This is a genomic window from Bordetella petrii (assembly GCF_017356245.1).
In the GTDB taxonomy this organism is placed as follows: Bacteria; Pseudomonadota; Gammaproteobacteria; order Burkholderiales; family Burkholderiaceae_B; genus Bordetella_A; species Bordetella_A petrii_D.
In genome coordinates, this window is the sequence record NZ_JAFMZZ010000001.1 from 2,902,943 (window position 1) to 2,959,984 (window position 57,042).

At 68.6% G+C, this 57,042-nt stretch carries 51 protein-coding genes and 1 tRNA gene (2 of these 52 only partly in view); 19 read left to right on the forward strand and 33 right to left on the reverse strand.

Features of this window, described 5'->3' with window-relative positions:
* On the reverse strand, positions 1–746 hold the 5' portion of the coding sequence (locus J2P76_RS14000) for a 2Fe-2S iron-sulfur cluster-binding protein (protein ID WP_207408309.1). 256 nt of this gene lie to the left of the window's left edge; only the first 746 of its 1,002 coding nucleotides appear in the window; it begins with the start codon at positions 744–746; its stop codon lies beyond the left edge, outside the window.
* Between the two features lie 195 nt (positions 747–941).
* Here J2P76_RS14000 and J2P76_RS14005 point away from each other — a divergent pair, with 195 nt between their 5' ends.
* The 4 genes from J2P76_RS14005 to hpaI are packed head-to-tail and all read left to right on the forward strand — an operon-like array spanning position 942 to position 4,044.
* Positions 942–1,628 (forward strand): fumarylacetoacetate hydrolase family protein, encoded by a 687-nt coding sequence (locus tag J2P76_RS14005; RefSeq protein ID WP_242697370.1) that lies wholly within the window; start codon positions 942–944, stop codon positions 1,626–1,628.
* 11 nt (positions 1,629–1,639) lie between these two features.
* Positions 1,640–2,389 (forward strand): fumarylacetoacetate hydrolase family protein, encoded by a 750-nt coding sequence (locus J2P76_RS14010; protein ID WP_207408311.1) that lies wholly within the window; start codon positions 1,640–1,642, stop codon positions 2,387–2,389.
* A 36-nt stretch (positions 2,390–2,425) separates the two neighbouring features.
* Positions 2,426–3,226: a 2-oxo-hept-4-ene-1,7-dioate hydratase gene (gene hpaH, locus J2P76_RS14015; protein WP_207408312.1), complete on the forward strand. Its 801-nt coding sequence runs from the start codon at positions 2,426–2,428 to the stop codon at positions 3,224–3,226.
* Between the two features lie 11 nt (positions 3,227–3,237).
* Complete coding sequence (gene hpaI, locus J2P76_RS14020) at positions 3,238–4,044, forward strand: 4-hydroxy-2-oxoheptanedioate aldolase (RefSeq protein ID WP_207408313.1); 807 nt, start codon at positions 3,238–3,240, stop codon at positions 4,042–4,044.
* Between the two features lie 167 nt (positions 4,045–4,211).
* On the opposite strand, the gene J2P76_RS14025 is transcribed toward hpaI, so the two are convergent.
* The 11 genes from J2P76_RS14025 to J2P76_RS14075 all read right to left on the reverse strand — a co-directional run bounded on the left by J2P76_RS14025 (position 4,212) and on the right by J2P76_RS14075 (position 12,279).
* Entirely contained in the window at positions 4,212–4,634 is a 423-nt protein-coding gene (locus J2P76_RS14025) for a hypothetical protein (RefSeq protein WP_207408314.1), read from the reverse strand.
* 157 nt (positions 4,635–4,791) lie between these two features.
* A complete protein-coding gene (locus J2P76_RS14030; RefSeq protein WP_207408315.1) occupies positions 4,792–4,965 on the reverse strand; it encodes a hypothetical protein in 174 nt (57 codons plus the stop codon).
* Between the two features lie 118 nt (positions 4,966–5,083).
* A tRNA-Pro gene (locus J2P76_RS14035) sits at positions 5,084–5,160 on the reverse strand.
* Between the two features lie 78 nt (positions 5,161–5,238).
* Positions 5,239–5,646 carry a MerR family transcriptional regulator gene (locus J2P76_RS14040; protein WP_207408316.1) on the reverse strand — a complete coding sequence of 136 codons (408 nt, stop codon included), beginning with the start codon at positions 5,644–5,646 and terminating at the stop codon, positions 5,239–5,241.
* Positions 5,647–5,703: 57 nt separating this feature from the next.
* Entirely contained in the window at positions 5,704–6,048 is a 345-nt protein-coding gene (locus J2P76_RS14045; protein WP_207408317.1) for an integration host factor subunit alpha, read from the reverse strand.
* 2 nt (positions 6,049–6,050) lie between these two features.
* Complete coding sequence (gene pheT, locus J2P76_RS14050) at positions 6,051–8,468, reverse strand: phenylalanine--tRNA ligase subunit beta (protein WP_207408318.1); 2,418 nt, start codon at positions 8,466–8,468, stop codon at positions 6,051–6,053.
* A 13-nt stretch (positions 8,469–8,481) separates the two neighbouring features.
* Positions 8,482–9,504, reverse strand: coding sequence for a phenylalanine--tRNA ligase subunit alpha (pheS, locus tag J2P76_RS14055; RefSeq protein ID WP_207408319.1), 1,023 nt, complete (start codon positions 9,502–9,504; stop codon positions 8,482–8,484).
* A 119-nt stretch (positions 9,505–9,623) separates the two neighbouring features.
* A complete protein-coding gene (gene rplT / locus J2P76_RS14060; RefSeq protein WP_207408320.1) occupies positions 9,624–9,983 on the reverse strand; it encodes a 50S ribosomal protein L20 in 360 nt (119 codons plus the stop codon).
* A 15-nt stretch (positions 9,984–9,998) separates the two neighbouring features.
* Entirely contained in the window at positions 9,999–10,196 is a 198-nt protein-coding gene (gene rpmI, locus J2P76_RS14065) for a 50S ribosomal protein L35 (RefSeq protein ID WP_012249552.1), read from the reverse strand.
* Positions 10,197–10,394: 198 nt separating this feature from the next.
* Entirely contained in the window at positions 10,395–11,921 is a 1,527-nt protein-coding gene (locus tag J2P76_RS14070; protein ID WP_207408321.1) for a YifB family Mg chelatase-like AAA ATPase, read from the reverse strand.
* 103 nt (positions 11,922–12,024) lie between these two features.
* Complete coding sequence (locus J2P76_RS14075) at positions 12,025–12,279, reverse strand: accessory factor UbiK family protein (protein ID WP_207408322.1); 255 nt, start codon at positions 12,277–12,279, stop codon at positions 12,025–12,027.
* 703 nt (positions 12,280–12,982) lie between these two features.
* Between J2P76_RS14075 and glnK the strand changes: the two genes are divergently transcribed.
* The gene (glnK, locus tag J2P76_RS14080; RefSeq protein WP_012249555.1) at positions 12,983–13,321 is read left to right on the forward strand and encodes a P-II family nitrogen regulator; all 339 of its coding nucleotides are present in this window, start codon (positions 12,983–12,985) and stop codon (positions 13,319–13,321) included.
* Between the two features lie 37 nt (positions 13,322–13,358).
* Complete coding sequence (gene amt, locus J2P76_RS14085; RefSeq protein WP_207408323.1) at positions 13,359–14,597, forward strand: ammonium transporter; 1,239 nt, start codon at positions 13,359–13,361, stop codon at positions 14,595–14,597.
* Positions 14,598–14,639: 42 nt separating this feature from the next.
* Here amt and J2P76_RS14090 read toward each other — a convergent pair whose 3' ends face one another.
* The gene (locus tag J2P76_RS14090; protein WP_207408324.1) at positions 14,640–15,296 is read right to left on the reverse strand and encodes a TetR/AcrR family transcriptional regulator; all 657 of its coding nucleotides are present in this window, start codon (positions 15,294–15,296) and stop codon (positions 14,640–14,642) included.
* 93 nt (positions 15,297–15,389) lie between these two features.
* Between J2P76_RS14090 and J2P76_RS14095 the strand changes: the two genes are divergently transcribed.
* Positions 15,390–16,661, forward strand: coding sequence for an MFS transporter (locus J2P76_RS14095; RefSeq protein ID WP_207408325.1), 1,272 nt, complete (start codon positions 15,390–15,392; stop codon positions 16,659–16,661).
* Between the two features lie 46 nt (positions 16,662–16,707).
* Here J2P76_RS14095 and J2P76_RS14100 read toward each other — a convergent pair whose 3' ends face one another.
* From J2P76_RS14100 to clpS, 13 genes are all read right to left on the reverse strand, one after another.
* Complete coding sequence (locus tag J2P76_RS14100; RefSeq protein WP_207408326.1) at positions 16,708–17,445, reverse strand: ABC transporter ATP-binding protein; 738 nt, start codon at positions 17,443–17,445, stop codon at positions 16,708–16,710.
* Positions 17,442–18,248 carry an ABC transporter ATP-binding protein gene (locus J2P76_RS14105; protein ID WP_207408327.1) on the reverse strand — a complete coding sequence of 269 codons (807 nt, stop codon included), beginning with the start codon at positions 18,246–18,248 and terminating at the stop codon, positions 17,442–17,444. The genes J2P76_RS14100 and J2P76_RS14105 overlap by 4 nt, the downstream gene beginning before the upstream one ends.
* Positions 18,245–19,330: an ABC transporter permease subunit gene (locus J2P76_RS14110; protein WP_207408328.1), complete on the reverse strand. Its 1,086-nt coding sequence runs from the start codon at positions 19,328–19,330 to the stop codon at positions 18,245–18,247. Before J2P76_RS14110 ends, J2P76_RS14105 begins: the two co-directional genes overlap by 4 nt.
* Positions 19,327–20,256: a branched-chain amino acid ABC transporter permease gene (locus J2P76_RS14115; RefSeq protein WP_207408329.1), complete on the reverse strand. Its 930-nt coding sequence runs from the start codon at positions 20,254–20,256 to the stop codon at positions 19,327–19,329. Before J2P76_RS14115 ends, J2P76_RS14110 begins: the two co-directional genes overlap by 4 nt.
* A gap of 115 nt (positions 20,257–20,371) precedes the next feature.
* Entirely contained in the window at positions 20,372–21,517 is a 1,146-nt protein-coding gene (locus J2P76_RS14120; RefSeq protein ID WP_207408330.1) for a branched-chain amino acid ABC transporter substrate-binding protein, read from the reverse strand.
* A 232-nt stretch (positions 21,518–21,749) separates the two neighbouring features.
* The gene (gene putA / locus J2P76_RS14125) at positions 21,750–25,565 is read right to left on the reverse strand and encodes a trifunctional transcriptional regulator/proline dehydrogenase/L-glutamate gamma-semialdehyde dehydrogenase (protein ID WP_207408331.1); all 3,816 of its coding nucleotides are present in this window, start codon (positions 25,563–25,565) and stop codon (positions 21,750–21,752) included.
* A 136-nt stretch (positions 25,566–25,701) separates the two neighbouring features.
* Entirely contained in the window at positions 25,702–26,352 is a 651-nt protein-coding gene (locus tag J2P76_RS14130; protein WP_207408332.1) for a PqiC family protein, read from the reverse strand.
* A gap of 3 nt (positions 26,353–26,355) precedes the next feature.
* Positions 26,356–28,008 (reverse strand): intermembrane transport protein PqiB, encoded by a 1,653-nt coding sequence (locus J2P76_RS14135; protein ID WP_207408333.1) that lies wholly within the window; start codon positions 28,006–28,008, stop codon positions 26,356–26,358.
* 22 nt (positions 28,009–28,030) lie between these two features.
* A complete protein-coding gene (locus tag J2P76_RS14140) occupies positions 28,031–29,341 on the reverse strand; it encodes a paraquat-inducible protein A (protein ID WP_207408334.1) in 1,311 nt (436 codons plus the stop codon).
* Positions 29,342–29,343: 2 nt separating this feature from the next.
* A complete protein-coding gene (gene clpA / locus J2P76_RS14145; protein ID WP_207408335.1) occupies positions 29,344–31,671 on the reverse strand; it encodes an ATP-dependent Clp protease ATP-binding subunit ClpA in 2,328 nt (775 codons plus the stop codon).
* 38 nt (positions 31,672–31,709) lie between these two features.
* A complete protein-coding gene (pbpC, locus tag J2P76_RS14150) occupies positions 31,710–33,911 on the reverse strand; it encodes a penicillin-binding protein 1C (RefSeq protein WP_207408336.1) in 2,202 nt (733 codons plus the stop codon).
* Entirely contained in the window at positions 33,866–39,049 is a 5,184-nt protein-coding gene (locus J2P76_RS14155) for an MG2 domain-containing protein (protein ID WP_207408337.1), read from the reverse strand. The genes pbpC and J2P76_RS14155 overlap by 46 nt, the downstream gene beginning before the upstream one ends.
* A 107-nt stretch (positions 39,050–39,156) precedes the next feature.
* Complete coding sequence (gene clpS, locus J2P76_RS14160) at positions 39,157–39,471, reverse strand: ATP-dependent Clp protease adapter ClpS (RefSeq protein WP_207408338.1); 315 nt, start codon at positions 39,469–39,471, stop codon at positions 39,157–39,159.
* 221 nt (positions 39,472–39,692) lie between these two features.
* Here clpS and J2P76_RS14165 point away from each other — a divergent pair, with 221 nt between their 5' ends.
* On the forward strand, positions 39,693–39,938 hold the full coding sequence (locus J2P76_RS14165) for a cold-shock protein (protein WP_012249572.1): 246 nt from the start codon (positions 39,693–39,695) through the stop codon (positions 39,936–39,938).
* 115 nt (positions 39,939–40,053) lie between these two features.
* A complete protein-coding gene (locus J2P76_RS14170) occupies positions 40,054–40,539 on the forward strand; it encodes a DUF192 domain-containing protein (protein ID WP_207408339.1) in 486 nt (161 codons plus the stop codon).
* Between the two features lie 69 nt (positions 40,540–40,608).
* Here the strand turns inward: J2P76_RS14170 and pcaF are convergent, their stop codons facing one another.
* The 4 genes from pcaF to xseA form a co-directional block, all read right to left on the reverse strand.
* Positions 40,609–41,814: a 3-oxoadipyl-CoA thiolase gene (pcaF, locus tag J2P76_RS14175; protein ID WP_207408340.1), complete on the reverse strand. Its 1,206-nt coding sequence runs from the start codon at positions 41,812–41,814 to the stop codon at positions 40,609–40,611.
* 138 nt (positions 41,815–41,952) lie between these two features.
* Positions 41,953–43,272, reverse strand: a complete 1,320-nt coding sequence (locus tag J2P76_RS14180; RefSeq protein ID WP_207409210.1) for a chloride channel protein — start codon at positions 43,270–43,272, stop codon at positions 41,953–41,955.
* 228 nt (positions 43,273–43,500) lie between these two features.
* Positions 43,501–44,079, reverse strand: a complete 579-nt coding sequence (gene sodB / locus J2P76_RS14185; protein WP_012249576.1) for a superoxide dismutase [Fe] — start codon at positions 44,077–44,079, stop codon at positions 43,501–43,503.
* 94 nt (positions 44,080–44,173) lie between these two features.
* Positions 44,174–45,529 (reverse strand): exodeoxyribonuclease VII large subunit, encoded by a 1,356-nt coding sequence (gene xseA, locus J2P76_RS14190; RefSeq protein ID WP_207408341.1) that lies wholly within the window; start codon positions 45,527–45,529, stop codon positions 44,174–44,176.
* Between the two features lie 347 nt (positions 45,530–45,876).
* Here xseA and J2P76_RS14195 point away from each other — a divergent pair, with 347 nt between their 5' ends.
* The 10 genes from J2P76_RS14195 (at position 45,877) to rpsT (ending at position 53,618) form a co-directional block, all read left to right on the forward strand.
* On the forward strand, positions 45,877–46,497 hold the full coding sequence (locus J2P76_RS14195) for a MotA/TolQ/ExbB proton channel family protein (protein ID WP_207408342.1): 621 nt from the start codon (positions 45,877–45,879) through the stop codon (positions 46,495–46,497).
* Positions 46,494–46,907 carry an ExbD/TolR family protein gene (locus J2P76_RS14200; protein ID WP_207408343.1) on the forward strand — a complete coding sequence of 138 codons (414 nt, stop codon included), beginning with the start codon at positions 46,494–46,496 and terminating at the stop codon, positions 46,905–46,907. The genes J2P76_RS14195 and J2P76_RS14200 overlap by 4 nt, the downstream gene beginning before the upstream one ends.
* Positions 46,904–47,962 (forward strand): tetraacyldisaccharide 4'-kinase, encoded by a 1,059-nt coding sequence (gene lpxK / locus J2P76_RS14205; protein WP_207408344.1) that lies wholly within the window; start codon positions 46,904–46,906, stop codon positions 47,960–47,962. The genes J2P76_RS14200 and lpxK overlap by 4 nt, the downstream gene beginning before the upstream one ends.
* A 42-nt stretch (positions 47,963–48,004) precedes the next feature.
* Positions 48,005–48,190, forward strand: a complete 186-nt coding sequence (locus J2P76_RS14210; protein WP_207408345.1) for a Trm112 family protein — start codon at positions 48,005–48,007, stop codon at positions 48,188–48,190.
* A gap of 3 nt (positions 48,191–48,193) precedes the next feature.
* The gene (kdsB, locus tag J2P76_RS14215) at positions 48,194–48,958 is read left to right on the forward strand and encodes a 3-deoxy-manno-octulosonate cytidylyltransferase (RefSeq protein ID WP_207408346.1); all 765 of its coding nucleotides are present in this window, start codon (positions 48,194–48,196) and stop codon (positions 48,956–48,958) included.
* Positions 48,959–49,051: 93 nt separating this feature from the next.
* Positions 49,052–49,708 carry an adenylate kinase gene (adk, locus tag J2P76_RS14220; RefSeq protein WP_207408347.1) on the forward strand — a complete coding sequence of 219 codons (657 nt, stop codon included), beginning with the start codon at positions 49,052–49,054 and terminating at the stop codon, positions 49,706–49,708.
* Between the two features lie 81 nt (positions 49,709–49,789).
* Positions 49,790–50,548, forward strand: a complete 759-nt coding sequence (locus tag J2P76_RS14225) for a 3-hydroxyacyl-CoA dehydrogenase (RefSeq protein ID WP_207408348.1) — start codon at positions 49,790–49,792, stop codon at positions 50,546–50,548.
* Between the two features lie 52 nt (positions 50,549–50,600).
* A complete protein-coding gene (gene murJ, locus J2P76_RS14230) occupies positions 50,601–52,160 on the forward strand; it encodes a murein biosynthesis integral membrane protein MurJ (protein ID WP_207408349.1) in 1,560 nt (519 codons plus the stop codon).
* 110 nt (positions 52,161–52,270) lie between these two features.
* Positions 52,271–53,260 (forward strand): FecR family protein, encoded by a 990-nt coding sequence (locus J2P76_RS14235; protein ID WP_207408350.1) that lies wholly within the window; start codon positions 52,271–52,273, stop codon positions 53,258–53,260.
* A gap of 94 nt (positions 53,261–53,354) precedes the next feature.
* Positions 53,355–53,618, forward strand: a complete 264-nt coding sequence (gene rpsT / locus J2P76_RS14240; RefSeq protein WP_012249586.1) for a 30S ribosomal protein S20 — start codon at positions 53,355–53,357, stop codon at positions 53,616–53,618.
* A gap of 115 nt (positions 53,619–53,733) precedes the next feature.
* On the opposite strand, the gene garL is transcribed toward rpsT, so the two are convergent.
* The 3 genes in view from garL to J2P76_RS14255 are tightly spaced (at most 60 nt apart) and all read right to left on the reverse strand, a layout consistent with a single transcriptional unit that may run on beyond the window.
* Positions 53,734–54,501, reverse strand: a complete 768-nt coding sequence (gene garL / locus J2P76_RS14245; protein ID WP_207408351.1) for a 2-dehydro-3-deoxyglucarate aldolase — start codon at positions 54,499–54,501, stop codon at positions 53,734–53,736.
* Positions 54,502–54,554: 53 nt separating this feature from the next.
* Positions 54,555–56,300: an L-arabinonate dehydratase gene (gene araD / locus J2P76_RS14250; RefSeq protein ID WP_207408352.1), complete on the reverse strand. Its 1,746-nt coding sequence runs from the start codon at positions 56,298–56,300 to the stop codon at positions 54,555–54,557.
* Positions 56,301–56,360: 60 nt separating this feature from the next.
* On the reverse strand, positions 56,361–57,042 hold the 3' portion of the coding sequence (locus tag J2P76_RS14255; RefSeq protein WP_207408353.1) for an Ldh family oxidoreductase. It continues 431 nt past the right edge of the window; the window shows 682 of its 1,113 coding nt (coding positions 432–1,113); the start codon falls outside the window, past its right edge; the stop codon is at positions 56,361–56,363.

Below are 57,042 nucleotides of genomic sequence, written 5' to 3' on the forward strand. Positions count from 1 at the left end.
GCGCCGCTGCGCCCTCCCACCAGAATGTGCATGGGCTCGCCGCACGCCGGCGCGGGCGCATCCGCCAGCGCGCGCAGCATCGACAAAATGGGAGCCAGGCCCGTGCCGCCGGCCACGAACAGGCGCGGCCGCGCCTCGTCGCGCAGGAAGAAGGCGCCGCGCGGCGCTCCCACGCTGATGGCCTGCCCCGCCGCGGCCTGCGCCAGCCAGCCGGAAAAGCGTCCGTTGTCCAGCTCGCGCACATAAAAGCTCAGGCAGTCGGCGCCGGGCGCGTTGGCCATGGAATAGGCGCGCGCCCAATCGGCCTGCGGCGGCCCCAAGTGCACGTACTGGCCCGGCAGGAAATCGGGCGCCTGCTCCAGCGCCACGTCCAGGCGCAGCGTCTGCGCCGCCACCCGCTGCACGGCCGCAATGCGGCCCTGCCGGGGCTCGGCCTGCGCCGCCATGCATTCCGAAAACTCGTACGGAAACTCGATCACACAGGGCCCGTCCAGCGCCGCCACGCACGGCAAGATCGCGCCGCCGGCCCGGTCTTCATCCACCAGCGTGTACCGGTCGTACTCGCCCAGCGTCACCTCGCCGGACAGCAGCGACGCCATGCAGGTGCCGCAGTTGCCTTCGCCGCAGCCGGCCAGTAGCTGGTAGCCGGCCTGGCCGGCCGCCTGCACCAGCCGCGCGCCCGCCTCGGCATCGAAGCGGCGCGACTCGCCGTCGGAAAAAATCAGGGTGATCGCATGGCGGCTCATGGGGAAATCCTCGCTCAATGGCATATGTCCGTCTGATGGACATCATTCTCATTTTTTATTCTTCGCCTTTTGCCGGGCCCTTGTCAAGCCCGCGCCGCGACTTGCCAGCGCGGGAGGCTTTCTGGATAATAGATAACATGTTAATAATTTGAAGCTATCGCGGCCGCCATGGCGCGACGCCTCGAAGGAGACCCCATGCCATCCTCGTTTTCTTACGCGGCGCTGTGCCAATCCCCCACGGGCGACCTGCCGCGCACCGTGGCCGGCGTGCTGCTCAATGACGCGGCCGCGCTGGCCGCGCTGGGCGACGCGGTCAACCAGCCCCCGTACAAGGCGCCGCCGCGGGCGCCCGTGCTGTACATCAAGCCGGCCAACACCTATGCCGCCGACGGCGACGCCATCGCCCTGCCCGCCGATGCCGACACCGTCGTGGTCGGCGCCTGCCTGGGCATCGTGTTCGGCCGCCAGGCCCGCCGCGTCGACGCCGGCCGCGCGCTCGAATACGTGGCCGGCTACCGCATCGTCGCCGACCTGTACGTGCCGCACGCCAGCTATTACCGGCCCGCCATCAAGCAGAAGTGCCGCGACGGCTTCTGCCCCATGGGTCCGGTAGTGCCGCGCGGCCAGGTGGCCGACCCCGATGACCTGGACATCCAGGTCAGTGTCGACGGCCAGGTCGTGCAGCAGGCCTCCACCCGCAACTGGGTGCGCCCCGCGGCCCGGCTCATCGCCGACGTTACCCGCTTCATGACGCTGGAAGCCGGCGACGTGCTGCTGGCCGGCATCCCGGCTGGCGAGCCGCAGGCCCGCGCCGGCCAGCAATACGAAATCAGCATCGGCGCGCTGGGCCGCCTGGCCAACCGCCTGGTCGCAGCGCGCTGAAGGAGCCCCTCGTGAAACACGCCCGCATCCGCTACCAAGGCAACATCCACCTGGCCACCGAACACGGCGACGCCGAACTGCGCCTGGCCGATGGCCGCGTCGTGGCGCAGGACCAGGTCGAATGGCTGCCGCCCATCGAGCCGCGCACCACCTTCACGCTGGCCATCAACTACGCCGACCACGCCAAGGAACTGGCGTTCAAGGCGCCCGAAGAGCCGCTGGGCTTCCTGAAGGCGGCCAATGCCTTCGTCGGCCACCGAGCCTTCACCCACCGGCCCGCCGACGTGGCCATGATGCACTACGAGTGCGAACTGGCCGTGGTCATCGGCAAGCCGGGCCGCAACATCGCCCGCGAGCGCGCCTACGAGCACGTGGCCGGCTACACGGTGGCCAACGACTATGCGCTGCGCGACTACCTGGAAAACTGGTACCGTCCCAATTTGCGCGTCAAGAGCCGCGATACCTGCACGCCCCTGGGGCCCTGGCTGGTCGACCGCGACGATATCCCCGACCCCATGAACCTCGAACTGCGCACCACCGTGAACGGCAAGGAAACCCAGCACGGCAACACGCGCGACATGGTGTTCGACGTGCCCGCGCTCATCGCCTACTTCAGCAGCTTCATGACCCTGTCGCCAGGCGACCTGATCCTGACCGGCACGCCCGACGGCATCGTCAACGTGGTGCCGGGCGACGAAGTCGTCACCGAGATCCAGGGCGTGGGCCGGCTGGTCAACACCCTGGTGGCCGAACCCGCCTGATCCCTTCCACTCATTCATCAACTCATCACCGCACTCATGCTCGACGCATCCACTATCCAGGAACTCGCCGCCCGCCTGCACCAGGCCGAGCGCAGCCGCACCCAGATCCGCCAGATTTCGCTGGAGCACCCCGAGATCACCATCGACGACGGCTACGCCATCCAGCGCCAGTGGCTGGACCTGAAAATCGCCGAAGGCCGCAGTATCAAAGGCCACAAAATCGGCCTGACTTCGCGCGCCATGCAGCAGGCCTCGCAGATCGACGAGCCCGACTACGGCACCCTGCTCGACGACATGTTCTTCGGCGAAGGCGATATCCCAGCCGAGCGCTTCATCGTGCCGCGCCTGGAAGTCGAGCTGGCCTTCATCCTGGCCAAGCCGCTGCGCGGCCCGGGCGTAACCCTGACAGACGTGTACAACGCGGTCGACTACGTAGTGCCGGCGCTCGAGATCATCGACGCCCGCTCGCACCAGATCGACCCCGACAGCAAGCGGCCGCGCAAGGTGTTCGACACCATTGCCGACAACGCCGCCAATGCAGGCGTGGTGCTGGGCGGCCGCCCGGTGCGCATCCATGAAGTCGACTTGCGCTGGGTGGGCGCCATCCTGTCGCGCAACGCGGTGGTCGAAGAAACCGGCCTGGCCGCGGGCGTGCTCAACCACCCGGCCAACGGCGTGGTGTGGCTGGCCAACAAGCTGGGGCCGCGCGGTGTTACGCTCGAACCCGGCCAGGTGATCCTGTCGGGTTCGTTCACGCGGCCGGTCTATGCCCGCCCGGGCGATACTTTCGCGGTCGATTACGGCGCGCTGGGCTCTGTCAATTGCCGCTTCATTTAACAGCACCTTCCATGGATATCCTTACCAACCAATTCAAGCGCGCGCTGCGCGCCGGCCAACCGCAGATCGGCCTGTGGGCCGGGCTGGCCCATCCCTACACGGCGGAAATCTGCGCGGGCGCCGGCTTCGACTGGCTGCTGATCGACGGCGAGCATGCGCCGAACACGCTGCAGACCATGCTGGGGCAGCTGCAGGCCGTGGCGGCCTACCCGGTCGCTCCGGTGGTGCGGCCGCCCTGGAACGACTTCGTCCAGATCAAGCAGATCCTCGACGCGGGCGCGCAGACCTTGCTGGTGCCCATGATCCAGTCGGCCGAAGAAGCCGCCGCCGCCGTGTCGGCCATGCGCTATCCGCCGCACGGCATCCGCGGCCTGGGCAGCGCCCTGGCGCGCTCGTCGCGCTGGAACCGCATTCCCGACTACGTACAGCGCGCCAACGATGAAATGTGCCTGCTGGTGCAGATCGAAACGCCGCAGGGCCTGCAGGCGCTCGACGGCATCCTGGCGGTGGAAGGCGTGGACGGGGTGTTCATCGGGCCGGCCGACCTGTCGGCCAGCATGGGGCACCTGGGCAACCCGGGCCACCCCGAGGTGTGCGCCGCCATCGACGACGCCATCGTGCGCATCGTGCGCGCCGGCAAGGCTGCCGGCATCCTGCATGCCGATCCGGCGCAGGCGCGCCACTACCTGGATCTGGGCGCCACCTTCGTGGCAGTGGGAGTGGATGCGACGCTGCTGGCGCGCGCCGCCGAGAAACTGGCCCAGTCGTTCAAGGGCCAGCCCGCCGCCGCGCCGGCCAAGCCCAGCGGACCCTACTGAGATATGGGCGCTGCGCCACGCGCCTGACCGGCCAGGTCGGCCAGGTGTCTGCCCCCCGCAGGGTGTCAGACACCGTATATGTTGAGACGCCCTCGGCACACTTCAGTGTCTGACACCCTGCGGGAGTCAGACACCTGCAACGGCTGCAACGGGCGCGCCGTGCGCGATCAGGAAGCGCCGCTGGTGCGCGGCACCGTGGTCGTCGCGGCGGCCGCGCCCGACTCCATCAGCTTGCTGGCGCACAGATCGGCCGCGCCATCGACCGGCGCCTTGGCGTCGGCGAAAGTCACCCAGCCGCCCTTTTCGATCATGCCGTCGCGCTTCCACGAGTCGGCGCTCTTGAGCGCCGCCAGCTGGGCTTGCGCATCGGGCGCCGCCATGAAGCGGTGCACGCAGATGCCCGCGGCCAATTGCGCCACGGCGGCGTCAGTAGAGGCCTGGGCCTGCTTCGCCGCGGTGTTCTGGGTCACCCAGCCGCCGGCCGTGAAGCCGACAATCATGGTCACGACGGCTGCGCCCACGCATGACCATAGCCAGATGGTTTTGCTCGGTTTGTAATCGCTCCAGGCCTTCATAGGGCTATTGGACATATTCTGCTCTCCTTGGTGGTTGCGCCGATGAAAAAAACTCACGGCGCGACTCACTGTAGTGCAGTTGGCGCGTCAAAGTAGGACGGAATTACCCTTACTTGATGTAACCGGGCAAGGCGCGCGGTAAACGCGCGCCCGTGGCGCTGCGCAACCGGTTTCAGCCCTTGCAGGCGGCCATGCCGGCCGCGAAATTCGCGCGCAGTTCGTCGATATTGTGGAAGCTCTTCGAGTAATACAGCGTGCCGGTGCTGCCGGCCTGCGAATGCGGCTCGAACTCGGTCAGGTAAACGGTGCGCGCGCCGTTGGCGGCGTACAGCGCCTTGGGCGCCATGTTGGGTATTTGCGCAAGGCGTTGCCGACCCGCCAACGCGGCCAAACCGCCGCGCGAAACAGGCCGCCCAAACGAAAAGGCCGTTAGTGATTACTATCACTAACGGCCTTGGAACTACTGGTCGGGACGGCGGGATTCGAACTCGCGACCCCTTGCACCCCATGCAAGTGCGCTACCAGGCTGCGCTACGCCCCGAAAGAAAAAGAGTATATCAGAACTGAAAAAAACCTGCACCGGATGGAGCAGGTTTTTTAGTGCGGCAGCGGGGCTTTTTCAGCGCGCCTCGTTGTCCGTGGCCGGCGCGCCCAGAGCCTCGCCCAGCATGGCCGACACGTTGCCCAATTCGGCGCGCAGGGCCTGGATCTCGGCGCCCGAAAGACGCACGGCGGCGTCCTGGTCGTGCGGCGTGTCGCGCGCATCGCCCAGCCGGTTGCGCGCGCCGCTGATGGTGAAGCCCTGTTCGTACAGCAGCGAACGGATGCGGCGGATCAGCAGGACTTCATGGTGCTGGTAGTAGCGGCGGTTGCCGCGGCGCTTGACCGGCTTGAGCTGGGTGAATTCCTGTTCCCAGTAGCGCAGCACGTGCGGCTTGACGCCGCAGAGGTCACTGACTTCGCCAATGGTGAAATAGCGTTTGGCGGGAATGGGCGGAAGCGCAACAGTGGATTCGGGACGAGTCATGGATGGATTTTATGCCGTGGTGCATCATGAGCCGATAACAATTGCCGACAAAGCGTATCACTCCCCGCTATTGTTCGCATCGTCTGCCGGCTCGGCCTGCTCGACCACGCTCTTGAGCTTCTGACTGGCATGGAAGGTAACCACGCGCCGCGCCGCGATGGGAATGGTCTCGCCCGTCTTGGGATTGCGCCCGGGCCGCGGCGGCTTGTTGCGCACCTGGAAGTTGCCGAAGCCCGACAGCTTCACCGAATCGCCACGTGCCAGCGCGTCGCGGATTTCTTCGAAGAAAGTATCGACGATGTCCTTGGCTTCGCGCTTGTTCAGCCCCACCCGCTCGAACAGCAATTCGGCGAGTTCGGCCTTGGTCAGGGTACGCGGCTCGGCAAGCATGTTAGTCCCCATGGTCAAGTGCGCTGGCGCGCGCCGTGGGCGCTGGCCAGCGCCTGGTTGATACGGGCCAGGCAGTCGGCGACGCGGGCTTCATCCAGCGTGACCTCAGTGTCCTGTAGCCAGAAACGGAACGCAAGGCTTTTTTCGGTGACGGGCCGGCCGTCCTGCGGGCGGTCGCGCCATACGTCGAACAGGCGGGCATCCTGCACCACCGCCAGCTGCGGATCGGCCGCGATGGTGGCGGCCACCGTATCCAGCATGGCCTGGGCGCTGACGGGCAGGTCGACCCACAGCGCCAGGTCGCGCACCACCACCGGCTGGCGCGACAGCTCGCTGACCTGCGGCAGGCGGCCTTGCGACAGGGCCTGGACGTCGATTTCGAACACCACGGGCGCATGCGGCAGGTCGGCCTGCTGCGCCCAGCGCGGATGCAGTTCGCCGATCCAGCCCGCCGGCTGCCCGTCGAGGTCGATGCGCGCGCTGCGGCCCGGGTGCAGCGCGGGGTGCGCGGCGGGCTCGAAGCGCAGCTGGGCCGCGCGCGCGCCGAACAGCGCCTGCACGTCCATCTTGACGTCGTAGAAGTCCACCTGCCGGGTCGGCACGCCCCACTGCTCTTCGACCGCCGGGCCCCAGGCCGCGCCGGCCAGGCGCAGCGGCTGGCGCACGCCGGCGACTTCGAGCGGGCCGTCCTGATGTGCGGCGTCGCGCAGGAACACGCGCCCCAGCTCGAAGACGCGTACGCGCGTCTGCTTGCGGTTGGCGTTGTAGCGGATGTTGGCCACCAGGCCGGCGATCAGGCTGGAACGCATCACCGACAGATGGCTGGCGATGGGGTTCAGCAGGCGCACGGGGTTGTCGTTGCCGGCGTAATCGCGTTCCCAGTCGGACTCGACGAAGCTGTAGTTGACGACCTCTTGGTAGTCCTGCCCGGCGGCCAGGCGGCGCAGCGCGTGCGGGCCGCGCCGCTGCTCGGGCTGCGAGAACATCTGCGCGCGCGCCAGCGGCGGCACGTCGGGCAGGCGCTCGAAACCGTGGATGCGCGCGACTTCTTCGATCAGGTCTTCTTCCAAAGACAGGTCGAAGCGGTACGACGGCGGCTCGACGATGAAATCGTCGCCCTGCACCTGGAACGGCAGGCCCAGGCGGGTGAAGATCTGCGCCACTTCGGCCTGCGGCACGGGCACGCCCAGCACGCGGTGGCAGCGCGACAGGCGCATGCGCACCGGCTCGCGGCTCGGCAGGTTGACGGCCTGGTCGTCGATCGGGCCGGCCTGGCCGCCGCAGATATCGATGATCAGGCGCGAGATGAATTCCAGGTGCTCGGGGATGCTGGCGTAGTCGACGCCGCGCTCGAAGCGGTGGCTGGCCTCGGAACTGAACTTGTAGCGCCGCGCGCGGCCGGCAATGGCCTCGGGCCACCAGAAAGCGGCCTCGACATAGATATTGGCGGTATCCAGCGTGACGGCGGTGGCTTCGCCGCCCATGATGCCGGCCAGGCTTTCGACCTGCTCGCCCGCCACCACCACGCCCACCTTGCTGTTGAGCTCGACGGTCTGGCCGTTGAGCAGCTCGAGGGTTTCGCCGTCGCGCGCCCAGCGCACTTCGATGCCGCCGCGGATCTTGTCGAGGTCGAACACGTGGGAAGGACGGCCCAGCTCCAGCATGACGTAGTTGGAAATGTCGACCAGCGCCGACACCGAACGCTGGCCGGCGCGTTCCAGGCGCGCCTTCATCCAGGCCGGCGTGGCCGCGCGCGCATTGACGCCGCGGATGACGCGGCCGGCGAAGCGGCCGCACAGCTCGGGCGCCTGGATGGCGACCGGAACGCGGTCGTCCAGGGTGACGGGCACCGCCTTCGCGGTGGGCACCGACAGCGGCGCGCCGGTCAGGGCCGCGACTTCGCGCGCCACGCCCAGGATGGACAGGCAGTCGGCGCGATTGGGCGTGAGCTTCAGGGTGAACAGCGTGTCGTCGAGGTCGAGCGCCTCGCGCAGCGACTGGCCGGGCGCCAGCGTGCCGGGCAATTCGAGCAGGCCGGCGTGGTCTTGCGACAGGCCCAGCTCGCGCGCCGAGCACAGCATGCCGGCCGACTGCACGCCGCGCATCTTGGCCACGCCGATCTTCATGCCGCCAGGCAGTTCGGCGCCCACGCGCGCCAGCGGCACCGTCAGGCCCTGCGCCGCGTTGGGCGCGCCGCACACGATCTGCAGGGGCTGGCCCGAGCCGTCGTCGACCTGGCAGACGCGCAGCTTGTCGGCGTCGGGATGCGGGGCGATGGCGGTGATGCGCGCCACCACCACGCCGGTGAACGGCGGCGCCACCGGCGCGGTTTCTTCGACTTCCAGGCCGGCCATGGTAAGCCGGTGCGCCAGTTCGTCGGTTGCGATCGCGGGATTGACCAGGGCGCGCAGCCAGGATTCGGGAAATTGCATGATCAGCCGTCGGTTATTCGTTGAACTGGCGCAGGAAGCGCAGGTCGCCTTCGTAGAACTGGCGCAGGTCGTCGACGCCGTAGCGCAGCATGGTCAGGCGCTCGAGGCCGGAGCCGAACGCGAAGCCGATGTAGCGCTCGGGGTCGAGGCCGAAGTTGCGCACCACTTGCGGGTGCACCTGGCCCGAGCCCGAGATTTCCAGCCAGCGGCCGCGGTTGGGGCCGGACGTGAACATCATGTCGATTTCGGCCGACGGCTCGGTGAACGGGAAGAACGACGGGCGGAAGCGCACGACCAGGTCGTCGCTTTCGAAAAAGCGGCGCAGGAAGTCGGTATAGACGCCCTTCAGGTCGGCGAACGAGATGTCTTCGGCGATCCACAGCCCTTCGACCTGGTGGAACATGGGCGAATGGGTGGCGTCGCTGTCGACGCGGTAGGTGCGGCCCGGCGCGATGACCTTGATGGGCGGCTGGTGCATGCGCGCGTAGCGCACCTGCATGGGGCTGGTGTGCGTGCGCAGCAGCAGCGGCAGGCCGTCGCCGTCTTGCAGGTCGACGTAGAAAGTGTCTTGCATGGACCGCGCCGGGTGGTCCAGCGGATTGTTCAGCGCGGTGAAGTTGGTCCAGTCGTCTTCGATTTCGGGGCCGTCGGCCACGTCGAACCCGATGGAGCGGAAGATTTCCTCGACGCGTTCCCAGCTGCGCGCGATGGGATGGATGCCCGCCGGCGCGCGGCCGCGGCCGGGCAAGGTGACGTCGATGGTTTCGGCGGCCAGGCGGGCGTCGAGCTCGGCCTGGGCCAGTTGCGCGCGGCGCTGGTTCAGCAGCGCTTCGATCTGCTGCTTGGCCTGGTTGATGCGCGCGCCCATTTCGCGCTTCTGGTCGGGGTCGAGCTTGGCCAGCCCCTTGAGCAGCAGGGTCAGCGCGCCCTCTTTGCCCAGGAAGCGCGCCTTGGCGTTTTCCAGGGCAACGGCATCGGGCGCCGCGGCGAAGCGTTCTTGGGCCTGGGAAACCAGGTCGTCTGCCAATAGATTCATGGAATCTCACAACCTAAAAACAATGCCCCGTCGCGTTCTGCCTGGGGGCGGACCCTACGCCAAAACGCAAACGGGGCCTACAGCCCCGTTTGCAGCGATGCGCGATGCGACCGGCGCGATCAGGCGGACAATGCCGCCTTGGCCTGCTGCACGATGGCGGCAAAGCCGGCCTTGTCGCGCACGGCCAGGTCGGCCAGCACCTTGCGGTCGAGGTCGATCGAGGCCTTCTTCAGGCCGGCGATGAACACGCTGTAGCTCAGGCCCTGCTCGCGCACGGCGGCGTTGATGCGGGTGATCCACAGAGCGCGGAAGGTGCGCTTCTTGTTGCGGCGGTCGCGGTAGGCGTATTGCCCGGCGCGCATGACCGCCTGCTTGGCGATGCGGAATACGTTGCCGCGGCGGCCACGGTAACCCTTGGCGGCGGCGATGACTTTCTTATGACGAGCACGGGCGGTAACGCCGCGTTTGACGCGAGGCATAGTGGATCTCCTTTATCAAGCGAAAGGCATCATGGCCTTGACAGAGGCCACGTTGGTTTCATGAACCGCCGCCGAACCGCGCAGCTGGCGCTTGTTCTTGGTGGTTTTCTTGGTCAGGATGTGGCGCTTGAAAGCCTGGCCACGCTTGATGGATCCGCTGCCGCGAACCTGAAAGCGCTTCGACGCGCTTTTCTTGGTTTTCATCTTGGGCATGATGATTCCTAGATTTGATTGAATTACATGAACCACAGGTGCTTGGCCGCCAAAGTGCCTGGGGCGTGCCCGGGCAAGGCTTCGAGGCAAGGCTTGATATACCTGGATCCACTTCTGGTTTTTTCCTGGCGAACCGGGAAAAGCCCTTGATTATATGGTGATTTCGGGGTTTTTGTCGAATCGGGCGCCAGGCCCGGTTCAGCGCAGCGTGCAGCGGTACTGCAGGGCCTCGGCCACATGGCGGGCCTGGATGGCCTCGCGCCCGTCCAGGTCGGCCACGGTGCGCGCCACCCGCAGGGCCCGGTGGGTGGCGCGGGCCGAGCCGTGCAGCCGCCGCATGGCCTGCTGCAGCAGCGCCCGGCCATCGGCGTCGAGGGCGCAGCAGGCGTCGATGGCGGGCCCCTGCAGCCCGGCGTTCGGGCCGCCCTGGCGCTGCTGCTGGCGCTCGCGGCAGCGGGCCACGCGGGCGCGCACCGCCTCGGACGGTTCGCCGGGCGGGGCGTCCAGCCAGTCCGGCGCCGCGGCCGGCAGCTCGATCGCCAGGTCCAGGCGGTCGAGCAGCGGCCCCGACACCTTGCCCACGTAGCGCGCCACCTGCTCGGGCGTGCAGGTGCAGGGGCGCGCCGGATGCCCGCGCCAGCCGCAGGGGCACGGATTCATGGCCGCCACCAGTTGGAACCGCGCCGGATACTGCACGGTATGGCGGGCCCGGGCAATGGCCACCCTGCCCGTTTCCAGGGGTTCGCGCAGCGATTCCAGGGCGCGCCGGTCGAATTCGGGCAACTCGTCCAGGAACAGGACGCCGTGGTGCGCCAGGCTGACCTCGCCCGGCCGCGGGCGGGCCCCGCCGCCGATCAGCGCCGCCGCCGAGGCCCCATGGTGCGGCGCGCGGAACGGCGGCTGGCCCTGCAGGGCCGAGGCCGCGCCGGCGGGCACGGCCAGCCCGGCCAGCGCCGCGGCCTCGAGCGCCTGAGTGCGCGACAAGGGCGGCAGCAGCCCCGGCAGGCGCTGGGCCAGCATGCTCTTGCCGGCGCCGGGCGGCCCCACCATGAGCAGGCTGTGCGCGCCGGCCGCCGCCACTTCGAGCGCGCGGCGCGCCATCGGCTGGCCGCGCACGTCCGACAGGCACGGCGGCGTGGCCGCGGACGGCCATGCACCGGGCTCGGCACGGGCCAGCGGCGCGCTGCCGGCCAGGTGCGCGGCCACCTCGGCCAGCGTGCCAGCGGCCAGCACCCGCAGGCCGGGCACCCAGGCGGCCACGGCCGCGCTGCCGGCCGGCAGCACCAGGGCGGCATCAGGCTGCTCGCGCGCGACCGCCAGCGCCAGGGCCAGCGGCGCGCCCACCGGCACCAGGGCGCCGGTCAGGGAAAGCTCGCCGGCCAGCACCAGGTCTTGCAGCCCGGCCGGCGCGGCGTCGCCGCCGGGTCCGGGCACGGCCACCTGGCCCGAAGCCAGCAGCACGCCCAGCGCGATGGGCAGGTCGAAACGCGCCGAGGCTTTCGGCAGGTCGGCCGGCGACAGGTTCACGGTAATGCGGCCGTTGGGAAATTCGAAGCCGCTGTTGAGAATGGCCGCCCTCACCCGTTCGCGGCTTTCACGCACCTCGGTGTCGGGCAGGCCCACCACCGTAAAGGCGGGCAGCCCCGGCCCCAGGTGCGTTTCGACGCGCACGGCGGGCGCCTCCGCGCCCGACAGGGCGCGGCTGGCAAGAATGGCGAGAGTCATGGCGGCCCCGAAGATGGATCAGCCGCCAGTATGCGTGCAGCCGGCGCGCGCCGATGGCGCCGGTGCGACGGGAATGTCGCGCCGCGCGGGCGCGGGCGCCCTGCTACGGCCTGGTTTCCAGCGCGGCCACGCGGGCCTCGAGCTGGCGCACCTGCGCATCGAGCTGGTCGACCCGCTCGCGCGCCCGCGCCAGCAAATCGGCCTGCACGTCGAATTCTTCGCGCGTGATCAGATCCATTTTCGTGAAAGCCTGGCCCATCATGGCCTTCACGTTGCGTTCCAGGTCGGCCGCGGGGCTGCGGGCGATGAGGTCGGACAGGTTCTTCTGGAAATCTTCAATCCATTGCGTGCGGTTCATGACATCCTCGCATTCGTGTTCGCTGATGCCCACAGTGTAGACCTGAACAGCAAAAAAGCCCCCCACGCTGCGCTGCGCTTGCTGCCCCCCAAGGGGGCGCTTTTTGCCTTGGGGCGGCCCGGCGGCAAAAAAAATGGGCGGGCCGCACGCGGCACCGCCTCAAAGCACAGGAGAAAACCGAATCGCCACCTGGCGACTCCCAGAAGCAATCGCACCCTGAGGTGCTGGCCGCACGCAAATGCGGTATGGCTTGATTCTTCCTGACCTGGCAGCGTGTCACAAGCGGCGGCATGTAATGCCGCGTTTCAGACGACCCGATACATTTATATCGAAAATACGCCGAATTCTGACGCATGTGCAGCCGGCTGAATGTCTTTTCAGCCTTGCATGCCGCATGTGCGAGAGAACGCCGGCGTGGCCGCGCCCGCCGGCAAGATGGCGATCGACGCTTGCCGGAGCACTGTCGTTTGCTGCAATTAGATACAACAAGCGCCCTGGCCAAATATTTTGTTGCATGACTCCCCGCGCCGGTGCCACGCACCATCGCGGGGACTCCCGCACGCATTCGTGCACCCGCATGGAGCATCCAGGCACGATAACGGGCGCCAGGCACCATGCCGCCCCCGCCGGCGCGCGTGCGCGAAAGATGGCATGGATATTGCTTGATTGGGCATGCCTGAGTGCAACCACGAGAGGAATTGCCATGAAACTCATCATCGCCATCATCAAGCCCTTCAAGCTCGACGAAGTGCGGGTGGCTCTGTCCGGTATCGGCGTCCAGGGACTGACCGTCACCGAAGTCAAGGGCTTCGGCCGCCAGAAAGGCCATACCGAGCTGTACCGGGGCGCGGAATACGCGGTCGACTTCCTGCCCAAGCTGCGCGTCGAAGCCGCGGTGCCGGACCACCTGGTCGACCAGGTCATCGACGTGATCGAACAGGCGGCGCGCACCGGCAAGATCGGCGACGGCAAGATCTTCACCGCGCCGCTGGAACAAGTGATCCGTATCCGGACCGGCGAGTCCGGCGAGGCCGCGCTGTAACGACAACGATAAAGAAAGATGCATTGGAGCCTGAAAAATGGATAAAGCGGATATCTCCTGGTTGCTTGTTTCCACCCTGCTGGTGCTGATGATGGCGGTGCCGGGCCTGGCGCTGTTCTACGGCGGCCTGGTGCGCAGCAAGAATGTGCTGTCGGTGCTGATGCAGGTGCTGTGCACCTTCGCGCTGGGGCTGGTGCTGTGGTTCGCATACGGCTACTCGCTGGCGTTTACCGAAGGCAACGCCTTCTTCGGCGGCTTGTCGCGCGCCTTCTTCGCGGGCATGTTCACGCCGGCCGACGGCGCCTACGCGATGTCGGGGTCGCTGACTGAAATACTGTTCGCGTCATTCCAGGCCACCTTCGCGGGCATCACCTGCGCGCTGATCGTGGGCAGCTTCGCCGAGCGCGCGCGCTTTTCGGCGGTGCTGGTGTTCACGGTGATCTGGTTCACGTTCGCCTACATTCCCATCGCCCACATGGTGTGGTTCGCCTCGCAGACCGCGCCCGGCCTGCTCAATGCCCGCGGCGCCCTGGACTTCGCCGGCGGCACCGTGGTGCACATCAACGCCGGCGTGGCCGGCCTGGTGGGCGCCTATGTGGTGGGCAAGCGGGTGGGCTACGGCCGCGAAGCCATGCAGCCGCACAACCTGCCCATGACCTTCATCGGCGCGGCGCTGCTGTGGGTGGGCTGGTTCGGCTTCAACGCGGGCTCGGCCCTGGCCGCCAACCAGGGCGCGACCCTGGCCTTCTTCAATACCATGATCGCCACCGCCGCCGCCGTGCTGGCCTGGCTGTTCACCGAATGGGCGCTGAAAGGCAAGCCGTCGATGCTGGGCGCCGCGTCGGGCGCCATTGCCGGCCTGGTCGGCATCACCCCGGCCGCCGGCCTGGTGGGCCCTGGCGGCGCGCTGGTCATCGGCATCGCGGCCGGCATCGTGTGCGTCTGGGGCGTCAACGGCCTGAAGCGCCTGCTGCGCGCCGACGACGCGCTGGATGTGTTCGGCGTGCACGGCGTGGGCGGCATCATCGGCGCCCTGCTGACCGGCGTGTTCAACGCCCAGGCGCTGGGCGGGCCGGGCCTGGCCAACGCCGCAGATATCCTGGGCCAGGTGTGGGTGCAGCTCGAAGGCGTGCTGCTGACCATCGTGTGGTCGGGCGTGGTGGCCTGGGTGGCCTACAAAATCGCCAACGCCCTGTGCGGCCTGCGCGTGCCCGAAGACCAGGAACGCGAAGGACTGGACGTGACCAGCCACGGCGAATCGGCCTACCACAGCTGATCACGGGTTCCGGCTGTTCCAGGTGTCTGACTCCCGCGGGTGTCAGACACCTTTTTTTGCGCCGGGCATTTTCTTTCCGCCGGGGCGCGGGCGCACGCTGGCGTCGATCAGCCGGCCCGCTGCCTCGGACAGATGGCGCGCCGGGCCGCCCCGGCCGAACAGCTGGCTGGACACGAAGGCGCCTTCCAGCAGCAACAGCAGGCCGTCGGCCAGCATGTCGGCATCGTCGGCGCCCATGGCGCGCGCCAGTTCCACCATGCGTGCGCGCAGTTGCGCCTTGTGCGCCACCGCCACCAGGCGGGCCGGATGGTCGGGCTCGGGATACTCGACCGCGGCGTTGGTCAGCCCGCAGCCGCGGTAGCCGCCGCTGCCGGCGGCGCGCCGGGCCAGGCCGTCGAAATACACCATCAGCGCGGCGCGCGGATCGTCGGGATGCTGCTGCCCGCCGGCCTCGAACTTGCCCCAGAACTCGGCCTCATAGTCGCGCAGATACGACGCGGCCAGCTCGTCTTTGGACGAGAAGCTGCGATACAGGCTGGGTTTGGTCACGCCGGCCTCGGCCACCAGCGCGTCGACGCCCACGGCCCGGATGCCGTCCTGGTAGAACATGCGGCGGGCGGTTTCGCGGATGCGGTCGGCGGCCGGTTTGGGCGGCACGGCCGGCTGAGCGGCAACGGGGGAAACAGTCTTGCGGGCCATGGCGGTACTCCTGACATCGAATCAAAATTTCACTTGACGATGTTACTGACCGGTACGTAGCATACGAGTTCCTTTTACGTACCGGTCAGTAACATGAGTATATCCCAGCTTCCCCGCCCGTTCCGGCACTACGGCCAGGCGTATGCTTTCGTGGTGGTTGCCGTGATTTTCCTGGCGCTGCTAGTGTCCGCCGGATTGCGCTCTACTCCCAGCGTGCTGCTGGTGCCCCTGGAAGAATCGTTCGGCTGGAGCCGCGCCACGGTTTCGTTCTCGGCGGCGCTCGGCATCTTCCTGTATGGCCTGGTGGGTCCGTTTGCGGCCGCCGCCATGGAGCATTTCGGCCTGCGCCGCGTGCTGATCGGCGCGCTGGCGCTGATGTCCGCCTCGACCTTCGCCAGCAGCTTCATGACGCAGTCCTGGCACCTGCTGCTGACCTGGGGCGTCTTCTCCGGCATCGGCTCGGGCGCCGTCGCCGTGGTGCTGGGGGCCACCGTGGTGAACCGCTGGTTCACCACGCGCCGCGGCCTGATGATGGGCCTGCTGACGGCCAGCACCGCCACCGGCACCCTGCTGTTCCTGCCCGGCCTGGCGGCGCTGGCCTCGTCGGGCGACTGGCGCCGCGCGGTGTGGGCGGTGGCCGCGGGCGCGGCGGCACTGGTGCCGCTGGCCTGGTGGCTGGTGCCCGACCGCCCCGCCAGCGTCGGCCTGACGCCCTACGGCACGCCGCCCGACACGCCGGCAGCCGCGCCGGCGCCGCGCACCGGCCTGCTGGCGGCTACCTTCGGCACCCTGAACCGCGCCATCCGCACGCGCACGTTCTGGTTCCTGTTCGCCACGTTCTTCGTGTGCGGATTCACTACCAACGGCCTGGTGGGCACGCACCTGATCGCGCTCTGCGGCGACCACGGCATTCCCGAAGTGCGGGCAGCCGGGCTGCTGGCCGTGATGGGCATTTTCGACCTGATCGGCACCACCGCCTCGGGCTGGCTGACCGACCGCTACGATCCGCGCAAGCTGCTGTTCATGTACTACGGCCTGCGCGGGCTGGCGCTGATGTACCTGCCCTATTCCGATTTCTCGTTCTACAGCCTGTCGATCTTCGCGATCTTCTTCGGCCTGGACTGGATCGCCACAGTGCCGCCCACGCTGCGCCTGACCACCGAAGCCTTCGGCGACCGCGATGCGCCCATCGTGTTCGGCTGGATCGTCGCGGGCCACCAGGTGGGCGCCGCCACCGCGGCCTGGATGGCCGGCTATGTGCGCGAAACGCAGGGCAGCTACCTGATGGCCTTCGTGCTGGCGGCGGTGATCGCGCTGCTGATCCGCCGCAAGCCGGCGCAGCAGGCGGCGCCGGCCGCGGCCTGAACGGCCTGAGGCACGGACGGCGGCCAGGCCGCCATCCGTGCCGGCTTCAGGCCGCGTCTTCGATTTCGCCCAAGTAGGCGGCGCGCACTTTGGGATCGGTAAGCAGTTCGGGCGCCGGCCCCGACAGGGTCAATTCGCCGGATTCCATGACATAGCCGCGATGGCTGTGTTCCAGCGCCAGCTTGGCGTTCTGCTCGATCAGCAGGATGGTGACGCCCTCGGCGGCGATGGCGCGCACCACTTCGAACACTTTTTCAACCATCAGGGGCGCCAGCCCCATCGACGGCTCGTCGAGCAGCAGCAGCTTGGGCCGCGCGATCATCGCCCGCCCCATGGCCACCATCTGCTGTTCGCCGCCCGACAGCGTGCCCGCGGCCTGCCTGCGCCGCTCGGCCAGGCGCGGAAACAGCGTGAACACGCGTTCCGTGTCCTGGCGCACCTGCGCGGCGTCGCGCCGCACATAGGCGCCCATGGCCAGGTTTTCTTCGATGGTCAGCTGCCCGAAAATGCCGCGGCCTTCGGGCACCATCACCAGGCCGCGCCGCACCAGCTCGAACGACTTGCGGCCGTTGATGGACTGCCCGTCGTAGACGATGTCGCCGCCGGCCAGCGGCACCAGGCCGCAGATGGCCCGCAGCGTGGTGCTCTTGCCGGCGCCGTTGGCGCCGATCAGGCAGACCAGTTCGCCGCTGTCGACCCGCAGGTCGATGCCGCGCACCGCGCGGATGCCGCCGTAGGCCACTTCCAGCCCGCGCAGTTCCAGTAAGGGTTGGGATGCGCTCATGATGCCGCTTGCTCCGATGATTGCGCGGGCGCCTCGTGGGCCGCGCCCGCGCCCAGGTAGGCTTCGATCACTTTGGGATCGCGCTGCACCTGGGCCGGCTTGCCCATGGCCAGCACTTTGCCGTATTCCAGCACCAGCACCCGGTCGCACAGCCCCATGACCAGCTTCATGTCGTGCTCGATCAGCAGCACCGTGATGCCGTCGGCGCGGATCTTTTCGATGAGCTGGCGCAGCACCACGGTTTCCGAGGCGTTCATGCCCGCGGCGGGCTCGTCCAGCGCCAGCAGCTTGGGGTCGGTGGCCAGCGCGCGGGCGATTTCCAGGCGCCGCTGGTCGCCGTACGACAGCGAGCGGGCCACGTCATTGGCGCGCGCGCCGATGCCCACGTAGTCCAGCAGTTCGTGCGCGCGGCGCTCGATGGCGGCCTCTTCGGCACGCGCGCCGGGCGTGCGCAGCACCGCGCCCAGCACGCCGGCGCGGGTGCGCGCATGGCGGCCTATCATGACGTTCTCGATGGCGCTCAGGTTGGCGAACAGCCGGATATTCTGAAAGGTGCGGGCCAGCCCGGCCTGCGCCACTTCATGCGGCTTCAGGCCGGTAAGCGGCGCGCCGGCGAAGGTGCAGCGCCCTTCTTCCGGGATATACAGGCCGGTCAGCACGTTGAACAGCGTGGTCTTGCCCGCGCCGTTCGGGCCGATCAGCCCGTAGATCTCGCCGGCGCGGATGTCGAAGCTGACCTCGGACAGCGCCCGCAGGCCGCCGAACCGCTTGCCCAGCCCTTCTGCTTGAAGAATGATGCTCATGCCCGGCCTCCCGCGGTGCCCGCCAGCTCGCGCTTGCGCACCGCCGAGGGCCACAGCCCGGCCGGCCGGAACAGCATCACGCACACCATGGCCAGCCCGAACAGCAGCATGCGGATGCCTTCCGGATCGAGCACCACTTCGCCGAACACCAGCCGCTGGATGGGCTCGACCACCGCGCGCAGAAACTCGGGCAAAGCCGCCAGCAGGATGGCGCCCAGGATCACGCCGGGAATGTTGCCCATGCCGCCCAGCACCACCATGCACAGCACCGAGATGGACTCGGTCAGGCTGAAGCTCTCGGGGCTGACGAAACCCTGCATCGAGGCGAACAGCGCGCCGGCCACGCCGCCGAACGACGCGCCCATGGCGAATGCCAGCAGCTTCACGTTGCGGGTGTTGATGCCCATGGCCTTGGCCGCGATCTCGTCTTCGCGGATGGCTTCCCAGGCGCGCCCGATGCGCGAATTCTGCAGGCGCACGCACACCAGCACGATCAGCAGCGTGATGCCCAGCAGCAGGTAGTAGTACTTTTCGGGGCCGGTCACGCGCAGGCCCAGCAGGGTTTCGGTGCGGCCGAACATGAATTCGCCCACCTTGAAGCCGTCGATGCGGTTGATGCCCTGCGGGCCGTTGGTGATGTTGACCGGCGCGTTCAGGTTGTTGAGGAAGATGCGGATGATTTCACCGAAGCCCAGCGTGACGATGGCCAGATAGTCGCCGCGCAGCTTCAGCGTGGGCGCGCCCAGCAACACCCCGAACACGCAGGCCAGCCCCAGGCTGATGGGCAAAATGGCCCAGAACGGCAGGTGCAGGCCGAAGTGCGGCGAAGCCAGCAGCGCCCATGCGTAGGCGCCCACCGCGTAGAAGGCGATGTAGCCCAGGTCGAGCAGGCCGGCAAAGCCCACCACGATGTTCAAGCCCAGCGCCAGCATCACGTACAGCAGCGCGAAGTTCAGGATGCGCACCCAGCTCTGCCCCGCCATGCCCAGCGCGAACGGCAGCACGGCCAGGGCCACGCCGATCAGCACAATGCCCAGCAGGTTGCGGCGCGACAGGCCGCGGTTCTTCATGGCGGTGTTCATGCGCGGTCTCCTACGCGTTCGCCCAGCAGGCCGGACGGACGGAAGATCAGCACCAGCACCAGCACCACGAACGCGAACACGTCCTGGTAGTGGCTGCCCAGGAACCCGCCGGTAAGATCGCCGATATAGCCGGCGCCCAGCGATTCGATAATGCCCAGCAGCAGGCCGCCGGCCATTGCCCCGACCAGATTGCCGATACCGCCCAGCACCGCGGCCGTAAAGGCCTTCAGCCCCAGCATGAAGCCCATGGTGTACTGCGCCACGCCGTAATAGGTGGTGACCATCATGCCGGCCACCGCCGCCAGGGCCGAGCCGATCAGGAACGCCGCCGAGATCACGGTGTTGATATTCACGCCCATCAGGCCCGCGACCTCGCGGTTCTGCGCGGTGGCCCGCATGGCGGTGCCCAGCCGCGTCTTGTGCACGACCGCCAGCAGCGCGCCCATGATCAGCGCGGCGATCAGCACAATGGCCATCTGCAGCGAGCTCATGCGCGCGCCGGCCAGTTCAAACACCTGCGGCTGCAGCACTTGGGGAAAATTCAGGTAATTGCGGCCCCAGACCATCATGGCCAGGTTCTGCAGAATGATGGAAACGCCGATGGCGGTGATCAGCGCGGCCAGCCGCGGCGCGCGGCGCAGCGGGCGATAGGCCATGCGCTCGGCCGTCCAGCCCACCGCCATGCACAGCGGCACCGACACCAGCAGCCCGGCGCCCAGCACCGCGAACGCCGACACCGTGGGATCGCCGCCCACCATGGCCGAGGCGATCATGGTGGCCGCCATGGCGCCGATCATGACGACATCGCCATGCGCGAAATTGATAAGCCCGATGATGCCGTACACCATCGTGTAGCCCAGCGCGACCAGCGCGTAGACGCTGCCCAGCGTCAGGCCGTTGATGAGTTGTTGTATGAAGATGTCCATAGCCGCCGAGCCTGCCAGGTGCTCATAGAAGAAAAAGCCGCGCCGCGCGGGCGGTGCCGCGCGGCGGTCATGCGGCAGCGCGGGCGCGCGGCGCCCGGCTGCCGTGCCAGCCGGCTCAGTTGGCCTGGCTGACCATGGTCTCGACCATTTCCCACTTGCCGTTCTTGACTTCGTAGATGGTGACCGAGATTTCTTTCAGGTCGCCCTTGGCATCGTAGGCGATGTGGTCGCTGGTCGCGCCCTTGCGCTCGAGCTTGGCGAGCTTGGGCAGGTAGTCGGCCGGATCGGCCGAGTCGGCCTGCTGGATGGCGGTGATCATGTTCCAGGCGCCATCGTAGGCGTACGGCGCGTACACGCCGGGGGCCTTCTTGAAGCGGGTTTCATAGCGCTGGGCGAAATCCTTGCCCGCCGCCATCTTTTCCAGCGGCACGCCGGCCAGCGAGGCGTACGTGCCGTCGGCGGCATCGCCGGCCAGCTTGATGAAGGTGTCGCTGCGGGTCATTTCGCCCGAGATCAGCGGGGCCTTCAGGCCCAGCCGCACCAGCTGGCGCTTCATGGGGCCCGATTGGGCGTCCAGGCCGCCGTAGAAAATGGCATCGGGCTCGGAAGCCTTGATGTTGGTCAGGATGGACGTGAAGTCGTTGGCCTTGTCGGTGGTGTACTCGCGCCGCACGATCTCGCCGCCGGCCTTCTTGACCGCCTTCTCGACCTCGTCGGCCAGCCCCTGCCCGTAGGCGGTGCGGTCGTCGATGATGGCGACCTTCTTGGCTTTCAGGTTCTCGACAATGAACTTGCCCACCGCGGCGCCCTGCTGGGTGTCGCTGGTCATCATGCGGAAGGTGGTGTCGTAGCCCTGGTTGGTGTATTCGGGCGACGTGGCCATGGCGATCTGCGGCAGGCCGGCCTCGTTGTACACGCGCGAGGCGGGAATCGTGGTGCCCGAGTTGAAGTGGCCCAGGATGCCGTCGACGTCTTCGTCGACCAGCTGCTGCGCTACCTGCACGGCGGTGCGCGGGTCGGCCTGGTCGTCGCGCGACACCAGCACGAACTTGGCGGTTTCACCGTCGATCTTGATGCCCTTCTTGTTGGCCTCTTCCAGGGCCAGGGTCAGGCCGTTCTGCATGTCTTCGCCATAGTGCGACTGCGGGCCGGTCAGGGGCGCGGCAAAGCCGAATTTGATTTCTTCGGCATGGACGGCGCCAGCCACGCAGGCTGCTGCCAGTGCGGCCAGCAAGGCCGGGCGGGAAAATGCGGATTTCATATGAACCCTCCTGTGTGAATGGGGTGGTGCAAAGGCCCGCCGCCGCTCGTGGCGCGGGGGCCTTTTATTGATCGGCAATGCCGGGCTGGCCGTCGCCGGGGGTCCGGCATTGGTTCAGCCCGAGTGTCTTGTAAAAAGTTGCACCGGATTTTCGGCCAGGTGCAACCCCGTGTGCTATTGGAGATAACCCGCGCCCGGACGGGGCATGCCGTGCCTGCATGGCGGTTTCCTCTTAGCCGATGGACATCAGGCTGGCGTTGCCGCCGGCCGCCGCGGTATTGACGCTGATGGAACGTTCGGTGAGCAGTTGTTCCAGCACATAGGCCGCGCCGCCTGCCAGGGCGTCGGGCGTCAGCCCCTGCACGGTCAGGATCGGGCCGTCGCGCGCCGCGATGCGCTCGTTCCAGGCGCACAGCGCATCGCCGTCGCCTTCGAACAGCACGCCGTGGAATACCGCGCCGTCCACTTCGGCGTCGGCCAGGAACGACACCGCCGCCTCCGCCTGCGCGGCGGCATGCCAGGCGCGCGCGGCGGGCGTATCGAGGAACAGCGCCGCGTTGCCGGAGGCCTGGACGGCGGCGTACTGGGCCCGCGCCCCGGCCTCGGTGGCCGCCACGCACAGCACCGCGCCGCGCGGCTGCAGGCTGTACGTGTTCTGTTCGCCGGTGGGGCCGGGCAGCGCCAGCACGCGCGGCAGCGGGCCGGCGCCGCCGGCCCCCGGCGGCAGGCCCGCGGGCCGCGTCGCCAGCAGGCGGTACAGGTACAGCGGCCCGCCCGCCTTGGGTCCGGTGCCCGACAGGCATTCGCCGCCGAACGGCTGCACGCCCACCACCGCGCCGACAATATTGCGGTTGACATACATATTGCCGGCATGCACGCGCTGCGTGACGCGGCCGATGGTTTCGTCGATGCGGCTGTGCACCCCGAAAGTCAGCCCGTAGCCGGTGCCGTTGATCTGGTCCAGCACCTGGTCCAGCGCCTCGCGCGGGTAGCGCAGCACGTGCAGCACCGGCCCGAACACCTCGCGCGTCAGTTCGTCCACGCTGCCGATCTCGATCAGGGTGGGCGGCACGAAGGTGCCGTGGCGGCAGCCCCCGCCCAGCTCGACCTGGTCGACGCGGTGCCCGGCCGCGCGCATGGCGTCGATGTGGCGCACGATGTTGTCGCGCGCTTCGGCATCGATGACCGGGCCCACGTCGGTGGACAACTGATCGGGATTGCCCACGCGCAATTCGCGCATCGCGCCGCGCAGCATGTGCAGCACATGATCGGCGCTGTCTTCCTGCAGGCAGAGCACGCGCAGCGCCGAACAGCGCTGCCCGGCCGAGTCGTAGGCGGAATTCAGCACGTCAAACACCACCTGCTCGGCCAGCGCCGACGAATCGACCACCATGGCGTTCTGGCCGCCCGTCTCGGCGATCAGCGGAATGGTGTGGCCGCGGTCGTCCAGCCGGCCCGCCAGCGTGCGCGCGATCAGGCGCGCCACGTCGGTAGAACCGGTGAACATGATGCCGTCGATGGCCGGGCTGGCCACCAGTTGCGCCCCGACGGTCTCGCCGCGGCCCGGCAGCAGTTGCACCGCGCCCGCGGGCACGCCGGCCGCGCGCAGCACCTGCACCGCCTGCGCGGCGATCAGGCCGGTCTGCTCGGCCGGCTTGGCGATCACCGTGTTGCCCGCCACCAGCGCAGCGGCCACCTGCCCGGTGAAAATGGCCAGCGGGAAATTCCAGGGGCTGATGCACAGCACCGTGCCCAGCGGCCGGTGCGTGTCGTTGCCGAACTCGCGCTCGGCCTGGTCGGCGTAATAGCGCAGGAAATCGACCGCTTCGCGGACTTCGGAAATGGCATTGGGCAGCGACTTGCCCGCCTCGCGCACAATCAGGCCCAACAGCGGCTGCATGCCCTCTTCCAGCAGCTGCGCGGCGCGGCGCAGGCACTGCGCGCGTTCCGCCACCGGCGTGGATTGCCAGATCGGCGCGGTGTTGCCGGCCGCCTGCAGGGCGGCATCGACCTCGGCGGACCGGGCCTCGATGCACTGGCCCACCACGTCGCGATGGTCGGCCGGGTTGCGCACGTCGACGGCGCGCTCGGCATCCCAGGCCGCGCTGTCTTCGCCCAGCATCGGCATGGCCCGCCACGGCGTGGCGGCGCTGGCCAGCAAGGCGGCCGCCAGCGAGCCCAGCCGGTGTTCGTTGGTAAGGTCCAGGCCGGCGGAATTCAGCCGCGCGCCGCTGCCGGGCGGGCCGTACAGGTCGCGCGGCAGGGGAATTTTCTCGTGCGGAGCCCCCAGCGGCGAAATCCGCGAGGCCACCTCGACCGGATCGGCCACCAGCTCGTCGATCGAAATGCTCTCGTCGCCGATCAGGTTGACGAACGAGGTATTGGCGCCGTTCTCGAGCAGGCGGCGCACCAGGTAGGCCAGCAGCGTTTCGTGCGTGCCCACGGGGGCATAGATGCGGCACGGGCGGTTCAGCTTGTTCTGCGCCACGGGCCCGACCACCTCGTCATACAGGGGCTCGCCCATGCCGTGCAGGCACTGGAACTCGTATTGCCCGGGGTAGTAGTTCTGCCCGGCCAGCTGGTACACCGCCGCCAGGGTATACGCGTTGTGCGTGGCGAATTGCGGATATACGGCTTCGGGCGCGCCCAGCAGCTTGCGCGCGCAGGCCAGGTACGCCACGTCGGTATACACCTTGCGGGTATACACCGGATAGCCTTCCAGGCCGTCGATCTGGGCCTGCTTGATTTCGCTGTCCCAGTAGGCGCCCTTGACCAGGCGCACCATGATGCGGTGGCGGCTGCGCCGCGCCAGGTCGATCACATAGTCGATCACGAAGGGCGCGCGCTTCTGGTAGGCCTGCACCACGAAACCGATGCCGTTCCAGGCGTCCAGCTCGGGCGCCAGGCACAGGGCTTCGAGCAGGTCCAGCGAGATTTCCAGCCGGTCGGCCTCTTCGGCGTCGATGTTCAGGCCGATATCGTAGCTGCGCGCCAGCACCGTCAGCGCCTTGACGCGCGGCAGCAGCTCTTCCATGACGCGCTCGCGCTGCGCGCGCGAATACGTGGGATGCAGCGCCGAAAGCTTGATGGATATGCCCGGGCCTTCATAGATGCCGCGGCCCGCCGCCGACTTGCCGATGGCGTGGATGGCCTGTTCATACGAGGCGTAATAGCGGTCGGCGTCTTCGCTGGTGGTGGCGGCCTCGCCCAGCATGTCGTACGAATAGCGAAAGCCCCTGGCCTCGAGCTTGCGGTTGTTGGCCAGCGCCTCGGAAATGCTCTGGCCCGACACGAATTGCTCGCCCATCATGCGCATGGCCAGATTGACGCCCTTGCGCACCAGCGGCTCGCCGCCCTTGCCGATCAGGCGCGTCAGGGCCTTGGACAGCGACTGTTCGCTGTTGACGGCCACCAGCTTGCCGGTCAGCATCAGCCCCCACGTGGCGGCATTGACAAACAGCGACTGCGAGCCGCCCATGTGCGCGCGCCAGTCGCCGCGCGAGATCTTGTCGCGGATCAGCGCATCGCGCGTGGCGCGGTCCGGTATGCGCAGCAGCGCCTCGGCCAGGCACATCAGCGCGACGCCTTCCTGGCTGGACAGCGAGAATTCCTGGATCAGGCCCTCTACCCCGCCGCCGCCGCGCTTGTCGCGCAGCGCCTGCACCAGGCGCGAGGCCATGGCGTGGATTTTCTCGGCATGAGGCATGCGCGCCTGCCCCAGCAGCAGCGGCACGCACTCCGGCTCGGGGCGGCGATACGCGGCCGTGATGGCGGCGCGCAGCACCGACTGCGGCTGCACGTCCTGGCCGAACTCGAAAAACGGCGGCGTGGCCGGCTGCGCGCCCGCGTCGAAGTCTTCGGTATCGGCGTCGTCCTGCGACAGATGGATGATTTCGGCTGGCAGCTGGCCGCGCTCGATCTTGTCGAGATACGCCAGAAGCGCCTGCTTGTGCAGCCAGTGCGGGGTGCAACTCAGTTTCCGCGCGGCCGCCTTCAGGCGATCCCGCAAGGTGTCGTCCACCTTGACGCCCAGTGTGGTACTGGCCATGATGAATTCGGTTCCTCAGCTCATACGGCGCCGGCCAGGCCCAGTCGTGCCCGGCCTGCGCCGCTTCCGGTCAAACCGGGATACTAAGGAAGATGCAACCCGCTTTGAATTATGGTTAACCTTTAAGGGTTTACCCTTAAATGCAACCCCAGACCTGTATCTGCTGCCCGGCCGGGGCGGGCTGTGCGCCGCCGGACTGGATGGCCGAGGCGATGGTCTGCCCCAGCAGCGTCACCGCACGCTGCTGGGCCTGCACCAGCGCCGGGATGTCCTGCCCATCGGCCGGCACTTGCACGGTGGCCCGGCAGATCAGCGCCCGGGCCCCCTTCAGGTTCAGGGGCCGCACGCGCCAGGTGGCATCCAGCCGCGCCGGGCCGCCCGACACCATGTCGAAACGCTGCACGTCCACCTGCACCCGCCAGACCGGCGCGTTGTCGGCCGGCTGCAGGGTCTGGACGTCGAGCGCGCCCAGGGTGTGGGTCAGCACATCGGACAGCGCGGCGCCGATCTCGTCGGACAGCGGCGCGCTCCAGCGATGCGAATACAGCGGGGTCAGCGCTCCGTCGCCCTCGTGCCGGCGCAGCATGATCTGCGGCTGGTCGGCCTGCAGGGGCACCGACACCGGCGCGACTTCGATCTGGTATTGCACCCGCTGCGCTGCGGCCGGCGCCGCCTGCGGGGCCGGCTGCAGCGTGTAGTAGCGCGCGGGCGGCGACATGGCGCAGCCGGCCAGCGCCGCCGACAGGGCCAGCGCGGACAGGAGCGGGACGTATCTGGAAATGCGCATGGATCAGTTCCTGGTTGTGCCGGGCAGCGGGTCTTTGCCGCGGCCGCGGATCAGGGCTTCCGGATTGGCCTGCAGGTAATCGGCCAGAGTGCGCAGCGAGCGGGCCGCCCGGCCCAGTTCCTGCATGGCGCGTTCGGCATTGGCCGGCAGCGCCGCGTCATTGGCCAGCAGTTCGTTGATGTTGTCGAGCGACTTGCGCGCCGCGCGCAGCGTGTCGCGCGCCTCGGGCGCCAGGGTCTTGTCCAGGCTGGACATCAGCCTGGAGGTGCTCGACAGCGTCGTGCGCAAGTCGCGGCCGATCTGCTCGAACGGAATGCGGTTGATCCGGTCGACGATGTTGGTGATCTGTTGCTGCAGCTGTTCCAGGTTGCCCGGAATCGTCGGGATGACGACCGGGTCGGAGATGCGGAATTCGACCGGATCGGCCTTGGGGAAGTGCGCCAGCACGATGTACAGCTGCCCGGTCAGCAGGTTGGCGGTGCGCAGCTGGGCCCGCAGGCCGTGCTTGATCATCGAGGCCAGCAGCTTGCCTTCGGTGTCGTCGCCGGATTCCAGGGCGCGCTCGTGCACCCGGTCGTAGACCGAGCCCAGGCGTTCGGGATACAGCGACGCGTCGACCATGGCATAGAAGCGCTTCTTGTCGGAATCGAAATCGACGGTGATGCGCGTGACCTCGCCCAGCGCGATACCCTGGAAGTCGATCGTGGCGCCCACGCTCAGGCCGCGCACCGACTGGTCGAAGCGCATGCGGATCGGGACCGGATCGCCATCGGGATTGGCCCTGGCCTCGGCTTCGCTGCCATACAGCTCGAACTCGTTGCCCGCCGCGGCGGCGCCGGAATCGTTGGCATTGATGGGGGCGAACGCCACCCCGCCCAGCGCCAGCGACACCAGCGACTGCGTATGCAGCTTCAGCCCGCTGCCGTCGACCGACAGGTCTACGCCGCTGGCATTCCAGAAGCGCGTGCCGCGCGTTACGAACTTGTCGTTCGGGGCGTCGATGAACACTTCGACGTTGACCGCGTCGCCGCTTTCGTCGAGCTTGTAGCCGATGACCCGCCCGACGTTGATGCGGCGGAAATACACCGGCGAGCCGATATCCAGCGAGCCCAGGTCATGGGCCTTGAGCACGAAGCGTTTGCCGTCGCGGTCGTGCGTGACCGGCGGCGGGGTTTCCAGGCCGATGAACTCGAACTTGGTGGCGGTGTTCGAGGCCCCTGCCCCGTCGACCGCGTCGACCCCGATGTAGGCGCCGGACAGCAGCGTGCCCAGCCCCGACACGCCGCTGATGCCCAGCCGCGGCCGCACCACCCAGAAGTTGGTGCCCTCGGTGGCCAGGCCGGCCGCGTCCTTGACCAGTTGCGCCTGCACGATGACCTTGGAGCGGTCATCGTTGAAGTGAATGTTGTGCACCGTGCCCACCACCACGTCTTTGTAGCGCACCTGGGTCTTGCCGACCTCGATGCCCTCGGCGGTGTTGAACTCGATGGAAACTTCCGGGCCGACTTCCATCCAGGTGCGGATCACCAGCGACAGGCCGGCCAGCAGGGCCACCACCGGCACCAGCCATATCCAGGAGATGCGCCGCTGCTTCTTGCGTGTGACTTCCGGGGCGTCGACGCCGTCGGTGGAAGGTGGAGGAGTTTGCTCGGCCATGTCGGTTATCAGTTTGCTGGAGCTACGCCGTATTTTGCCCTGGCGCCGCGGGCATGTCGCCGCCCGTTCGTGCGCCGGGCCTGGCGTCGTCGCGCGGCGCCAGGTCCCATGCGCTGCGCGGATCGAAGCTCATGGCGGCGAGCATGGTCAGGATGACCACCAGGCCGAAAGCGCCGGCCGCCGGGCCGGCCGAAATCTCGATCAGGCCCTGGAAGTGCGCCAGGGCCGACAACAATATCACGACGAACACGTCGAGCATCGACCATTGGCCGATGAACTCCACCAGTTCGTACAAGCGGGTGCGCTGGCGCAAATTGAGCGCGCTGCGCCATTGCACGGCGCCAGCCAGCGCCACCAGCGCGAAAATCTTCGTCAGCGGCACCATGATGCTGGCTACGAACACGATCAGGGCGATGTCCCACGAGCCGGTCTGCCAGAGCTCGACCACGCCGCCCAGAATGGTGTGGCCGCTGTCGCCGAAGAACAGCGAGTTGATGTTCATGATGGGCAGCACATTGGCGGGCACATACAGCACGGCCGCGGCAAGCAGCAGCGCCCAGGTGCGGGCCAGGCTGTCGGGCTTGCGGTAGTGCACCACCGCCTGGCAGCGCACGCAGCGCGGCGGGGCCCCGCCGTGATCGTGCGGATCCAGCGCCTGTACCTGGCCGCAGGCATGGCAGCCGGCCAGCACCTGGCCCGGCCGCGCGCCGGGCACGTGCACCGGCACGACGCCGCTTTGCTCGGCGTAGCGCCACACGGCATGCGGCGACAGGCGGGAAAGAATGGTCAGCAGCACGGTCAGGGCGGCAAAGGCATACAGGCCCGGCGCGGGGTCGACCCTGGCCATGCCCGCCAGCTTGACCACGGCCACCACCACGCCCAGCAGGAACACCGGCACCATGCACCATGGCCGCAGCAGGCCCAGCATGCGCATGGCGGGCCGCAGGCCGCGGGGTTCGCGCCCCAGGGCCAGCGGCCACAGCACCCATGCCAGCAGGCACAACTGCAGCAGCGGCAGGCCGAACCCGGCCAGGCCGGTCATGGCGGCGGTCAGCACGTAGCCCTGCTGCCAGGTCATGAAGACCGCGTCGAGCAGCGAGGCATCGCGGGTCAGGCCGCGCACCGCCATCGTGACGACCGGATAGCCGTTGGCCACCACGAACACGATCAGCGCGGACAGGGTCAGCGCCAGCCAGCCCGACAGGCCCAGGCCGCTATAGCGCCACAGGATGGTGCCGCAGCGCGAGCAGGTGGCGGTCTCGCCGGGCTGCAGTTCGTGGCGCCTGAAAACGCTGGCGCAGTGCTCGCACGAGATCAGGGGCTCGCGGACCAAGGCTAGTCGACCAATTCGACTTCCTGCTTGTCGGGCGCGCCTGAACGCGGCGATTTGCCTGCGCCGTCGAAGCTGAGCCGCACCTTGCCGGCCTCGTCGAGATCGACCGTGACCGTGCCGCCGTCGGACAGCTTGCCGAACAGCAGTTCGTCGGCCAGCGCCCGGCGGATGGTGTCCTGGATGAGGCGCTGCATGGGCCGCGCGCCCATCAGCGGGTCGAAGCCTTCTTTGGCCAGGTGCTCGCGCAGCGTATCGGTGAATACGGCCTCGACGCGGCGCTCGTGCAGTTGGTCTTCGAGCTGCATCAGGAACTTGTCGACCACGCGCAGGATGATTTCGCGCGACAGCGGCGCAAACGGAATGATGGCGTCGAGGCGGTTGCGGAATTCAGGCGTGAACATGCGCCGGATTTCCGCCATCTCGTCGCCCACGACCCGGCTGTTGGAAAAGCCGATGGCCGGCCGGTTCAGGGTTTCGGCGCCGGCGTTGGTCGTCATGATGATGATGACGTTGCGGAAGTCGGCCTTGCGTCCGTTGTTGTCGGTCAGCGTGCCGTGGTCCATGACCTGCAGCAGGATGTTGAACACGTCCGGGTGGGCCTTCTCGATTTCATCGAGCAGCAGCACGCAGTGCGGCTGCTTGGTGATGGCCTCGGTGAGCAGGCCGCCCTGGTCGAACCCGACGTATCCCGGCGGCGCGCCGATCAGGCGCGACACCGCATGGCGTTCCATGTATTCGGACATGTCGAAGCGCAGCAACTCGACGCCCATGATGAAAGCCAGCTGGCGCGCCACTTCGGTCTTGCCCACGCCGGTGGGGCCGGAAAACAGGAACGAACCGATGGGACGGTCGGGCTTGCCCAGGCCCGAGCGGGCCATCTTGATGGCGGCCGACAGGGCTTCGATGGCATTGTCCTGTCCGAACACCACGGTTTTCAGGTCGCGGTCGAGCGTGGCCAGCTTGCTGCGGTCGTCGTTGGACACCGACTGCGGCGGGATGCGCGCGATTTTCGAGACGATGTTCTCGATGTCGATCTTGCCGATGAGCTTTTTCTGGCGCGAGCGCGGCAGCAGGCGCTGGGCAGCGCCCGCCTCGTCGATGACGTCGATGGCCTTGTCGGGCAGGTGGCGGTCGTTGATGTAGCGCGCCGAGAGCTCGGCCGCGGCGCTGAGCGCGGCGGCCGAATAGCGCACGTTGTGGTGCTCTTCGAAGCGGCTTTTCAGGCCGCGCAGGATCTGCACCGTTTGTTCGACGCTGGGCTCGGACACGTCGATTTTCTGGAAACGGCGCGACAGCGCGTGGTCTTTTTCGAAGACGCCGCGGAATTCGGTATAGGTGGTGGCGCCGATGCACTTCAACTGCCCGGACGACAGCGCCGGCTTGAGCAGGTTGGAGGCGTCGAGCGTGCCGCCCGAGGCCGACCCCGCGCCGATCAGGGTGTGGATTTCGTCGATGAACAGGATGGCGTCGGGATTGCCGCGGATCTGCTTGAGCACGCCTTTCAGGCGCTGCTCGAAATCGCCCCGATACTTGGTGCCGGCCAGCAGCGCGCCCATGTCGAGCGCGTAGACGTGCGCGCCCTGCAGGATTTCGGGGACTTCGCCGCGCGTGATGCGCCAGGCCAGGCCTTCGGCGATGGCGGTCTTGCCCACGCCGGCCTCGCCCACCAGCAGCGGGTTGTTCTTGCGACGGCGGCACAGCACCTGGATGACGCGCTCGACCTCGTGCTCGCGGCCGATGAGCGGATCGATGCGGCCGGCCAGGGCCGCGGCGTTCAGGTCGTTGGCGTATTGGTCGAGCGGCGACTGGCGCGACTCGGCCGGTTCTTCCAGGCCGGGCTGTTCTTTCGGGGCCGCGGCGGATTCTTCCTGGGGCTGCTTGGTGATGCCGTGTGACAGGAAATTGACCACGTCGAGCCGCGTGACGCCCTGCTGCTGCAGGTAGTAGACCGCGTGGGAATCTTTTTCGCCGAAAATGGCCACCAGCACATTGGCGCCCGTGACCGGCTTCTTGCCGGTGCCGCCCGCCGACACGTGCATGATGGCGCGCTGGATCACCCGCTGAAAGCCCAGGGTGGGCTGGGTGTCGACTTCTGCGCCGGTGGGAATGACCGGCGTGTTCTCGGACACGAACTGACGCAGATTACGGCGCAAGTCATCCAGATTGGCGGCGCAGGCGCGCAGGACTTCCACGGCCGACGCGTTGTCGAGCAGCGACAGGAGCAGATGCTCGACGGTAATGAATTCATGCCGGGCCGAGCGGGCCTCGACAAAAGCCATATGCAGGCTGACTTCAAGCTCTTGGGAAATCACGCTTCCTCCGTAACGCATCGAAGCGGTCGAAATACACGATTCATATTCTAAGCTGATCAGGGCGTAACGCCAGCGATTTCAAAAACCACACGGTCGTATCGGCCTTGTTCGTCCATGGCGGTCAGGGTATAGCGGCCATTGTGCACCATCGACAATGTCAGCGGTGCCGACGCCTCGCCGCGCTCGCGCACGCGCCCGTCGAGCATCCACCACACCTGGCCGCGCGCGCCCTGCACGCTTACATCCAGTACTACCTCTTGCCGGCCCGGCACCGGCCTGAGCACCGATCCGTTGGCCACGCCCTGCAGCCGCAGCGGCCCGCTTGCCACGTCGGCGTAGCCGGCGAAGGTGGGCGGCACCGTGTCGTCCAGCGCCCAGGCCGCGCGCGGCTGGGCGCACGGCCCGGCCTGGGCGCTGCCCTGCCGCCAGCCGCCGGGCCAGCAGGTGACCACCGGCTGCACGCTGGCCGGCCGCGCGGCGCGGCGCGCGACGCCGGCCGGCAATGCCGCGGCGATGTCGCGCAACAGCGGCGCGGCCACATTGGCCCCGAAAAAGCCCGGGTTGGGCGTGCCGTCGGGCCGCCCCACCCATACGCCGATGGTCCAGGCATCGGTCACGCCCAACGCCCAGGCATCGCGGAAGCCGAAGCTGGTGCCGGTTTTCCAGGCCAGCGGCCGGCCGGCCTGCACCAGGGGCCGGTCGGGGTGGCCGCCGCCCTCGAGAATATCGCGCACGATCCAGGCCGCCCCAGGGCTCATCATACGGGACTCGACCCGCGGCTGTCCCGGCGCCAGGCGCGGCCGTCCGGCCAGCCCGCCGCGGGCCAGCGCCCGGTACGCGCCGACCAGCTCTTCCAATGTGGTGCCGGCGCCGCCCAAAATCAAGCTCAGGTTGGGCGCGGCCCCGTCCGGCATGCGCAGGCGCACGCCGCCGGCCAGCAGCATCGAGGCAAAGCGCGACGAGCCGACGCGGTTCAGCAGATCCACCGCCGGCACGTTCAGCGAGCGCTGCAGGGCCTGCGCCACGCTGACCGGCCCCGAAAACGCCGCCTGGAAATTGCCCGGCGCATAGCCGCCGAACGAAAGCGGCGCATCCAGCAGCAGGCTTTCGGAATGCACCAGCCCTTCGTCCAGCGCTTGCGCGTACAGGAACGGCTTCAGGGTCGAGCCCGGCGAACGCACCCCGCGCACCATGTCCACGTGCGCATAGCGGCTGTCGTCGGAAAAATCGGCCGAACCGGCGTAGGCCTTGATGGCCAGCGTGTCGTTGTCCATGACCAGCACCGCCATCGATACTTTGGGCGGCAGCGCATCGACCCGGTCGAGCAGCATGCGCTCGGCGGTAGCCTGGATGTTGGCATCCAGTGTGGACGCCACGATGGCCGGCCGCCGGCCGGCCCGCCGCTGGCCCGCCAGCAGTCGCTGGGCCGCCAGCGGCGCCAGCCAGCGCGCCCGCAAAGGCGGGGCCACCACGGTTTCGATCTTGGCGTCGGCCACGGCGGCGGCGCTCCAGCCGCGCGCCGTCATGCGGTCCAGCACTTTGTCGCGCGCCGCCTGGGCGGCCCGCGGATGCCGGTCGGGGCGCAGGCGCGACGGCGCCTGCGGCAAGGCCGTCAGCAAGGCGGCCTCGGCGGGGCTGAGGTCGCGGGCGGACTTGCCCAGCCACAGGCGCGCGCCCATCTCCACGCCCTCGACAATGCCGCCCATGGGAGCATGCGTCAGGTACAGGGCCAGGATCTCGTCTTTGCTGTAGTGCCATTCCAGTTGCAGCGCGCGCGCAATCTGGCGCAGCTTGGCGGCCAGCGAACGCGACGGCAGCGCCGCCAGCTGCGGATCCATCAGGCGGGCCACCTGCATGGTCAGCGTCGAACCGCCCGACACGATGCGCCCGTGCGCCAGCCATTGCCATCCGGCGCGCGCCAGCGCCACCGGGTTGACTCCCGGATGCCAATAGAACCAGCGGTCTTCGTAGCCCAGCAGGGTTTCCAGATAGGCCGGCGCCACCTGATCGGGCGTGACCGGGTAGCGCCACATGCCATCGCGGCTGGGATAGGTGCGCAGCGGCGTGCCATCGGCCGCCACGACCACCGCCGCGCCGCCGCTGCCCATGGCAGGCAGGGGAAACAGGCGGTCGAGCGCCAGCAGCGCCGCCGCGCCGGCCAGCAGCAGGCCGGCCAGCAGCGCCAGGCGCCGCCGTCCGCGCCCGGCGGGCTCTATTGCGAAGCGGCGCCGCGGTCGCGGATCTCGATGGGGCTCCATCGTTCGCCTACGCCTCGCAGTTCGGGCCGGTACATGTCTTCGGCCACGCTGGACGGCACGGCATAGCGCCCCGGCGTGACCACCCGCGCCATGTAGAACACCTCGACGGTATTGCGGTCCAGGGCCACGGCAGCCACGTAGCGGTCATCGCGGAACTCGCGGTGCTTGATCGCCGGGTTGGCCAGCGCATCGGCCACCCGCGTTCCGCCGATTTCCCAGTCTTGCATGTCGGGGCTCTGCGACAGGTTCAGGTTCTCGACCTCGAGGCCGGCGGGCACGCGATCGACCACCAGCGCATCGGGCAGGACCTGGTTGGCCGAGACCCGCAGCTTCACCACCAGCAGATCGCCGGTATGCAGCACGCCGCCGTCCCAGGGCTTGCCGTCGGGCGTGTACCAGCTGCGCTGCAGGCGGATTGCATCGCTGCGCGGCGCGGGCGGTTCCTGGCGGGTGCCTTGCAGGTCGAGTTCCACGAATAGCGGCTGCGTGCCGGTGTTGGTGAGCTGCAGGGCCGCCAGGTCGGCGCCGCGCAGGGCCACGCTGCGGTCTTGGGTGCCGCTCAGGTCCTGGCGGCCGCCGGCGGTGGCCAGCACGGCCGCCCAGGGCTGGCCGGCATCGCCGCCGGCCGCGCCGGCAGCCAGCACCAGCGCCATCTGCTCTTGGGTCGACAGGTACGAACGCCCCTGCAGGCGGCTGTCGAGCTGCGCCAGCCAGGCTTCGCGGCCCTGCTCCGCCAGCTGGTACCTGGCCGCCAGGGCGTAGGCCTGGGCGTAATCGCGCACCGCGCTGCCGTAGTCGCCCAGCCATTCGTCCCTGTAGCCGCCGCCGCCATGGTGCTGGTAGCCGTAGCCGCGCGCCAGGGCCAGGTCGACGGCCTGCTCCATGCGTGCCGAATCGCCCATCAGCTGGAAGGCCGCTGCCAGCTGAATCAGCGGCAGCGGCGACAGAGCGCGTTCCTGGTACCGGTCGAACAGTTGGCGCACGGTCGACAGCGGCGCCTGGCGGTCGCGCGCCAGCACCAGCGCCGCCGCCGCGAAGCCGGCGAAGCGGCGATGGTCGTTGCGCAGCGTACTCGCGTAGTCGCGGTCGACTCGGCCGCTCTGCAGTTCGCGGCGCAGCTTGTCGGGCCAGGTGCCGAAGCTGCCGGGGCTTTGCTGCAGCTGTTCCAGCAGCCATTGTTTGGGACGCGCCAGCGCAGCCTCGGGCACCGCGAATTCGTGGTCGCGCGCATCCTGCATGAAACCGGTGGCATACGCGGTCAGCCAGATGTCGCGCGACGAGGCGTCGCCCCACAGCGAGTATGCGCCCGAGGCATTGCGCATGCCGGCCAGGCGCCCCAGCGCGCCGGCGACCTTGTCGGCGCGCGCTTGCCGAGTGCGCGGCGGCAGGCCGAAGCGCCGGGCATCGGCATCGTCGATCAATACCCAGGGAAGCGCGGCGCTGATGGTCTGCTCGGTGCAGCCATACGGATAGCTGAGCAGGCGCTGCACCAGGCGCGCCACATTGATGGGCGGCCGGTTCGACAGGCTGAGGCTGGCGGTGATCGAATCCGGGTAATAGCCCGCCGCCAGCGCCGCACCGGGCGCGAAGCTGGCGCCAGGCGCCAGCCGCACCCGCCGCAGCTGGTTCTCGGCCGCGTGGGCCGGCTGTACCTGCAGCACGGATTCGCGCACGATGTGCACCGGCCTGGCCCCGCCCTTGCCGTCGATCTGCAGCCGCAGCTGCCCCAGGCCGTACGAGCCGGTGGGCGTGGCCACAAAGCGCAAGGTAGTGCGCTGGCGGTCTTTCAGCGTGACCGAGCGCGTGCCGTCGGCAATGGCCAGCGGATCGAGGGCGCGCAGGTTCACCGTGACCTGCTGCGTGGCGCCGCTGAGATTGGTGATATCCAGCGCCACGGCGGCCTGGTCGCCCGGCGTGATGAAGCGCGGCGTGCTGAGCTCGGCCACGATGGGCGCGGCCACGACCATCTCGGCATCGGTGCTGCCGTATTTGTCGTCGCTGAACGCCACCGCCATCAGGCGCAGCGTGCCGTTGAAATCGGGCAGGTCGAGCGGGATATCGGCTTCGCCCTGCCCGTTCAGCGCCACCGGCCCGGAGAACAGGTCGACCAGCTTGACCTTGCGCGGCAGGCTGCGGCTGTCGCCGCGCAGCGCCGCGTCGCCGCCCCACTTCAGGCGGCCCGTGGTGCCGTCCATTTTCTCGATCAGCTTGCCGTACATATCGCGCAATTCGGCCGCATAGCGATGCTTGCCGAAGAAGAAATCGAGCGGGTCCGGCGTGGCATATTGGTTGATGTTCAGGATGCCGACATCGACCGCCGACAACGTGACCATGGCCCGCCCGCCCTGGGCGCCGTCGACCTTGACGCGCACCGTGGCGCGCTTTTCGGGCTCGACCTTGGCCGGCGCATCGAGCGTGACGGCCAGCTTGCGTTCGGCGCTGCCGATGGGCAGGAACGCCAGGCCCAGCGCGCGGGCCGGCGTGACCCGGTCGCCCGCGCTGCCGGGGCGGAACACCACGGCCGACACGTACAGATCGTGCCGCTTCCAGGAAGGATCAAGCGGAATCTCGAGCGGCGTGCCGGCAGCCTGCACCGGCACCCAGCGCGACCACAGCATGCGGTCGCCCTCGACCGTGACCAGCGCCTGCCCGTCGTGCGGCGGCGTGATGGTCAGCTTGACGGTATCGCCGGGCCGGGCGGGCACGCCTTCCAGCTTCATTTGCACCCGGTCGGGCCGGTTGCCCACGGCCTCGGCGTCTTGCGCGCCCCAGCCGGCGTAGAACCGATAGCGCGCGACCTGGCCGGTCTGCGGGTCGGCGATCTCGAGCCGGTAGCGGCCCCAGCCCACCGGCAGCGACAGCGAGCTGCGGTCGGGCAGCGCAATGACGCGCGATTCCACCAGTTCCTCGGTATCGGTATAGCCGCTGTTCCAGCCGCGCTGGTCGTCGTAGCGCCAGTAATACCGGCGGTTCTCGCGATACAGGCGCAATTGCGCCTCGGGCAGCGGCGCCACCTTGCCCGCCGCATCCACGCGCACGACTTCGAATGCCGCCGGCGCGCCTTCGCGCGTGACGTCGTCGTCGAACAGCGGGCGCACGGCGATCAGCTTGTCGGCCGGCCAGACACTGCGTTCAATCGAGCGCACCACCGGCCGCCCGCCCGATTCCAGCAGGCTGGCGGACAGTCGCACCCGCAGCGGCGAATGCGCCGCGCCCGCGCCTTGCGGATCGACCGTCAGCTGCGCCGCTCCCTGGTCGTCGAGCTTGCCCCCGGGCAATTCTTCGTAGTGGCGCAGCGTGTCGTCGCCGACGTCGCCGAACACAAAGCCCGGCCACTGCTGCGCCAGCGCGTAGCGGTCGCGCTTGACCTGGAAACTGGCAAGCAGCCGGTTGCCGGCAGCCGGCGCGCCGTACAGGTAGTCGCCCTGCACGTCGATGCGCCACGGCTCGCCCGGCGCCAGCACGGCCTGGGCGGAATCCAGCCGCAGCTTCATGCGCTCGGGCAGGAACTCCTCGACCTGGAACCACCATGACGCGTCCGGCACCCGGGCCGCGGGATCGACCCGCAGTTCGAGCAGCCATTTGCCGGTCTGCGCATCGACGGGCAGCCCGACGGCATGTTCGACATAGCCCGGCGCCTGGGCCGCCGGCTGCCACAGCTCGCTGCGCACCACGCGGCCATCGGGGCGCTTCAGGGTGGCCGTCAACGGGGCCCGCGGCAGCGGGCGGCCGTCGGGGTCGCGCGGCAGCACCGATACCTGGAACGTCTCGCCGGGCCGGTACAGATTGCGCCCCGCGTAGACAAACAGATTATTGTTGCGGGCCGGATGCCCGCCGATATCGTATTCGGACAAATCCAGCGCCGGCTCGCCCAGGGCCAGCACGGTCAGTTCGGCGCCGCGCGCCGCGCGCACCAGGCGCGCACGGGACGGATCGCCGTCGAAACGCACGTGGCCGCCCTGGTCGGCGCGGGCCCGCGCCAGCACCTTGCCGGCGCCGTCGACCAGTTCCACGTCCGCGTCGGCCACCGGCTGGCCGCTTTTGAGCGACACCGCATAGGCCTCGATGCGGTCGGCGTAGCGGCGCGTATGCAGGCCGATGTCGCTGACATAAAAGTACGTGACCTGGTATTCGTAGCGAAAGCGCCCCGGCTCGCTCATTACCGCCACGTAAATGCCAGGCTGCCGCAGTTCGGCCAGGCTCTCCACGGGCAGGAACGTGACATGGCGCCGGTTGGGACGGTCGTCGGTCAGGAAGCGGCCCTGGTAGACGCTGGTGGTCAGGCTGTGCAGCCGGTCGAGATCCCAATTGCTGACCGAGCCCTTCAGGCTGCGGTTATCGGCATAGCGCCATTCGTCCTCGTCATCGTCGTCATCGGCGGTACGGCCCAGGCCCAGCACATCGTCGAAGAATTCAGCCATGTGCTCGGGCGCCACGCGCAGGAATTGCACATCGACCTCGGGCACGTTGACCGTGGTCACGGGCAGGCCGCCGTTCTGCCCGGCCGGCAGCACCACGCCGCGGCTGGCGAAATAGAACGAAGGCGGCATGGCGGGCGTCTGCACGCTGCACTGGTGGTCGGCGCCCAGCGTGGCGCCCGCCCTGGCGCCCGGCAAGGCGGCGCGCAACCGCACGGCGTAGCTGCGCTGCGGCTGCACATAGGGGAAGTACGCCATGCGCGGGTTGTCGCCCACCACCCAGGCGCCCTGCACCGGCTTGCCCTGGGCCGCCGGCGCGCCGGCGGCCACCACGGCCGCCTTGCTGGCCGCGGCAGCGGCGTCCTGGCCGTCGTCGGCCTTGACCGCGCCGGTATCGATGACACCCAGGAAAGCATCGAGATCGGCCTTGCGGTCGACCGGCTGGGTAAACGTGACCGCCAGGGCCAGCGTATCGTTATATTCGCGCGCCTGGCAGTCCAGCACCGCGAACGGATCTGCCTGGCCGACCGTGGCGGCGGCCGGCTGGGCCGCGCCGGACGGCTGTGAAGGGGATGCCGCCGGCGCGCGCGGCGCCGGCTCGGCCGAGGCCGCCGGCGCCTGCGTGGACGGCGCGCCCCCGTGCCCGGCCCACCACCCCAGTCCGACGGCGATCGCCACCACCACCGCCAGTATCCCGACAGCGCCCCCTCTTTCACTCATGACATGCCCCTGTACAGCGTGTGCGAGCGCGGCGCGCCCTGGATCGCCGAGCCGGCCGGCGCCGGTGCACGGCGGATACTGAGTTGCTTTTTATACTGGCCTGCTTTCTATACCGGCTCCATGACGCATTGCAGCGGATGCTGGCGCGCGCGCGCATACTGGGCCACCTGCGCAATGCGCGTGGCGGCCACATCGCGCGGATAAACGCCACAGGCGCCGCGGCCTTCATGGTGGACCTGCAGCATGATGCGGGTGGCATCTTCCTGGTTCTTGCCAAAGAACTTCTGCAAGACCTTCACTACGAATTCCATCGGCGTGTAGTCGTCATTGAGCAGCACTACCTGGTACATGGGAGGCGGCGCGGTGCGGGCCGGCGCCTTTTCCACAGCCACGTCATGCTGGGTATCCAAGGTCGAACTCATAGGGCGGGATTCTATTGAAACAGGGACCGGCAACGCCGGGACTTACGTAAAATTACACGCAGAAATGCGTAGTTTCCACACTTGACGCCGGAAAGAAAAGCAGAGCATTATCCACGCATTCGGGGGTCCTTAGCTGCAGGGAGGCCCACCCGGAAGCCGGAAGGCCGTTGGCCCAGGCCGAATGCCTTCTGTCAAACATACGATTCAATGAGGCAGTCCGCATGTCTGATACGACCGCAACCGCCGTCCAAGGGGACAATCCCAAATCGACGGGTACCGTCAAATGGTTCAACGATGCGAAAGGTTTCGGCTTCATTACGCCCGATGACGGCGGTGAAGATCTGTTCGCGCATTTTTCGTCCATCCAGATGAACGGGTTCAAGACCCTGAAAGAAGGCCAGAAAGTGGCGTTCGAAATCATCCAGGGTCCTAAAGGCAAACAGGCATTGAACATCACATCGGCCTGACGCCCAGTATCTGTACAACGCCGCCCGTGCGCCGGCCCATCCGGCACCGGGCGGCGTTATTGCCCGGGCGGGGCGCAATGCCCCGCCCTGTTATTTTCCGCCGTTTCCCCATTCCATGTCGACCCATCGCCTGCAGCCCTACCCGCGCTTTTTCATCCAGGCGGCCGTCGCCCTTGCCGCGCTGCTGGGCCTGCCGGCCAGCGCCACGGCCCAGCATGCCGCCCCCGCCAGCCCCCAGAGCAGGCTGCCCGTGGCCGAGTTGTCGGCCGGCATACACATCATCCACGCCGAAGTCGCCAGCACCGAAGACACGCGCCGCATCGGCCTGATGCAGCGCCAGAGCCTGCCCGACAACAACGGCATGCTGTTCGTGTTCGAACTGCCCGACCTGCAATGCTTCTGGATGCGCAATACGCTGCTGCCGCTGTCCATCGCCTTCATTGCCGATGACGGCGCCATCGTCAACATCGCCGACATGGCGCCGCAAACCGACGACGCCCATTGCTCGGCCCGGCCGGTGCGCTACGCGCTCGAAATGGCGCAAGGCTGGTTCGCCGCGCACGGCATCAAGGAAGGCAACCGCATAAACGGCCTGCCTTGAATATTCCTGGGCCGTTCAAATGAAAAAGAGCCGGCAATGCCGGCTCTTTTTATTGCCTGCGGCGCGGGATCAGACCCGTTCGAGCACCACCGCGATGCCCTGGCCCACGCCGATGCACATGGTGCACAGCGCATAGCGGCCGCCGGTGCGGTGCAGCTGGTTGATGGCGGTGGTGGCCAGGCGGGCGCCGCTGGCGCCCAGCGGATGCCCCAGCGCGATGGCGCCGCCGTTGGGATTGACGCGCGCGTCGTCGTCGGCAATGCCCAGGTCGCGCAGCACGGCCAGGCCCTGCGCGGCAAAGGCCTCGTTCAGTTCGATGACGTCGATCTGCTCGAGCTTCAGGCCGGTGAGTTCGAGCACCTTGCGGGTGGCCGGGGCCGGACCCATGCCCATGATGCGCGGGGCCACGCCGGCCGTCGCCATGCCCACCACGCGCGCGCGCGGCGTCAGGCCGTAGCGGGCGGCGCCGCGCTCGTCGGCCAGCAGCAGCGCCGCGGCGCCGTCGTTCACGCCCGAGGCATTGCCGGCCGTTACCGAGCCGCCTTCGCGCACCACGCCCTTCAGGCGCCCCAGCGCTTCCACGCTGGTTTCACGCGGGTGCTCGTCTTTGGCCACCACGATCGGATCGCCCTTTTTCTGGGCGATGGACACAGGCGTGATTTCGGCATCGAAAAAGCCCTCGCGCTGCGCGCGGGCGGTTTTTTCCTGGCTGGCCAGCGCGAACTTGTCCTGGTCGGCGCGGCTGATCTTGAAATCGTCGGCCACGTTCTCGGCGGTTTCGGGCATCGAGTCGACGCCATACTGGGCCTTCATGAGCTTGTTGACGAAACGCCAGCCGATGGTGGTGTCGTAGATGGCGGCATTGCGCGAGAACGCGGTGTCGGCCTTGCCCATGACGAAAGGCGCACGGCTCATGCTTTCGACGCCGCCGGCCAGCATCAGGCCGGCCTCGCCCGCCCGGATGGCGCGCGCCGCGGTGCCGATGGCGTCCAGGCCCGAGCCGCACAGGCGGTTGAGCGTGGCGCCCGGCACCTCGATGGGCAGCCCGGCCAGCAGCGTGGCCATGCGGGCCACGTTGCGGTTGTCTTCGCCCGCCTGGTTGGCGCAGCCCAGGATCACATCGGCCAGTTCATCCCAGTGCACGCCGGTGTTGCGCGCCATCAGCGCCTTGATCGGCACGGCGGCCAGGTCGTCGGCGCGCACCGGCGCCAGGGCGCCGCCGTAGCGGCCGAAAGGAGTGCGGATGGCATCGCAGATGTAAGCATGCACGGTCATGGATCGAAGCCCGAAGAGAATGTGACGAAGGAAAAAGCGAATCTTTCGATGTTACGCCAGCAGCGTCGGGACGGGCATGGCGCTCCGCCGGTGTGTCCACAAAATGGACAGTGTCTACGTGCTGGACACTGGAGGGGGCTACGGGCCGTCGCGGGCAGCCCGCGCGGCCTCGACCTGCGCCTGCCGGCGATAGCGCCCCGCCGCGAAATGGTAGAACGGCTGCGGGCAGAACTGGCGCGCCACCACCGATGCCGATAAAGCCCCCACCAGCAGCCAGAACAGCATGGGCTGGCTGCCGGTCATTTCCATCACGATCACGCTGGCGGTCAGCGGCGACTGCGTGGCCGCGGCCAGAAAGGCCGCCATGGAGATCAGCACCAGCACGCGCCGGTCGACCTCGCCGCCGCTCAGCTCCCACAGATGCTGCCCGATGCCGGCGCCGGTGGTCAGCGCCGGCGTGAAAATGCCGCCCGGAATGCCTGCCCAGTACGACACCACCGTGGCGGCCAGCTTGGCCAGCCCGAATGCCGCGGGCCCTTCGGACTCGCCGGACAGCAGCCCGCCGGCGACCGCATAGCCTGTGCCATACACTGTGTCCTGGCTGAGAGCGCCCAGCACGGCCAGGGCCAGGCCCATGGCCGCCGCGGTGTAAATCGGGTGGCGGCGGATCCAGCCGCGCCACAAGACAGGCGCGACACCGGCCGCCCCCTTGCTCAGCAGGCGGCTGAACACGCCGCCCAGCACGCCATTGACCAGGCCGCACAGCAGCACCCACATGGCCATGTAGTGCGGCAGGGAAGTTCCGCCGAAGGTGCCGAAATACGGGTTGTTGCCCGCCAGCGCCACCACCAGGAAACCGGCCGCCAGCACCCCGATCAGCACCAGCCGCTGCCAGCGCAGCACCGTGCCGCGCCCCAGTTCTTCAATGGCGAAGATCACGCCCGCCAGCGGGGCGTTGAAGGCGGCGGCCAGGCCGCCCGCCGCGCCGGCGGCGATCAGTTCGTTGGCATGGAAGCCGCGCAGCGGCACGCCCATGCGCCGCCAGAAGCGTCCCCAGGCCAGCATGACGGCGGCGCCGACCTGCACCGAGGGGCCTTCGCGGCCGGCCGAGGCGCCCGCCGCCAGGCCCAGGAAGGTCAATGGAATCTTCCAGACCGTCTGGCGGGGCGACACCAGGCTGGTTTGCGCCGGCCCGGGCGGCAGGGTCAGCGCGCCGATCACTTGCGGGATCCCGCTGCCGGCCGCCTTGGGCGCCAGCCGCAGGGTCAGCCAGCGCAACAGGGCGAAGGCGGCGGGAATAAGTACGAATGCCAGCCAGCCGTAGCGGGACACCCAGGCGTGGTTCCATTCCAGGGCCAGGTCGGCCAGGCGGGCAAAGCCCAGCGATACCAGCGCCACCAGGGCGGCGCCGCCCAGCAGCAGGCCCAGTTGCAGGCTTTTGCGCGACAGGCGTCCCATCTGGCGCGCCTTGCGGTGGGACAACAAGCGCAGGCGGGTCGTCAGGCGGCGAATCAGTGGCATGGTCGGCTGGCAGGCATGGAAAACGAAGCGGGCGGCGGCGCGGCTGGCCCGCTACCATACCACTGCAGCGCAGGCAGCGGCAGGCGGCACGCCAGCCTCCGCCCTGCCCCGCGCGCCAACGAAAACGCCCGGCCAAGCCGGGCGTTTGCTTGGGCGGCAGGCCGCTCAGGCGAAGTTCTTGGCCGCGAAGTCCCAGTTGACCAGCGCCCAGAAGTTTTCCAGGTACTTGGGACGGGCGTTGCGGTAGTCGATGTAATAGGCGTGTTCCCAGACATCACAGGTCAGCAGCGGCTTGTCGGCCGTGGTCAGCGGCGTGGCGGCATTGCTGGTGTTGACGATGTCGAGCGAACCGTCGGCCTTCTTGACCAGCCAGGTCCAGCCCGAGCCGAAGTTGCCGGCGGCGGACTTGTTGAAGGCTTCTTTGAAAGCGTCGAAGCTGCCCCACTTGGCATTGATGGCGTCGGCCAGCTTGCCGGAGGGCGCGCCGCCCGCGTTGGGAGCCAGGCTGTTCCAGTAGAACGTGTGGTTCCAGATCTGGGCCGCGTTGTTGAACACGCCGCCGGACGATTTCTTGACGATGTCTTCGAGCGAAGCGTTTTCGAATTCGGTGCCGGGAATCAGGTTGTTCAGGTTCGTGACGTAGGTCTGGTGGTGCTTGCCGTAGTGAAACTCGAGCGTTTCCTTGGAGATGTGCGGAGCCAGAGCGTCCAGCGCGTAAGGCAGGGGGGGAAGAGTATGTGCCATGTGGGTTCCTTCTTTGTTGAGTGCACGATCAAGCGGAACCATTGTATCGGCTCTTGGCGTGGGCACGCCGGCTTAACCCTGTTTCGGCGCGGGGTTAACGCGGGCGCGGCTCCAGCACCTGCACTTGCGCGCCGCCCTGCGCGAATGTCACCCCCAGTTCCTGGCCGCGCGCCAGCGGGGCGCCCTCGCGCACGATGCGGCCCTGCGCATCGCGCACGATGGCATAGCCGCGCGCCAGCGTGTGCTGCGGATCGAGCGCGCGCAAGTGGGCGGCCACGGAAGCGGCGCGCGCCTGCCGTACGGCCAGATGGCGGGCCTGCGCCTGCCCCAGCCGGCGCGCCAGGGCGGCCAGCCGCTCGCCGGCGCGTTCGAGGTCGGGCGCCGCGTGCCCCAGCCGCTGCGCCAGCAGGCCGATGCGCGCGGCGCGGCGGCCCTGCGGGCCGCTCCAGGCAGCGGCCAGCCGATGGCGCAGGGTGTTCAGCCGTTCGGCCTGGTGCGCCAGCCGGCGCGCCGGCGACACCAGTTGCGCGGCCGCCCGGTCCAGGCGCTGGGCGGCCCGTTCCAGCCGGCGCTGCTGCCCGCGCGCCAGGCGCCGGGCTGCCTGCTCTACCTGGGCCAGCAGGTCGGCGCGCGGCAGGCAGGCCAGTTCGGCCGCCGCGGTCGGCGTCGGAGCGCGCACGTCGGCCACGAAATCCACGATGGTGAAATCGGTTTCGTGCCCGACGCCGCTGATCACCGGAATAGCGCTGGCGGCCACCAGGCGCGCCAGGGTTTCATCGTTGAAGCTCCACAAATCTTCGATGCTGCCGCCGCCGCGCACCAGCAGCAGCGTGTCCACTTCCCCGCGCGCATTGGCCAGCTGCAGCTGGCCAGCCAGGCGGGCGGCCGCATCGGCGCCCTGCACCGGCGCCGGATACACCACCACCGGCACCTGCGGCGCGCGGCGCGCCAGGGCCGACAGCACGTCGCGCAACGCCGCCGCGTGCAGCGAAGTGACCACCCCGATGGCCCGCGGCAGCGCCACCGGCACGCGCTTGGCGGCGGGCTCGAACAGGCCTTCTTCGGCCAGTTGCGCCTTCAGGCGCAGGAACGCCTCGTAAAGATTGCCCAGGCCCGCGCGCCGCATGGCCTCGGCCTGCAATTGGTAGTCGCCGCGAGGCTCGTACAGCGAAACGCGGGCGCGCACTTCCACCTGGTCGCCGGCACGGGGCACGAAGCCCACGGCCGAGGCACGGCCGCGGAACATCACGGCGCGTACCGCCGCGCGACTGTCTTTCAGGGTGAAATACCAATGGCCCGACGCGGCCTGGGTAAAGTTGGATATCTCGCCGCGGACCCACAGTGACGGGATGTTGCGCTCCAGCAATTGGCCCACTGCTTGGTTCAACTGGGCAACCGTCATGATATCCCGCGTAAATACGTCGTTTCTTACGGGAAATTCAACTGTCATAAGGCTTTCCGAAGAGATATCTGTCCACAGGGCTTGCCGGGCGGGCTCAGATGATATCGCAGACGCCCCCGCCACGGCCCGATAGCCCGCAGCGCCAGCAAATTGGTACTAAGCAATTGTTTTTTATAAGAAAAATAGCCAACCCCAGATAGGCATGCCACCACCGACCCAGCGCAGAACCAGCATTCATCCGCCTTTGGGGGAAGTTCTGCACAGAATTATCCACAAAAACTGTGGATAGATTGGGCCGACGGCGGCGGCCTTGCCACGGGCCCCTTCCGCCCGTTACAGTTCGCCCTTGAATCGGGTTGCGCCGCCGGGCGCGGCCACCCCCGGGAGCGCACGCCTTGCTGTCCATTTTCCGCGAAGCCGGCTGGCCGATCTGGCCGCTGCTTGCCACGTCCGTATTGGGCCTGGCCCTAATCGTCGAACGCCTGCTTTCGCTCAGGCGCAGCCTGATCCTGCCCCGCGGGCTGCCCGACCAGGTGCTGGAAATGCAGCGCAACGGCCAGGATACGCCGGAAGCGCTGGCCAGGCTCGAACGCAACTCGCCGCTGGGCCGCGTGCTGGCCGAAGTACTGCGCCAGCGGCACCAGCCGCGCGACGTCCAGCGCACGGCCGTCGAAGACGTGGGCCGCGCCGTGGCCCACGAACTGAACCGCTATATCCCGGCGCTGGGCACGGTGGCCGTCATCGCCCCGCTGATGGGGCTGTTCGGCACCGTGGTGGGCATGATCGAGATCTTCGGCTCGTATACGCCCTCGGGGGGCGATCCGGCGCAACTGGCGCGCGGAATCTCCATTGCGCTGTACAACACTGCCTTCGGCATCCTGATCGCCATTCCCGCCATGATCGCGCACCGCTACCTGCGCGGGCGAGTCGATGGACTGCTCAATGCCATGGAACAGATCGCGGCCCGGGTGGCGCGCGCCAGCGCGCCGGGCGCACAGCCCGGGAACCAGCCATGAATTTCCGCGGCGCCCGGGGCGAACGCGACGATCTCGAGATCAACCTGATCCCGCTGATCGACGTGCTGCTGGTCATCCTGATCTTCCTGGCCGCCACCACCTCGTTCGCGCGCTATACCCAGCTGAAGGTCACGCTGCCTGAAGCCGCCATCGAACAGGAAACCCCGCCCGCCATCGAAGTGGCCATCAGCCGCGACGGGCGCTATGCCATCAATGGCACGCTGGTCGATGCCGCCGGGCCGGACGACATGGCGCAGGCCCTGGCGCTGGCGGCTGCCGGCAAGTCGCAGCCGCTGCTGCTGATCAACGCCGATGCCCAGGCCACCCACCAGTCGGTGGTCAATGTCATGGAAGCGGCCCGCCTGGCGGGCATCGGGCGCGTCAACTTCGCCGCCCAGAACGCCCGGTGAAGCCGCCCCCCGCGCGCGCCCCCTTCCCGCAACGCCACTGGCAGCACGACGGCTGGCTGGCCACGCTGCTGCGGCCGCTGTCGGCCCTGACCGCCTGGCATGTGGCGCGGCGGCGCGAACAGTACCAGGCCGGCCGCCGGCCGGTGTACCGGGCTCCCGTGCCGGTCGTGGTCATCGGCAACATCTATGTAGGCGGCACCGGCAAGACCCCGGTGGTCATCGCCACCGTGCAGGCGCTGCGCGAGCGCGGCTGGACGCCGGGCGTGATCAGCCGCGGCTACGGCGCGCGCATCGGGCCGCAGCCGCGGGTCGGCCAGGGCGACCTGGCCCCGGCCAGCTACGGCGACGAACCGGCCCTGATCGCCCGCGCCACGGGCGCGCCGGTCGCGGTGCATCCGCGCCGGGCCCTGGCGGCCCAGGCCCTGCTGCAGCGCTATCCCCACGTGGATGTGATCGTGTCCGACGACGGGCTGCAGCACCTGGCGCTCGCGCGCGATGTCGAAATCGCCGTGCAGGACGAACGGGGCGTCGGCAATGGCCGCCTGCTGCCGGCCGGCCCCCTGCGCGAGCCCGCCGCGCGGCTGGACACCGTGGATGCCGTGATCACCAACCGCGCGCCAGGCTCGCCGGCATCCGCTGGCGCCGGCACCGGGCCACGGCGGGCCGACATGCGGCTCGAGCCCGACGCGGCCCGGCACCTGCAGAGCGGCGCCCGCCGGCCGCTGGCCGATTTCGCCGACGCCTCGGCATTCCCGGCCGTGGCCGCGGCCGCGGGCATCGGCAACCCCGAGCGCTACTTCGCCACCCTGCGCGCCGCCGGCGTGCGCCCCGCCCCCTGCCTGGCGCTGCCCGACCACTACGACTACCGCCGCTCGCCGTTCGACGCCGTCGCCGCCGACGCGATCCTGATCACCTCGAAAGACGCCATCAAATGCCGCGGGCTGGACGATCCGCGCCTGTGGGAAGTGCCGGTGCAGGCGCGGCTTTCGGACCCCGGGCTGTTCGACTGGCTGGCCGCGCGCCTGCGCCGGGCGGCCGCCGGCGGCTCCCCCTGAAACGGCGCCCGCCTGCCCGCCAAACTGCTTTAAAATCGCGGCATGGAATCCCGCCTTCTCGACACTCTCGTGTGCCCCCTCTGCAAGGGCCGCCTCGACTACGACCGCGCCCAGGCCGAACTGATCTGCCGCGCCGACCGCCTGGCCTATCCCGTGCGCGACGGCATCCCGGTCATGCTCGAATCAGAAGCCCGGCAGCTCGACGCCGCGCCTTCTGGCCCGGCCTGAGCCGTGAGCTTCATCGCCCTGATCCCGGCCCGCATGGCGTCCACACGCCTGCCCGACAAACCGCTGGCCGACATCGCCGGCAAGCCCATGGTGGTGCGCGTGGCCGAACGCGCGGCCCGTTCGGGCGCCGCCCGCGTCTACATTGCCACCGATGACGCCCGCGTCGAGCAGGCAGCCGCCGCCCACGGCCATACCGCCCTGCTCACCCGCGCCGACCATCCCACCGGCACCGACCGTCTGGCCGAGGCCATCGAACAGCTGGGCCTGGCCGACGACGCCGTCGTGGTCAACGTGCAGGGCGACGAACCCCTGATCGACCCGGCCCTCATCGATGCCGTGGCCGCCGCGCTGCAAGCCCACCCTGACGCCGCCATCGCCACTTGCGCCTGCCCCCTGGCCGACGCCGAGGCGCTGTTCAACCCCAACGTGGTCAAGGTCGTGTGCGGCGCCGACGGACGCGCCCTGTACTTTTCGCGCGCGCCCATCCCATGGGCCCGCGACGCCCTGGCCGGCGGGCAGCGCGTGCTGGCGCCCGGCCTGCCGGCCCTGCACCACATCGGGCTTTATGCCTACCGCGCGGGCTTCCTGCGCCGCTTCCCGGCCCTGCCCCAGGGCGCGCTGGAACGCTACGAGGCGCTGGAACAGCTGCGCGCCCTGGAACACGGCCACGCCATCGTCGTGCACCGCACCCCGCAGCCGCCCATGGCGGGGGTCGATACGCCCGCCGACCTGCAGCGCGTGCGGTCGCTGTACGCGGATGGGTTATAAGGGGTTTCCCTTGATACGCACGGCCACAAGGGCTGCTGCGTTGCGGCATAATCGTTCCCGGTCATAAAAATTCGCAATCATTCAGGAGCACCCATGCGTCTCATCCTGCTCGGACCGCCCGGCGCCGGCAAAGGCACCCAGGCCGCATTCGTCACCCAGCACTTCGCCATTCCGCAGATTTCCACGGGCGACATGCTGCGCGCGGCCGTCAAGCAAGGCACGCCGCTGGGCCAGGAAGCCAAGAAAGTCATGGACGCGGGCGGGCTGGTATCCGACGAGATCATCATCGGCCTGGTCCAGGACCGCCTGAAGCAGCCCGACTGCGCCAACGGCTACCTGTTCGACGGCTTTCCCCGCACCATCCCGCAGGCCGATGCGCTCAAGAGCGCCGGCGTGGCGCTCGACTACGTGGTCGAGATCGAAGTGCCCGAAGAAGACATCATCGAACGCATGAGCGGCCGCCGCGTGCACCCGGCCAGCGGGCGCAGCTACCACGTGCGCTTCAACCCGCCCAAACAGGAAGGCCTGGACGACGTCACCGGCGAACCCCTGGTCCAGCGCGACGACGACCGCGAAGATACGGTGCGCAACCGCCTGGCCGTGTACCAGAAGCAGACGCGCCCCCTGGTCGACTATTACGCATCGTGGGCCCAGGCCGGCGACGGCAAGGCGCCCAAGTACCGCAAGATTTCCGGCGTGGGCGCGGTCGACGACATCAAGGCCCGCCTGTTCCAGGCGTTGGCCGGCTGAACGGGCGGCAGCGCCCCCCATCCCCCGCGCCGCGGCATGCCGCGGCGCTTCACTGAATTCATCTGTTTCCAAAGGCTCTACATGGAAATCGCGAACAAGGTATTCATCGTCACCGGCGGCGCGTCCGGCCTGGGCGCCGGCACGGTGCGCATGCTGGTGGAAAACGGCGCCAAGGTCATCATCGCCGACCTGCAAGACGAGCCCGGCCAGGCCCTGGCCAACGAACTGGGCCAGCGCTACGTGCACTGCGACGTCACCCAGGAAGCCGACGGCCAGCGCGCCGTGGCCGCCGCTCTCGAACTGGGCGCGCTGTTCGGCCTGGTCAACTGCGCGGGCGTGGCGCCGGCCGCCAAGATCGTCGGCAAGAACGGCGCGCATCCGCTCGACCTGTTCCAGAAAGTCGTTTCCATCAACCTGATCGGCAGCTTCAACATGATGCGGCTGGCCGCCGAAGCCATGAGCGCCAACGCGCCCGAGCCCACCGGCGAACGCGGCGTGCTGATCAACACCGCGTCGGTCGCGGCGTTCGACGGCCAGATCGGCCAGGCCGCCTACGCGGCCTCGAAGGCCGGCGTGGCCGGCATGACGCTGCCCATCGCGCGCGACCTGTCCAAAACCGGCATCCGCTGCATGACCATCGCCCCGGGCATCTTCGGCACGCCCATGATCTTCGGCATGCCCCAGGAAGTGCAGGACTCGCTGGCCGCCAGCATCCCGTTCCCGGCGCGCCTGGGCCGTCCCGAAGACTACGCCAAGCTGGTACGCAGCATCATCACCAACGACATGCTCAACGGCGAAACGATCCGCCTGGACGGCGCGATCCGCATGCCGCCCAAGTAATCCCGCCCCGCGCGCGCCGGCCCGGCCGGCGCGCGCTTTTTCTTCTTTCTACATGGGTCTGTTCCGCTCGGCCGCCACCGTCAGCAGCTTCACGCTGCTGTCGCGCATTACCGGCCTGATCCGCGACATCCTGGTTGCGCGCGCCTTCGGCGCCGGCCCGCTGACCGACGCCTTCTGGGTCGCGTTCCGCATTCCCAACCTGCTGCGCCGCCTGTTTGCCGAAGGCGCGTTCGCCCAGGCGTTCGTGCCCATCCTGGGAGCCGCCCGCAACGAACGCAGCGACGCCGAGGTGCGCACGCTGCTCGACCGCGTGGCGGTGCTGCTCACCCTGGCGCTGATGGCCGTCACGCTGGCGGGCATCCTGGCCGCGCCCTGGGTCGTCACCGCGATGGCCAGCGGCCTGCGCGGCGAGGCTCGCGGCACTGAATTCGGCGCCGCCGTCTGGATGACGCGGATGATGTTCCCGTACATCCTGTGCATGTCGCTGGTGGCGTTCGCCTCGGGCGTGCTGAACACCTGGCGGCGTTTTGCCGTGCCGGCCTTCACGCCCATGCTGCTGAACCTGTCCATGATCGCCGCCTGCCTCTGGCTGGCGCCGCGCATGGACATCCCCATCTACGCGCTGGCCATTGGCGTAATGGCCGGCGGCGTGGCGCAACTGGTCATGCAATGGGCCGCGCTGGCGCGCCTGGGCCTGGTGCCGCGCCTGTTCACCAGCGTGCGGCAGGCCTGGCGCGACCCCACCGTGCAGCGCATTTTGCGGCAGATGGCGCCGGCCACGCTGGGGGTGTCAGTGGCGCAGATATCCCTGCTGATCAACACCAACATCGCCACCTGGCTGGCGCCGGGCAGCGTCACCTGGCTGTCGTTCGCCGACCGCCTGATGGAATTTCCCACCGCCCTGCTCGGGGTGGCCCTGGGCACGGTGCTGCTGCCCAGCCTGTCGGCCGCTCACGCGCGGCGCGACGACGCCGCCTATTCGGCGCTGCTCGACTGGGGCCTGCGCCTGGTGCTGCTGCTGGGCCTGCCGGCCGCCGTCGGGCTGGCCCTGTTGTCCGACGGGCTGGTGGCCACCCTGTTCCATTACGGCGCGTTCCAGGCCCAGGATGTCGCGCAGACCCGCCTGGCGGTCGTCGCCTACTCGGTCGGCCTGATCGGCATCCTGGGGGTCAAGATCCTGGCTCCCGGGTTCTACGCCCAGCAAGACATACGCACGCCGGTGAAAATCGCCGTGATGGTGCTGGTGGCCACCCAGCTGATGAATCTGGCGCTGGTGCCGGCCCTGGCCCATGCCGGCCTGGCGCTGGCCATCGGCCTGGGCGCCACCCTGAACGCCCTGGCCCTGCTGGTCGGACTGCGGCGGCGCGGCACCTACCAGCCGGCGCCTGGCTGGCCGCTGTTCCTGCTGCGCCTGCTGCCGGCCCTGGCCGCCCTGGCGCTGGTGCTGGCCTACGCCGACCAGCGCCTCGACTGGGTCGCGCTGCAGGCGCATCCGGGCCAGCGGGCCCTGTGGCTGGCGGCGGTGCTGGCCGCCAGCGGCGCGGCCTATTTCGCCGCCCTGTTCACTTGCGGCTTCCGGCTGCGCGATTTCGGCCGGCGTCATGCCGGTTAAGGCCCAAAACTGTAAAAAAACAAGAATTTACGCCCGCACTATGTAATCTAAAGTAAAAAAAGCATTATTATTTAATGATGCAATTGCTCGGTAGTCGTTCGGGTTCGCTCATGGCAACGGATACCCCCTCCAGTCAGGCGTCGCCCCTCTCAGACCAGGTCATAGACTGGCTGCTGCTGCTGCGCTCCGGCCGGGCGACGCAGCACGATTACGCCAAATTCCTGGCCTGGCGCGATGCCAATCCGCAACACAACAGCGCCTGGCAGCAGCTTACCGGCACATTGGGCGGCGCGGCGTTCGGCCGGCTGGGCGATTCGTACCCGGCAGGCTACGAATCCGACCTGCCCCCGCTCGAAGCCCAGCCCGTTTCCCGGGCGCGCCGGCGCTTCCTGGGCGGCGCCGCCCTGCTGGCGGCCGGCGGCGCATCGGCCGCCTACGTGGGCAACATGTTCTTCCCGCTGGGCAGCCTCACCTCCGATGCCGCCACCGGCACCGCCGAACGCCGCCGCTACATGCTGTCCGACGGCAGCGAACTGCTGCTGGACGCACGCAGCCGCATCGACCTCACCTACACGGCCAATGCCCGCAAGCTGAAACTGCTGGCCGGGGCCGTCACGGTGGCCGCCAGCGCCACCGACCACCGTCCGTTCACCGTCACTACCGCCGAGGGCACCATCCATTCGGCCGGCAGCCGCTACATGGTGCGGCAGCAGCCGCACCGCACCCTGGTAGTGGCGCACGACGATCCCGTCACCATTGAAACCCTGGCGGGCGCGCGCGACGTCCTGCGCCCCGGACTGGGGGTGCGCTTCGATTCGGTGCGCGTAGGGGTGCCCCGCGCCGAACTCGCCGCCCAGGCCGCCTGGGAACACGGCCTGATCGACGCGCGCGGCCAGCCCCTGGCCGAAATCGTCCAGGCGCTGCGTCCCTATTATCCTGGCAGCCTGCGCGTCTCGATGGCGGCAGGCGGCCTGCCCGTTACCGGCGAATATTCGCTCGACGACGTCGACACCACGCTGCGCAGCCTGCAGGAGCACATGCCCATCGACGTGCGGCGCTTCACTCCGTGGTTCGTATCCATCGGGGTGGCCTCGGCCTGAGGCCGCCCTGCTGCCTTGACCAGGCAAATGTCTTGCAATCCCTGGCAGAGTTGCTACAATATTGGACTTTGCCGAATTCACTAGATACCGCAACATGGCCAATACCGCCCAAGCACGCAAACGCGCCCGTCAATCGGTGGAGCGCAACAAGCACAATTCCAGCCTGCGCTCGATGCTGCGCACCGCCATCAAGCGGGTACGCCAGTCCATCGCTGCCGGCGACAAAGCGGCGGCCAGCGAAGTGTTCCAGAAAGCCACCAGCGTGATCGACCGCGTGGCCGACAAGAACATCATCCACAAGAACAAGGCCGCTCGCCACAAGAGCCGCCTGGCCGCCGCCATCAAGGCGCTGGCCTGATCATTCTGCCGCCTCTTCGGGGGCGGCATGAATACGGCAAAACAAAAGGATGCCCGCGGGCATCCTTTTGTTTTGGGCGGGCCTGCCGCGCATGGCCCGCCATGCCTGGCGGGGCTCAGGTCGGAAACGACTCGCGCAGCGCGAACGTGGCCTGCTTGAACACCCCCAGGTCGGTGCCCACCGCCACGAAATGCATGCCCATGTCCAGGTAGCGGCGCGCGTCGGCGTGTACCGGCGCCAGAATGCCCACGGCCTTGCCCTGCGCGCTGACGCGGTGGTACAGGTGGCGGATGGCCTCCTGCACTTCCGGATGCCCCGGGTTGCCCAGATGCCCCAGCGCAGCCGCCAGGTCCGACGGGCCGATGAAGACGCCATCCACGCCCTCTACCGCCGCGATCTCGTCCACCGCCTCGATGCCGGGGCGGCTTTCAATCTGCAGCAGCACGCAGATGTTGTCGTTGATGGTGTGCAGGTAGTCGGGCACCGTGCCGTAGCGGTTGCTGCGCTGCGAGCCGGCCACCCCGCGGATGCCCTGCGGCGGATAGCGCGTGGCCGCCACCGCGCGGCGGGCGTCTTCTTCCGATTCGATGAACGGAATCAGCAGGTTGTAGAAACCGATATCCAGCAGGCGCTTGATCTCGACCGGGTCGTTCCACGACGGCCGCCCCACCGGCGCGCTGTCGCTGCCCTGCAGGGCCTGCAGCTGCTGCAGGAACATCGGCACCTCGTTGGGCGAATGCTCGCCGTCCAGCAGCAGCCAATCGTAGTTGGCCAGCCCCACCAGCTCTGCGGTAATGTGGCTGGACATGCACATCCAGAAGCCGATCAGCCGTTCGCGCGCCAGGATGCGCTGGCGGAAGCGGTTGGGTAGCGGAGAAGTCATGAAGATTCCTTTGCAGTGGCGAATTCAGTCAGTTCGGGCGCCGCGCCCGCGGCTCAGTGGATCTCGGGCTCTCCGGCCGTCTCTTGGCGCTGCCCGGTCTGCAGGAAATCGAAATCGCAGCCGGTATCGGCCTGGCTGATGTGCTTCAGGTACAGCACGCCGTAGCCGCGCTCGAACCGGGGCGGCGGCGCCTGCCAGGCCGCGCGGCGGGCGGCCAGCTCGGCATCCGGCAGCTGCACGTCCAGGCGCCGGTTGGGCACGTCCAGGGTGATCAGGTCGCCGTCGCGCACCAGCGCCAGCGGCCCGCCCACATACGATTCCGGCGCCACGTGCAGCACGCACGCGCCGTAGCTGGTGCCGCTCATGCGCGCATCGGAAATGCGCAGCATGTCGCGCACGCCTTGCTTGAGCAATTTCTGCGGGATCGGCAGTTGGCCCCATTCGGGCATGCCCGGCGCGCCCTGCGGGCCGGCGTTCTGCAGCACGATCACGCTGTCGGCGTCCACATCCAGGTCCGGATCGTCGATGCGCGCGGCCATGTCGTTGTAGTCTTTGAACACCACGGCGCGGCCCGTATGGGTCTGCAGGCGCGCCTCCATGGCCGGCGGCTTGATCACCGCGCCGTCGGGCGCCAGGTTGCCGCGCAGCACGGCCAGGCCGTCGCGCGGAACCAGCGCCTGCTCGCGCGTGCGGATCACGTCGTCGTGGAAGACGCGCGCCCCGGCGATGTTTTCGCCCAGCGTGCGGCCGTCGACGGTCTGCTGGGCGGTGTCGAGCAGGTCGCCCAGCTGAACCATCAGGGCGCGCAGGCCGCCGGCATAGTAGAAGTCTTCCATCAGGTACTTGCCCGAGGGACGCAGGTTGGCCAGCACAGGCGTGCTGCGCGCCAGGCTGTCGAAGCGGTCGAGATCGAGCGGAAATCCGCAGCGCCGCGCCATGGCGATCAGGTGCACCACGGCGTTGGTCGAGCCCGACAGGGCCAGCACCGTGCGCACGGCGTTGTCGAACGATGCCGCCGTCAGCAGGCTGGACGGGGTGACATCGTGCCACACCATCTCGACGATGCGCTTGCCCGACAGGGTAGCCATTTGCGCATGGCGCGAATCGGGCGCCGGAATCGACGAATAGCCCGACAGGCACAGGCCCAGCGCCTCGACCGCCGCCGTCATGGTGGATGCGGTGCCCATGGTCATGCAGTGGCCGGGCGAACGCGCGATGCCGTCTTCGACGCCCTGCCAGTCTTCTTCAGTGATGTTGCCGGCGCGCAGCTCCGCCCAGTATTTCCAGGTGTCCGAACCCGAGCCCAGCGTCTGGCCGTTCCAGTTGCCGCGCAGCATGGGCCCGGCCGGCACGAAGATGGTGGGCAGGTCCATCGAGGCCGCCCCCATCAGCAATGCCGGCGTCGTCTTGTCGCAGCCGCCCATCAGCACACAGCCATCGGCCGGGTACGACCGCAGCAGCTCTTCGGTTTCCATGGCCAGCAGGTTGCGGTAGAGCATGGTCGTGGGCTTCTGGAAAGGCTCGGACAGGCTCATGGCCGGCATTTCCACCGGAAAGCCGCCGGCCTGCCAGATGCCGCGCTTGACCTCTTCGACCCGCTGCTTGAAATGGCTGTGACAGGGGTTGATATCGCTCCAGGTGTTGATGATGGCGATCACCGGCTTGCCGGCGTAGTCGGAGCGGTGGTAGCCCATCTGCGCCGTGCGCGAGCGGTGTCCGAACGAACGCAGGTCTTTCACGCCGTACCAGCGATGGCTGCGCAGGTCTTCGGGGCGCTTGCGCTTGGAATGGTCAGTCATGGGATGGAGTCCTTCGATGAGTCGTCGGGATGCGGCAAGGGCCGTCTCGTTTCGGGAAAATCAGGCGCCCAGGATGTAGGGCACGCCGCTGCGTTCGCACAGCGCGCGCAGGCGCTGCTCCAGCGCGGCCGGAATGGGGATGCCGTCGCGCAGGCGGCGCTGGCGCTCGGCGGCCTCGGGCTCGCCGGCCACCTGCACTGACCGGGCCGGATCGGCCGGCGGCGTGTCGTGCAGCATGTCGATCACGTCGTCGACCTCTTCCTCGAACGAGCCCGAGTCGCGGAACGCATCCGGATTCAGGGCCAGGAAGAAGTGGCCGATGTCGTCGGGCTCGCCCGGCTGGCGCACGGCCGCGCGGCGCGCCGCCATGGCGCTGCCGCCCAGGGTGCCGCCCAGTATCTGCGCCATCACGGCCAGCCCGTAGCCCTTGTGGCTGCTCATGGCGGGGGTGCCGCCCAGCGGAGTCAGGCCGCCCTCGGGGCGCTCGAAAATGTATTGCATGGCCTGCGCGGTATCGGTCACGCTGCCGCCCTGCCCATCGACGGCCCAGCCTTCGGGCAGGGGCTTGCCGTGGAAGTCGTAGACCTTCACTTTGTTGGCGGCCACGGTGGTGGTGGCCATGTCGAGCACAAAGGGTTCGTTCTGCGCCGCCGGGGCGGCGAAGGCGATCGGGTTGGTGCCCAGCACGGGCGCGGCGCCATGGGTGGGCACCATGATGAGCGTGGTGGCGCTGCTGGTGACC

Bases quoted from the DNA above. Each gene is read 5' to 3' on its own strand.
- J2P76_RS14005 (WP_242697370.1), top strand. From the start codon at position 942: ATGCCATCCTCGTTTTCTTACGCGGCGCTGTGCCAATCCCCCACGGGC.
- hpaH (WP_207408312.1), top strand. From the start codon at position 2,426: ATGCTCGACGCATCCACTATCCAGGAACTCGCCGCCCGCCTGCACCAG.
- hpaI (WP_207408313.1), top strand. From the start codon at position 3,238: ATGGATATCCTTACCAACCAATTCAAGCGCGCGCTGCGCGCCGGCCAA.
- J2P76_RS14025 (WP_207408314.1), bottom strand. From the start codon at position 4,634: ATGTCCAATAGCCCTATGAAGGCCTGGAGCGATTACAAACCGAGCAAA.
- J2P76_RS14030 (WP_207408315.1), bottom strand. From the start codon at position 4,965: ATGGCGCCCAAGGCGCTGTACGCCGCCAACGGCGCGCGCACCGTTTAC.
- J2P76_RS14040 (WP_207408316.1), bottom strand. From the start codon at position 5,646: ATGACTCGTCCCGAATCCACTGTTGCGCTTCCGCCCATTCCCGCCAAA.
- J2P76_RS14045 (WP_207408317.1), bottom strand. From the start codon at position 6,048: ATGGGGACTAACATGCTTGCCGAGCCGCGTACCCTGACCAAGGCCGAA.
- pheT (WP_207408318.1), bottom strand. From the start codon at position 8,468: ATGCAATTTCCCGAATCCTGGCTGCGCGCCCTGGTCAATCCCGCGATC.
- pheS (WP_207408319.1), bottom strand. From the start codon at position 9,504: ATGAATCTATTGGCAGACGACCTGGTTTCCCAGGCCCAAGAACGCTTC.
- rplT (WP_207408320.1), bottom strand. From the start codon at position 9,983: ATGCCTCGCGTCAAACGCGGCGTTACCGCCCGTGCTCGTCATAAGAAA.
- rpmI (WP_012249552.1), bottom strand. From the start codon at position 10,196: ATGCCCAAGATGAAAACCAAGAAAAGCGCGTCGAAGCGCTTTCAGGTT.
- J2P76_RS14070 (WP_207408321.1), bottom strand. From the start codon at position 11,921: ATGACTCTCGCCATTCTTGCCAGCCGCGCCCTGTCGGGCGCGGAGGCG.
- J2P76_RS14075 (WP_207408322.1), bottom strand. From the start codon at position 12,279: ATGAACCGCACGCAATGGATTGAAGATTTCCAGAAGAACCTGTCCGAC.
- glnK (WP_012249555.1), top strand. From the start codon at position 12,983: ATGAAACTCATCATCGCCATCATCAAGCCCTTCAAGCTCGACGAAGTG.
- amt (WP_207408323.1), top strand. From the start codon at position 13,359: ATGGATAAAGCGGATATCTCCTGGTTGCTTGTTTCCACCCTGCTGGTG.
- J2P76_RS14090 (WP_207408324.1), bottom strand. From the start codon at position 15,296: ATGGCCCGCAAGACTGTTTCCCCCGTTGCCGCTCAGCCGGCCGTGCCG.
- J2P76_RS14095 (WP_207408325.1), top strand. From the start codon at position 15,390: ATGAGTATATCCCAGCTTCCCCGCCCGTTCCGGCACTACGGCCAGGCG.
- J2P76_RS14100 (WP_207408326.1), bottom strand. From the start codon at position 17,445: ATGAGCGCATCCCAACCCTTACTGGAACTGCGCGGGCTGGAAGTGGCC.
- J2P76_RS14105 (WP_207408327.1), bottom strand. From the start codon at position 18,248: ATGAGCATCATTCTTCAAGCAGAAGGGCTGGGCAAGCGGTTCGGCGGC.
- J2P76_RS14110 (WP_207408328.1), bottom strand. From the start codon at position 19,330: ATGAACACCGCCATGAAGAACCGCGGCCTGTCGCGCCGCAACCTGCTG.
- J2P76_RS14115 (WP_207408329.1), bottom strand. From the start codon at position 20,256: ATGGACATCTTCATACAACAACTCATCAACGGCCTGACGCTGGGCAGC.
- J2P76_RS14120 (WP_207408330.1), bottom strand. From the start codon at position 21,517: ATGAAATCCGCATTTTCCCGCCCGGCCTTGCTGGCCGCACTGGCAGCA.
- putA (WP_207408331.1), bottom strand. From the start codon at position 25,565: ATGGCCAGTACCACACTGGGCGTCAAGGTGGACGACACCTTGCGGGAT.
- J2P76_RS14130 (WP_207408332.1), bottom strand. From the start codon at position 26,352: ATGCGCATTTCCAGATACGTCCCGCTCCTGTCCGCGCTGGCCCTGTCG.
- J2P76_RS14135 (WP_207408333.1), bottom strand. From the start codon at position 28,008: ATGGCCGAGCAAACTCCTCCACCTTCCACCGACGGCGTCGACGCCCCG.
- clpA (WP_207408335.1), bottom strand. From the start codon at position 31,671: ATGCGTTACGGAGGAAGCGTGATTTCCCAAGAGCTTGAAGTCAGCCTG.
- pbpC (WP_207408336.1), bottom strand. From the start codon at position 33,911: ATGGAGCCCCATCGAGATCCGCGACCGCGGCGCCGCTTCGCAATAGAG.
- J2P76_RS14155 (WP_207408337.1), bottom strand. From the start codon at position 39,049: ATGAGTGAAAGAGGGGGCGCTGTCGGGATACTGGCGGTGGTGGTGGCG.
- clpS (WP_207408338.1), bottom strand. From the start codon at position 39,471: ATGAGTTCGACCTTGGATACCCAGCATGACGTGGCTGTGGAAAAGGCG.
- J2P76_RS14165 (WP_012249572.1), top strand. From the start codon at position 39,693: ATGTCTGATACGACCGCAACCGCCGTCCAAGGGGACAATCCCAAATCG.
- J2P76_RS14170 (WP_207408339.1), top strand. From the start codon at position 40,054: ATGTCGACCCATCGCCTGCAGCCCTACCCGCGCTTTTTCATCCAGGCG.
- pcaF (WP_207408340.1), bottom strand. From the start codon at position 41,814: ATGACCGTGCATGCTTACATCTGCGATGCCATCCGCACTCCTTTCGGC.
- J2P76_RS14180 (WP_207409210.1), bottom strand. From the start codon at position 43,272: ATGGGACGCCTGTCGCGCAAAAGCCTGCAACTGGGCCTGCTGCTGGGC.
- sodB (WP_012249576.1), bottom strand. From the start codon at position 44,079: ATGGCACATACTCTTCCCCCCCTGCCTTACGCGCTGGACGCTCTGGCT.
- xseA (WP_207408341.1), bottom strand. From the start codon at position 45,529: ATGACAGTTGAATTTCCCGTAAGAAACGACGTATTTACGCGGGATATC.
- J2P76_RS14200 (WP_207408343.1), top strand. From the start codon at position 46,494: ATGAATTTCCGCGGCGCCCGGGGCGAACGCGACGATCTCGAGATCAAC.
- J2P76_RS14210 (WP_207408345.1), top strand. From the start codon at position 48,005: ATGGAATCCCGCCTTCTCGACACTCTCGTGTGCCCCCTCTGCAAGGGC.
- adk (WP_207408347.1), top strand. From the start codon at position 49,052: ATGCGTCTCATCCTGCTCGGACCGCCCGGCGCCGGCAAAGGCACCCAG.
- J2P76_RS14225 (WP_207408348.1), top strand. From the start codon at position 49,790: ATGGAAATCGCGAACAAGGTATTCATCGTCACCGGCGGCGCGTCCGGC.
- murJ (WP_207408349.1), top strand. From the start codon at position 50,601: ATGGGTCTGTTCCGCTCGGCCGCCACCGTCAGCAGCTTCACGCTGCTG.
- J2P76_RS14235 (WP_207408350.1), top strand. From the start codon at position 52,271: ATGGCAACGGATACCCCCTCCAGTCAGGCGTCGCCCCTCTCAGACCAG.
- rpsT (WP_012249586.1), top strand. From the start codon at position 53,355: ATGGCCAATACCGCCCAAGCACGCAAACGCGCCCGTCAATCGGTGGAG.
- garL (WP_207408351.1), bottom strand. From the start codon at position 54,501: ATGACTTCTCCGCTACCCAACCGCTTCCGCCAGCGCATCCTGGCGCGC.
- araD (WP_207408352.1), bottom strand. From the start codon at position 56,300: ATGACTGACCATTCCAAGCGCAAGCGCCCCGAAGACCTGCGCAGCCAT.